The sequence below is a fragment of the Peptoniphilus duerdenii ATCC BAA-1640 genome, from assembly GCF_000146345.1.
Lineage (GTDB): Bacteria > Bacillota > Clostridia > Tissierellales > Peptoniphilaceae > Peptoniphilus_B > Peptoniphilus_B duerdenii.
On sequence record NZ_GL397071.1, the window covers coordinates 313,763 to 371,433 of the forward strand.

A 57,671-nucleotide genomic window follows, 5' to 3' on the forward strand; every position below is an offset into this window, starting at 1 on the left:
TCTTTTTTTACGAGGGAGAGGGAGGGAATTAACGTCTCTCGAAAAAACCTACGGTTTTCTCTTCGAGACTCGCAGTTTCCTCCCTTCTCCCTCGAGCTCCCTCTACCCACCTCGCATTGGGCTTTTTGTTGAAGTGATTTTTTTATTCGGCTAAAATTTTCCAAACTCGCTACGCTCAGACAGTGGAAAATTTCTTAACGCCGAAAGCAAAAATCACATGCAGTGGCACTGACTATATAAGAATATGGATTACAAGTAAGGATTCTACGGAATAAATATGATTAATGCTTTTCCCACGGCTAACGCCTGAGGGAAAATAATTTAGTATCAATGCTATGGAAAAAGCCTTCTTCCGCTACGGGATACACAGTTGGAAAAGCTGTAGCACATTATTTAAATTAATAAAAAATAAAATGGGATAAATTATGGACAAAAATTTTTTAGTTCTAAATGAACAAGAATTAATGCTAGTTGATGGTGGATCATTTTTGATAGGATGTGCAGTTGTCGGTTGTATTGCACTTTTTGGTCTAGGAGTATATACTGGATATAAAGATCCTAAGGATCAAAAAATAAACCGTTATAGATTGGAGGCGACTTTTCTATGAAATTTTTAAGAAAATCAATGGATTCTTATCCTACATATTATAAAATAGTAGGTATTCTTATACTTATGTTTCTTTTATATAAGTTTGGGTATTTATTTGGCAAGTTTGCTGCAAATATCAATTTGTAAAATGTGTGCTGATTATTTTTAAAGCTCAGCATATTTGTAAAGGAGAATAATTGAAAACAGAAATACTTAGAGTTTTTAAAATTGTATTGCTATTTATTTCATTATTTGTGATTAATATTATATTCTTTAAAATTATTTCACTTTTAGGGTTTAGTATTATTATGACAGATTTAAGTTTTTTGGTGCCTCCGTTATTTGCAACAATTGTATTGTTATTAATTAATAAATATAAAAAAACTAAGTAATTATTTGATAGGTTGTAAAATTAAATGTGACAATAGAATAAAATAGAAAACTCTGAATAATAGGTTATGCCTATTATTTTTTTATTTGCAATTTTTAAAAAATTTACGCCTTCGGCTGTGGAAGCAAGATGCTTCCGCTACAAAAATATATCATTACTTAGACTTATGTAAAAATAAATTTAGAAACTTCCTTCGAACTATACCATAGAATCCTTAATCACAATCCTTCTACAGATACAAACTGTGCCACTACAAGTGATTTTTGCTTTCGGCGTTAAGAAATTTTCCACTGTTTGAGCGTAGCGAGTTTGGAAAATTTTAGCCGAATAAAAAAATCACTACCAAAACCTCCCAATGCGAGGTGGGCAGAGGGAGCTCGATCGGCAGTCGAGTTCTACAAATCAGCCTTCATTTCATTCGGCTTCTTTGGAACTCTTTGCATAAGACCTGCAACGAAATCGGAGATTTCGGCTAGGGCTTTAACAAGGGAGGAAACTGCGAGTCTCGTTCGCAAAACCGTAGGTTTTTCGGTGCCTCCCGCTCCCTCGTAAAAAAAGATTTGAAGAAGAAAGAATAGGGTTAGGTTATCCATAAGATATTTATTTAAAATTATTTTACATTTTTGTTTTAGATGGGTTAAATATGGGTCAGATCCTTCGACTTCAAAGGCTACCGCCTTTTCCGCTCAGGATGACAAGTTGTTTAGACTATCGCTATATTGGTTTTAATTATTTGCAAGTTTTAAAGAATTTACGCCTTTGGATATGGAAGCTGGTAGCTTCCGCTACAAAAAAACATAAGTGTTATACCTCACTAGGGTTATACCCGTTCGAAGCCCTAGCCGAAATCTCTGATTTCGTCGCAGGTCTCGTGCAAAGAGTTCCAAAGAAGCCGAATGAAATGAAGGCTGATTTGCAGAACTCGACTGCCTCTCAGGGTGACTGTATTCCTTCAGATTTTCTCAAATATTTTTTCAAAAAAATAAAACTCCTCCCGAAGGAGGAATTAATAATAAGGTTAGCAAAATCTTCCACGGTTTGGATCAATTTTACTTTCTGTATCAAAGAATGTGTCTATTTTTATATTATTTTCATCTGCTATTTTCTTTATCTTTTCTCTATCTTCTTCATTTTCATAAAGAATTGCTATTCCGCAGCAGTGATCTACTTCTCTCGGCGTTGGAACCATTGTTGATTCTATTTTTTCTAGCTTTTGATAAAGTTCATAGGCTAACTTTGAGTTTGGGACTAGGACATAGTGTAATATTTTCATCCTTTGTCCTCCTTTTTATCCAAGTATTTCTATGAATGCACCTATTCTTGTCTTTAGTTGTTCTGCGTCTTCGTCTGTGTAGTCGGTTTCGATTCCTATTACTGGAATGTTGTCTTCTCTTAGTGATTTTTCTACTTTTAATCCTTCTACATCGTATAGGTTACAGAATTTAAGGTTGACGTCGATTACTCCGTCTGCGTTATATTCTTTTACTAGTCTCTTGATGTCGTCGATTCTTTCCATGTTTGGTGTGAAGCATGCGCAGTTGATGTGTCCTAGATATCTTCTTGCTAGATTTTCTACCATTGTATCCATGTCTGTAGCTTCTTCGTCTACTAGGTTTTCACAGTATCTTAGTCCTGTACACATTTCTTCTCCTACGATTGATGCGCCTAGTGTTTCGATTATATGATGTAGTTTCCAGTTTGGTATTGATAGTGGTGTTCCTGTTAGAAGGATTCTCTTTGATCCTTCTTCGTATACGGATACACCGTTTTTAACTCTTTCGTCTAGTTCATCACATAGTTTGTTTACCATGGTTGTGAATCTTTCTGGATCGTCGAAGAATGCGATTTGGTGGATTAGTAGTACGTCTACTCCACTTATTGGTACATTCTTTTGTTTTCTAAAGTTATTTAGTCTTTGTAGTGCACGTCTCTTGTTGTTTACTATTTCTATTGCTTTATGAAGTGATTCTTCGGTTATTTTGTTGCCTGTTAGTTCTTCTAGTCTTTCCATGTAACCTCTGATTTCTTCTTCCCAATGTTTAAAGTCTCTTTCTCTTTTTAGTTGAGGAATATCCATTATGTACATAGGTGCGTCTTCGGCTAATATTTCCCAAGCTTTTTTCTTTCCATCACAGGTTGTTTCTCCTACGAATAGGTCTGCTATTCTGAAGAATGGACAGGTTCTATCAAATCTTGCACCTAGTGATGCTTTGATTAGTGGGCAGGTTGCTGTTGGTAGTACTTTTTCTCCACCTGGTACCCAGAATTGTGATCCTGAGCATAGTCCTGTTGGGATTGCTCCTGCTGCTATTACTACTTCGTCTGGTACGTGGATACAGAATGATCCTACTACTTTTTGTCCGTTTTTTTGTGCTTCTATTAACTCAGCAGGTCTGATTCCGTGTATATCTCCAACTACCATGTTGAAATAATCCATTCCCTTTGGTCTGTTTTCTTGTGATAAGAATACATCTGAGAATGCTCCTGGTAGTACTTCACATAGAATATCATGTGTTGCTACATCCATTCCTAGATCAGCCCACATCTTATGATTGTCTGTCATAAAATTAACCTCCATATTTTAAATAATGTTTAGATCTTTTGTAGCAACCTCTTACTGCATACATTCCGTCTCTTGGCTTGACTTCATAGCATTTGCTACAAAGATCTTCATTAATGCCATCTATTATCCCTCCGGGACATGTGGCGAAAATTTCATACCTTTTTTGTTTGTGAGTTTTGTTTGCGTCTTTAAACTCTGGAGAATACATGTTAAGTACGTTTTTGTAAAGTTGTATCCTCTCGTTCAAATCTATAATATATCTTGAATAGAATTTTAAAAGAAATAGTTCATAACCGCCTATGGAGGTTTCTCTTATTTTTTCATAAAGTGAGTCTATCTCCTCTAGGTTTTCCTTTGCTCTTTCGAAAAGTTCTTCAGAAAATTCATAACGATCTTTTAGGTAGGAATGCAAATCGTAATGATTTACCACGTCCTTTTCTGTTGCTCCTCTTAGTTCTTCTTTTAAGACATGGCAGTAATCGTCTAAAACGTAGAACTTAGATGAGTAGAGTATCGGGCATTTGTCGGTTTTAAGATACACTAGTGTGGATCTTACTTGATCACATCCTTCGTGAAATCCATATTCAAAAATATAGCTATCAAGCCCCTCAAGAGGAAGGGGCTTTATGCCAAATCCATATAGAAGTGCTATGTCTACGTCGCCAAAATAAGATGCGAGATTATCTGTACTCATCTTGGTTTCTATTGCTGTGACGAAAGACAGCCTTCTTAAATTTTTTAAGTCAGTGAAATTAAATATTCCTTTTTCAGGAAGTAGGCTCATGACAATAGCGCCGCTCCTATTGCGCCTGCAAATCTTGCATCAGGGTCGGTGGAAACTTCTGCTCCTAAACGTTCAGAAAGTTCCTTAGTCATGTAAGGAGAGCTACAGAATCCTCCAGTTAGGAAGTAGTGGTTTGCTCTCGATTTTCTACTTGCCAAAGATACGACCTTTGCGCAGATGGAGTTAACTACTCCTGCTGCAATATCTTCCTTTGGAGTTCCTCTTCCCATTAGGGAAATAATTTCTGACTCAGCAAATACTGTGCAGGTTGAACTGATCTTAACTTCAGTTCCTTTTTCGGCAGATGTAAACATCTCATCTATGGAAAGTCCTAGTCTATTAGCCATGACTTCCAAGAATTTTCCCGTACCTGCAGAGCATTTATCATTCATAATAAAGTCTACAACCATGCCATTTTCAAGCACTATGATCTTAGTATCTTGGCCGCCTATATCTATTATAGTTGCGTCCCTTCCTAAGAGAAATTTGGCGCCGTTACCATGACATGTTATTTCAGTCAAGGTTTTATCTGCATAAGGTACCGAAATTCTTCCATAACCGGTAGCCATTATTCTGGAATCTGAAAGGTCTCCATATTTTTCTTCTAGATAGTCCTTGATCTTAAGGCTGGTTTCCTTTGAATTCCATCCACTTGGCATGAGTATTTTTTCAATTATTTTTTCTTTATTCGAATCCATAACTACGACCTTGCTGGCAGTGGATCCAATATCAATTCCTATACAGTACATATTCACCTCATACATTTAAATTTACCTTAGCTATATTCTACAACAAAATAATAAAAAATTCAAATTTTCATTAAAAGAAAGCAAAAATATTTTTGTAAAATTTTTTAGAAAAATAAAAAAGGATGTTTTTTTAACATCCTAGTCCTTTAAATACTCTTCTATTTTTAAAATAAGTTCATCTATCATCTCTTCTGTTAAGTTCATATCCGTCTTGAAGGAATGGGCTTTTTCTATAATCTCGTCTCTTACTTCTTTTTCAATCTCTATAGTTTCGTCACTTTCAAGCCTCTTTACATACTCTCCAAGCTTTTTCCACTTGGTCACAACCCTGTGCTCATCCTTTATATGATCCATTAAATATTCCAGAGTCCATCTTAAGTTGTTAGGTGTGGCTACAGATTTATGCGGAAGATTAATTCCCATTTTGTTTGCAACTTTTAAAAAGTCGTATAATTTGTTCCTATCCATATTTGAGAAAAAAATGAAACTTATGTCATGTGAGAAATTTTTATAATCCGGTTCACTTTTTTTATAATTTAAGATATCTTCCATAGGAACTTTTAAATCCTTATCACCTGTATAGATGGTTTCAATTTCAAATTCTTTAGCGATAGCTTGTAATTTTAAGTTTAAATCCTTTGTAAATCCGTACAAAATTATTTTATCCATTGCAGTTTTACCTCCCTGTTGCTAAAATAAAATAGTTAATATAAGTTAAGGAGAGCTTATGAAAAATAAAAATTTAAAAGGTTATTTATATACACTTCTCGGTGCAACCTTTTGGGGACTATCTGGCACCTGTGCCTACTACTTGATGAACGATAGAAGTATTCCCCCACTTGACCTAAGCACTTATAGGATGCTAATAGCAGGAAGCATAATGCTTATATATATTCTAATTAAAAATGGAAAAGAAGCCCTAAGGGTCTTTACAAATCTAAAGGACACCTTTGTGCTAATTTCTTTTTCAATCTTTGGCATGGCAGCGATGCAGGTCACATATTTAATCACAATCTCCTATACCAACGCACCCACCGCCACCGTTCTCCAATATACAGGGATAGTGATGATCGTGGTGCTAGTGTGCGTGCTTGAGACACGTCTACCATATAGGGCTGAAGGATTTTCAATAATATTTGCAATCCTTGGAACATTCTTCCTTGCGACTAGAGGAAATATTCACACCCTAGTCATCTCCAACGAAGGACTCCTATACGGAGGACTCTCAGCAGTAGCTATGATGATATATACCCTTGTACCGCCAAAGTTATTAAAAAAATACGGAACAATAAATATAACTGCACTCGCCACATTTATATCTGGGGTTATGATGATTTTAGTCTCTAGACCACCTATACCAGAAAAAATAGATTCACTGATTATCCTTGCATTTATGGGACTTACATTTTTTGGAACGATCATTTCCTACACCCTTTACTTCGAAGGGCTATCCATCATCGGTCCGGTTAAGACATCACTTATCGCATGCGTTGAACCAATATCAGCGCTATTATTTTCAATGGTGCTCCTTGGAGAACACTTTGTGTTTATGGATTTTGTAGGAATCATGTGCATACTATTTGCAGTGGCGATTCTTTCAATAAAAGATCTTTGGGTAAAGGAATAGTTTGATAAGTAAAAATTTAAATAAATGAATTTAATCTCCTTTTATTAAGGAGATTTTTTTGAAGGTTTTAGATACACTTAGGATTTGCAGCCTAAGAATCTGTCAAGAAAACCCAATGAATACAGTCACCCTGAGCGAAAATGACGAAGCCCCTAGGCTGAGTCATTGGAGTCGAATGGGTATAGCCATGGTGTGGTTATAAATGGGTGACTTTAGTTGGAAGAATTTTTGTAGCCTCGAAGCCCTAGCCGAAATCTTCGATTTTGTCGCAGGTCTTGTGCAAAGAGTTCCAAAGAAGCCGAATGAAATGAAGGCTGATTTGCAGAACTCGACTGCCTCTCAGGGTGACTGCAGTTGGGAAGTTTGTTATAGCCTTCGGCTGTGGAAGCAAGATGCTTCCGCTACGTGGGATAAATTGCTTAATACCAAAACAAAAAACTCCTGGTTTCCCAAGAGTTTCAAATAATATTTTCCTATTAACTTATCAAAAAATCTTTTATTTCTTCGTGCACTGTCGGGTCGTTTTCATTTAAGACTTCGTGTCTTAGTTGTTCTAATTTTCTCATATATAACTCCTTTTTTGTAATAAAAAAAGACGATAGAGTTTTTAATTTCTATCGCCTAAGATATTCATCATTCATCCTAAACATCTAATTTTAAATTTTCCATTTTCTTTGAGTTCAATGCAAAAGACATTAAAAATATTACCAAGTATATTATACAAAGTACAATATTCCCATCTGACTTAGAAAATCCGAGTCTATTTAATGTAAATATTTCTATTGATACTAGCATTATAGAGCCAATCAAGCCTAAAACCATCCACAAATCACCTTTCTCTAAATCAATAAAGTACATGGCTAAGTAGAAGATTGATACTAATTGTAATATAAGACCTAATAGAACATTTAACAAAGATATTAAGTCTGAAGATCCATAATCAAAATAATGCTTACCAAGATAAATTGATATATAATTCAAAATAATCAACATCAATATAGAGAAGAGAATAATAACTACTTGACTTACATATTTTGATAGTATTATATTTTTACTTTTTATTGGTAACATGAATTCATATTTATATAATTTTAAATCATAATCTTTTCTTTGAGATAAAAGTAGCAATAAACTATTAGCGAAAATTACTACTGCAAAATACGCAAAAACAATCATTTGTATGTCAGCAAATAAATTTATTAGAATCCATACTAAAATTAAAAATGCATTCATTATAAAAATATTTTTAATGTTTTTATAATATATTTCTATCAACAAACCTTTCATATATTAGTCCTCCTTCCCTGTTAATATTAATAACATTTCATCAAAGTTTGGTTTATTCACAACAAATTCTTTATACTTATTCTTTATCTTCGATATATCTTTTACTAAAATATCTATCCTTCCAAATTCCTTCCTGTATGAAATGATGTCCGTTTTTTCCACTTTTTCTATTTCTGTATCAGTACAACGAAGTATCCCATAGTTATATAACAATTCATCCTTTTCTTCGCTCAACACGACTTTACCATTATCCATAAAAACTATATAATCAGCTATTTTTTCCAAGTCTGTTGTAATATGTGATGATATATATACCGAGTGTTCTGGGTTTTCTATAAATTCTAATAATATACATAAAATCTCATCTCTACTTACTGGGTCTAACCCTGAAGTAATTTCATCTAATATGAGAAGTTTTGTTTCATGAGACAATGCTATAGCCAACGATAACTTTTTTTTCATTCCAAATGAAAATTGCTTAGTTTTCTTATCTATTGGCAAATTAAATCGATTCAAATAATTTTTAAAACTATCTTCTTCCCAATTACCATAATTAAATTTCATTACCTCATTTATCTCATTAGGCGTTAATAATAATGAAAAGTTTGGGTCATCTAAAACAACACCTATGTGTTTTTTAATATCTATTTGATTACAATCTTCAGTACCGAATATCTCTATTTTTCCATCATCTATTTGAAACATTCCAAGAATACAAGAAATAGTAGTACTTTTCCCTGCTCCATTTCTTCCTATATTTCCTACAATAGATCCATAAGGTACTTCAATATTTATATTTTTCAAAGAAAAATCATTTGTTTTATTCTTTTTATTTAATCCAGATACTCTTAATGCTAATTCATTTTCATACGAATCCATCATTGCCCCTCCTCATATATCTTTTTTATTAAATCTATTAAGTCATCTATTGAAATAGAACTTGATTGTATGCTCTTGACAATTTTCTTAGCTAAATCTTCCACTTCTTTATATGTTTCTATTTTTTGTAATTCAATATTTCTTGCTGATATAAAACTGCCTTTGCCATGAATAGTTTCAATAAATCCATCTTTTTGTAAATTTTCATAAGCTTTTTGAACTGTAATTACAGCTACCTTAAGATTTCTAGCCAATACTCTCATAGATGGTATAGAATCTCCAGTTTTCAAATCTTCATTCATAATTTGTTTTTTTATCTGATTTTCGATTTGTTCATAAATCGGTTCGCTAGAATCGGTATTTATAATAATATTTATAATGCACCTCCTGTTTCAAAAGTGTACTTATGTGTACTTGTCGTTTTAATAATACCACCAACAAAAAGTTTTTTCAACCCCCTTAATTTCCTAATTTTGAGTATAAAAAAAGACGATAGAGTTTTTAATTTCTATCATCTTCGATACTATTTCCATTAAATTTTTTAGTTAGATAAATTGAATTTGTTATACAATAAATTTACTTGCTAACTTGTACACTTGATTTATTTCTTGCCTTAATCTTTCTTCTGTATCGTCAATTTTATCTTTTATTTCTTTTGACTCTTGTCTTAGTTGTTATAATTTTTTCATATAAAACTCCTTTCTTGTAATAAAAAAACGACTAGATTTTTATTTCTAATCGTTTTTCAGCTTAGTGTTTTAATACAACTTGTTTTGTTGCTTCTATTTTTTTATCTGCCCATATTACAATTCCTTTTAGAGAAGCCGGACACAAAAGACACACAACGCCTGTAGCTCGACACATTGCTTGATACCATGAGCGATAAGAGAATACGGATTATAACCGTAACGGCAAAAGAGATTAAGGATGTCTAAAAAAGCAATTAACCGACAGCGTAATGAACCACTGTCGGTTTATTTTATTTCTTATGTTGTGAAATACTCAACATCATACAAAGAAGAAACTGAATAAAAAAAATAATTGCTATCGTATAATTTCTTATTCTAAAAAAGAAGTACATTGAGGACAAAAACGACGTAAATATAGCTATTATCAATAGCATATTTCTGAACTTTTCTAATCTACTTTTACGCAAAATAAAGCCTCCAAACTCTCTGACAATTATCTATTGCATGGTTTAATGCAGTAACTTCAACAATGGCTGCACCTGCCACGGTAGCAGCTTCACCTTCTCTTTATTAGATTTATTTAATTATAGCATAAATATTGATTTAATTAAGTCTTACATTGATTTAGTGTTTTGTTTTAGAGAATTTGTTGTGTTATTCCGTCTTTATTTTGCCATAAATTGCTTTATGCCTAATTAGAGATTGTAAAATACTTGTAGTGTGTCTTATTTATTATCATCCTTCCAATCCTCTTACAATGAAAAAGAAGTAGATTTTTTCTCTACTTCTCCTTATAATTTATATTTTATTTTTCCTTATATTTTTTAATAACCTTTTCTACTTGTTCTTCAAGCTCTTCCCTGTCTGGGATATACAAAGTATATTTTGATGCGAATATTTTATTTGATAAATTTCCTAAGGCATATTCTGCTTGGACTCCGTCTTTATCAGTACATAAGATTATCCCTATCGGTTCATTATCCATCTCATCATTGACTTCTGCCTTATAATAATTGAGATACATATTTATTTGACCAACTGCTTCTGGCATTAGCTTGCTTGTTTTTAGTTCGATTAAGACATAAGACCTTAATATCTTATTGTAAAATACCATATCCACATAATAGTGGGTGTTGCCTAAAGTTACTCTTTGTTGACTACCTACATACATAAAACCATTACCAAGTTCTAGCAAGAATTTTTCAATATGATCTATGAGTGCTTTTTCTAAATCACTTTCCATCATTGGTTTTTCTTCTGGCAAACCTAAAAATTCAAATACATAAGGGTCTTTTACAAGGTCAGCCGCCTTATTTATTTCATTGCCCTTTAAGGCTAGGTCTAGGACTTTTTCTTTGTTTTCTTCCCCCGATGATAAGAGCAATCTTTCAAAAAGTGAGGTTTTAATTTGTCTTTTAAGTTCTCTTACTGACCAGTTTGCATTTATACTTTCTTTTTCATAGAAGCTTCGCTTTTTCTCATCGCTAATGGATAAGAGTTCGCAATAATGGGACCAGGTCAATTTGCCAGACAGTGTCTGGCAAATTGGATATGATAAATATAAGTTTCTCATATTCTGTAAATTAGACCTTGAAAATCCTCTGCCATACTCTCTTGTAAGCTGTCTTGACAAGTCATTTATAAGCTCTTTGCCATACTCTGCTCTTTGTTCATGCCCTTGCTCATCTTCTACGATAATACGTCCAATCTCCCAGTAAGTTTGCACCAAAATATTATTTACTTCTCTTGCAACTTCGTTTCTTGCCTTATCCATCAATGTTTTTATGCTATTAAAAACATCATCATGAACTCTCTCTATATTATTGTTACTCATGAAAGCACCTCTTTGACCTCTTAATTGCTTTGATCATATCACAAATAGTGTGTTTAAATCTATCGATTGCAAAATACTTATATTGATTTCATTTTGAATTCAATCCCTTAATTATTAAATACCACTAAAATACTCCTCAGTATATAAAACCTCAACTTCTCCGGACCAATTAAGTATTGAACCGATAAAATCATTAATATCTAATCCGGGCATTTCATAAATTTCTTCATCTCCAAATGTTCCCGAAGCATCTTCAATAAAAATAGTTTCATAACCTCTATCAGAACATAAGATGCTGGAAAATAAACAACAATATTCCGTATTAAAGCCGCTTATATATACTTTAGACACTTCATTGTCTTTTAAAATTTGGGCAAGATTGGTTTTATAAAATGGATTACAGGATGTCTTTTCAATATTATAATCGCCAAATCCTTGAAGCTCATCCCATATTTCCACATCATCGGAGCCTTTAAAATAGGGACTGTCAGCATCATCCGAAAGATGCTTGGTCAAGATTACAATATCATTGTTTTTTTTAAAATCATCAATTAGAATTTTAATATTATTTAAAGTCTCTGAAAAATCCTTTTTCTTCAATATTCCCTTTTGCACATCCAGTACAATTAATGCATTCATCGTATTCTCCTTCATTTATAAATTATCTACAACTCTTTTACATTAAACATTTTTCTTGAAATTACATAAATTATGCCATTTCCATCCATATTTTGCCATAAATTGCTAGATTTCCCAATAAAAAACTTCTGGTTTCCCAAGAGTTTCAAATAATATTTTCCTATTCACTTATCAAAAAATCTTTTATTTCTTCATACACTGTTGGGTCGTTTTCGTTTAAGACTTCGTGTCTTAGTTCTTCTTTTAGATGGAGTTCTGCTCTATATCCGTCTTCTAAATATTCTTTGTAGACTTTCTTTACTCCTATTCCTAGGGCTCCTACTGGATCTTTGTCGCCGGAGTAGAACATGATGTCTGTTTCTTTGTTTCTTCCAGATCTTTCTACTTTATTCATTTCGATTATTATTTTTCCAAGCATTTTATATCCATTGGTGGTGAAATTGTAGTTACATAGGGGATCTTCTTTGTATGTGTTTATGTTTTCGATGTTTAGACTTAACCAGCTGAGTGGATCTGTGCTCTTTAGCTTTTTTTTGTAACTTCCTGTGGTTAGACTGTTTAGAATTTTTCCTCTGTATCTGTCTCCTTTGAATTTTTCAAATAGACTCGCTAGATTGTAAAGCGTCTTGCCTTCGAATTCTGTCATGTGTCCTGTGCCCATGATGATTATCTTATCCAAATCGTATTTTGAGATATAGTTTCTCGTAAGGAATGATCCCATTGAATGTCCGAGAATGTAGTATGGTACCTCTTTGTTTCTAAGTTCTGATACTCTTCTTATATCTTCTATTAGATTATCCACCGTCGTTTTTCCAAAGTATCCAAGATCATCTTTGCTCTTTACCGAATGTCCGTGGCCGATATGATCGTGACCGATTACTGTTATGCCATATTCGTTTAAATACTTTGCAAAGTCTTCGTACCTATCCACATATTCGCACATGCCGTGCACTATTTGAAGGGTTGCCTTTTCATTTTTACTCTTCCAAATATTGGTATATAATTGTGTTCCTTTGTAGGACGATTCTATATATTCACTCATTTTCTACCTCATCTCTTGTTACTGCATCTCTTTTTGCAACTTTTATTGTGTAGTCCACGCCTTCTATCTTTCCGCTTTCACTTAATTTTGTGTTTACTTCTTTCAATGCAATACTCGGGCTATTGTTGTCGCTGGAGAGATGGGCGAGGATGATTCTCTCGCCTTTTTTTCTTAGAAGTTTATTTAATATTTCTCCTGCGTTTTCATTGGAAAGATGTCCTCTGTTAGATAGGATTCTCTGTTTCGTCTGCCATGGATAGGTCCCGTTTATAAGCATATCCACGTTGTGATTTGCTTCTAGATAGTAAATGTCGGAGCCGTCCATCTTCTTCATCATCTCTGTGTTGACCCAGCCTGTGTCTGTTAGTATGGTCGCTTTTTCATCTTTGGAATGAATGATAAAGCTGTTTCCTTCCTGACAGTCGTGGTAGATTTCCATAGGCTCGATGTATAGATCCTTGTACCTAAATCCTATAGAGTTTTGAAATATTTTTATATTTTCTGCATTTATTTTCTTAACTTGGCTCTCCATTGCCCTGAAGGTCACTTCGCTTGCAAAGACGTCCATCTTGTACCTTCTGTGTAGCACTCCCACGCCTTTTACATGGTCTATGTGCTCGTGGGTTACAAAAATCGCGTCGATGGTAGAAGGATCCACGTCGATATCTTTTAGTAGACTTTCTATTTTCTTGCCGCTATGGCCTGCGTCGATTAATATTCTCGTGTTATTTTCTTCTATAAATATTGAATTTCCAGAACTACCACTTGATAGTGGAATTAATTTCATCTATTTTCACTTCCTACGTTTCGTCTTTATGTCTATGATATTGGATTCTTTGTTTTCTTTTAGGTATTCATCATAGAACTCATCGAAGCCTTCTACTTTGTCCAGCTCATATAATCCGACATATTGTAGAAGGAATTTCTGCTCTTCTGTCAGTACATTTTCTCCTTCCCTTAAAAGTTTTAGATTTTTATAAAGACTTCTTGCTTTGACAGGACCTATTAACTCGCTAAGAGTTTCCTTGTCCAATATATTTTCTATAAGCATGGTGTTCATTTCACTTTTTGTTATGGTTTCAAAGAATTCAGAATCAGAAGTCATCTCTGCTAATCTTTCTAGATCTAGATATTCCGTTATGAATCCTCTCTTAAGAAGAGTTCCATAGGCAAAATTATAAGCCATTCTAAAGCTTTTTAAATCCTCTTTGTGGAAAGTACCCCCATAGGTCAATTCTAAAAATGTATTGATTATAGTATCTTCTCCACCTTTTGTAAGGGTCATCTTATCTTTTCTCAAAGGATATGCTGAAGATTTAATCTCCCAACATATTTGTAGCATCATATCCGTCAATTCTCCTGGATAGATTCCAAGTTCAAATAGCCTTAGCTGCAGATCAAAATCGCTAAACAGTCCGAGTTTGGTGTTAGATAGAATATTTTTGTAGATAAAGAGATTGTCCTTTATCTTTTTTGCAATCTTTCTTTCTCCCTCTTTTTCCAAAAATGTCGCTATAAATCTAACGAAATCCTCTAGGGCATAGGTGTTTAGCATCATTCCCTTGGAGCAGACACTCTTTATATAGTCAGGGAGTTTTTTATAATTTTTATAACTTTCTCTATATTCGATAATTACCTTTAAAAATGTAGGCAAGTCCTCTTCTTCTATCTCTTCCTCTTCAAGTGAAGCCATTACATTCTCTGCAATATCGGCACACTCTCCGTGAAGTTTCATAAATACGATATTCGTAAGATCTGTATTTACTGAAAGAAGTTTAGAGAAAATTTCTGGCATCTTCACATTCTGTAAAAAAATAGGATTTAAATAATTTCTAATTTCTTTATTATTTTCCCTTGCGTCGGCAATTATGTCACTGTTATATACGATAAACTTAGTCATATTGAATTCTGGAAGAGGCATGTAGGAATCGATTAAGTAGTATTTACCGTCAAGTTCTACTATCCTTAAGAACACCACTTCGCCAAGATCTTCTTCTTTAAGTTCATAAGGAGAATAGATTTTTATTTTCTCTCCTAATATAATTTCATATGCATCTATGGTGTAGTATTCTTTTGTCTTCTTAATAGAATTTACGATGCAAATAGCAGAGTAGGATCCATATGTACAAAATGTATCTCTAAACTCATCTTGACCCATTCGAAGTTTCTCCCTTGCAAGCTGTCTATAATCTTCGGTTTTTTCTAAAAACTTTTCATTATAATCATTAAAGGGAGTTGCAAATTGTCCGAATAAGTCATAGTAAAAGGCGTGTTTAAACACTTCTACTTCACCAGGGCTCTTGCCGGCGAAGGCTCTTTCCAAATCTCTATCTATTAATTTTTTAAAACTTTTTACAAAATCAAGGTTTGATTTTTTCAAGTATATCCTCCATTTCTTCAAAGCATCTTAAAATATTTGCCACTTGGTAATTATATACGATGCTTAGTTCACTCTCTTCGACTTCCTCTTCTGTAGTTTCAATGCCAAAGTCTTCAAGAAGTTTAATTCTATTTTCATAATCCAAAACCTTAGGCTCCAAAAGATCCAAAAGATTTAAACTGATTTCAAGATTTGAAAAAATCCCTTTTAGTTCCTTGGCGTGGACTATGTCCATCTTTGGATGCATTATAGTTTCGTACTCTTTTAAAAGCTTCTCAAACTTTTCTTCAACAGACTTTCTGCTTCCAGAGACAAACTCTATATTTCTTTCATCCCTCTTTATAATATTAATAAAAATATTTCTTAAAATATCCCTTTGGGCGATAGCGTCGTTGTAAAAATCCAAATCAAGTCTAGGTCTAGCAACGATTAGGTTTACAAGAAGACCGACGAGCATGCCGATTATGGTTCCGATGACCCTGTTAAGTCCATATTGAAACTTGTCGATTTTTGAAAAATAGGACGCCATAAACACGATGCAGGAAAGAGACGCCATTCTATTTAATTTAAATTGTTTTAACAGAAAAAGTATAAGCAAAACTCCAAAACCGCACACGAGGATTTCCAAATAAGGATCTTCTGTAAGTTTTGAAAGAAGATATCCCAAAGTAACCCCGAAAACCGCGGTAAAACCCCTCTTGGTCACATCCTTTACACTGTCGTAAACAGAAGACTGCATCGAAGTGACACAGGCGATAGACGTGTAAAGTGGAGTGTATAATTTAAAAATATATGAAAGATATAGACCAATCATCACAGCAACAGCAGTTTTAATCGATCTAAGACCAATTCTCTTATTTGATTTCACATAATTATCCATATTAATATTATAACATTATTATTCAGGTATATAAATCTTAAAGTTTTTAAATAATCCACAGCTTAATTCTTCGTCAATACCATTCTCCACAAAGTTTTCCACATTATCCACATGTTTTTCTACACATTTTTGCATTTTATTTTGCATTTGTGGATAAAAATAAAATTTATGTAAAATTTGTGTATTTTATAGGATTTAAATTTTTAAATAAAAAATATGGGAAAGATTATAAATGAGAATCAAAAAAATTGTGGATTATATTTAGAGTAACACATTTTTTATTTGCATAATTTAGGTTTAATATAGGTCAGATCCTTCGAAGCCCTAGCTGAAATCTTTGATTTCGCAGCAGGTCTTGTGCAAAGAGTTCCAAAGAAGCCGAACAAAGTGAAGGCTGATTTGCAGAACTCGACTGCCTCTCAGGGTGACTGTAGTTGGGAAGATAGTTGTAGCCTATCGGCTGTGGAAGCAGATTGCTTCCGCTACAAAATATACAATTTATTAGACTTTTTTAATAATAAATCCAGAACCTTCCTTCCAAAAGCAAATATATTCCAATCGAATAGGGGCTAAGATCTAGCCCCTTTCACACCACCCGTACGTGCCGTTCGGTATACGGCGGTTCGATATTTTCTTGTATAATATTATTTATTACTGATGTATCTATTTAACTTTATTCTTTTTGTATCCGAACCTTGAGAAATGAATACGTCATTTCTTGTGTTCCATCAAGTCATAGTACATCCTTTTCAAATATTACAATAAATATCGTTCCTCCCTTCGCTCCATTTCCATTACAGAAACTTCTTCGCTACTATGGATTCTGCTGACTTCTCACTATTCGTTGTTACTACTATTTCGCTAGCTAGACCTCACGGGATAAGCCCTAATACTTTCATCGTTTACTTGCAGAATTTACGCCTTGGGTTTACGGTTACCTTTTGGGTCTTTGCTATCTTAAGCTAGCTTGCCCACCTGTTACGCCTTGTATTCTGTTCCTGTTCGTCAAGCCACGATTTCGCTATTGCTTCTTCTCTCCTAGATGTCACCATCCAAAACTTGCAAGTCGCTATTAGATTCGTCGGTAACTACGCTCTGTAGGGAATTTCACCCCAGCATTAGAACATGCCCGTCATACATAAAAAAGGAAAGAGATAACTCTTTCCTTTAATTCATATAAATCATTTAATTCATTTAAAAATTATTAATTTTCCGTTTCTATTATACCGTAATCCCCATCATCTCTTCTGTAGATTACTGCTGGAGTTCCATCTTTTTCATTGATGTATACGAAGAAATCGTGATTTAATAGTTCCATTTGAACTACTGCTTCTTCTTCAAACATTGGATGAATTTTAAATCTCTTTCTCTTAACGATCTTTTCTTTTGGTTCTTCCTTAGGTTCTTCGAAGTTGTCGAATCTGATGGTTTCTTTTTCTTGACTCTTGTTCTTAAGTCTTGTCTTGTACTTTCTAACTTGTCTTGAGAGTACATCTACCACTTTGTCCATGGAAGTTTCCATATCATCAGAAGTTTCTTCTGCTCTTAGGGTCGCTCCCTTTAAGAACACTGTTACTTCGATTCTCTTTCTGTTCTTAATATGAGAAAATACAGCCCTTGCCTCAACTTCATCTGCAAAGTACTTATCTAGTTTAGATAGTTTCTTTTCAGCCAATGCCTTTAAATCATCTGTCAAGGTTAGATTTTTGCCTGTTAATATAAGTTTCATAATGTACCTCCTGTCTTTTTATATAGTTACCCAATAAATTATAATTTTACTCTCAATAATATGTTAAAATGTTTATGAGGTGTAAAATGACAGATAATACTCGTGAAATTCAAATTAAAAAGGTGCTGCTACTCATATTTTTTGCAGCAAATTTAATTTTTAATATTTTTTCCTTCGATATTTTAATTTCCAGATACTTGCACGTGATGCTTCTATTTATTTTGGGTGCATTCTTTTCTAAATCTTCAAAAATTTTCTATTTTTTGGAAATTCCAACTTTTTTATATATTATTTTAAGTCAAAACGCAAGGATCCTCCGCGGTGGTTACTTGACAAGTCTGGATGTAACAATAGGTGTAGTTCTAATTTTAATCTTTATCTACATGGGTTTTAGAGCAAATAGAACTGTCACTCTTCTCGGACTATTCTTCCTTTTGTTTCTCTACTTCGGTAGATTTATTCCGGCGCCAATAGGTCACAACGGTTTTTCAATCAAAAGAATCGTCTCTCACATGATCTACTCAACTTCAGGATTTTTCGGTACTGGAACTTCTGTATCCATGTCCTACATATTTCTATTTATGATCTTCGGATCGTTTTTAAAGTATGCAGGACTTACGGATTTTATTGCAAATATTTCCCTTTCTCTATTTGGAAAAAGTAGCGGTGGATCTGCAAAGGTCAGCGTAGTTAGCTCCGCATTTATGGGAATGATCAATGGTTCTGCTGTGGCAAATGTGGCGACAACGGGGACATTTACCATTCCGATGATGAAAAAATCCGGATACAGTAGCGACTTTGCTGCTGCTGTTGAAGCGGTAAGTTCCACTGGAGGACAGTTCTGTCCACCGATTATGGGTGCGGCAGCTTTTGTCATGGCGGAATTTTTAAATATAAATTATTTTGAAATCCTAAAGGCTGCTATAATTCCTGCGATTTTATTCTACTCAGGGATTCTCTTCGCGGTGCATTTCGAAGCGCAAAAGTCGAATATTAAATCCTCAGAAGTTAACATAGACATAAAAGAGGAGTTTAAAAATAATTTCCATCTTCTCATTCCAATTATACTTTTGATTATTTTGATTTACTTCAAAGCAAATATCATAAAGGCAATTTTAATTTCCACAGCAAACATCTACTTCGTTTCACTTCTAAGATCTCACACGAGCATGAGTTTCAAAGACGTTTTAGATGCGATCTACGAAGGCTCAATGGAATCTATAAATGTTGGAATATCTGTGGTGATGATTGGACTTATTATAGGCACTGAATCTCTAAGCGGTCTTGGAATCTCTGTAATCGGATTTTTAACTTCCTACGGAATTAGATCCATGATTCTATCCGCATTTATAATTGCAATTTTATCCATCATTCTTGGAATGGGAGTGCCGGGGGTGGCTTCCTTTGTAATTATCTACACCATCGCGAGTCCACTTTTAAATTCCTACGGAGTTAGCTACATGGCATCGGGACTTTTTTGTCTAATCTATGCATGTTTATCAAATATAACTCCGCCGGTGGCTATCTCTTCATATATGGCAAGCTCCATCGCAAGATCGGACCTTGTGAAGACATCTTTTACGGCGATGAGGCTCGGGCTTCATGGATTTATGATTCCATTTTTCTTTTTGGTGAACCCATTTTTCCTAGGAGATGGACCTATACTTAAAGTTTTATTCTATCTAGGACTGGGAATACTCGGCACATTTGCCATGTCCATTGCAAATATCGGCTACTTAAAAAGAGATTTAAATATGTTTAAGAGGATAATATTTATGGCAAGCGGAGTGCTGCTCCTCTATCCGGAATTTTTCTCATCAGTTGCAGGACTTGTACTTTTAATTGTCCTTGTAGTTTCGATTCGTTTCGGAGGTCAACATGAAAAAACTATCTAAAATAATTTTGCTTTCAATTTCACTTTTAATTTTAACCTCTTGCAACGATTACAAGTACAGGGTCACCATGCCCACCGCAGGCACAGGCGGATCCCTCTACCCACTCGGTGCATCCATCGCCAAGGTTTTAAATCGAACCGGAGATTTCAAGGCGAATCTCGAAGCTTCCGGCGGAGGAATAGACAATTTAAACATAATCTACGACAAGGACGCAAATATTTCTTTCGGCGTATCCTCCATCGTCTCCATGAGTTACGAAGGGGAAGGCATCTTCAAAGGAAGAGAAAACAAACATCTACGGGTAATCGCATCCCTATATTTAAATCCTAACCAAGTTGTAGTTTTAAAAGATAAAAATATTAATTCCCTTAAAGATTTAGAAAATAAAAAATTCTCCTCTGGGGCAGTTGGCTCAAGTACAGAGATGGAATACTACTACCACATGGACGCTGTCGGCTGTGAAAAAGAAAACAAGGTCCACCTAGGACCGAGGGAAAGTATGGAAGAGATGAAGATGGACGCCATGGACGGAGTGTGGATCATGGCAGGAGCACCGAGCGCACAGATAACAGAGATGCTACTAACCACAAATTCCAAAGTACTAAGTATCCCGGAAGAAGAAATAGAAAAAGTCATAGCGAAATACCCTTGGTACGAAAAATATACGATAAAAAAAGATGTATACAACACAGAAGAAGACATAGAGACCACTGCAACGAGGATGCTCATCTATACCAGGGATGACTGTGACGAAGAATTGGTGTATAATTTTACAAAAGTGTTCTGGGAAAATATAGAAGAACTGAAAAAAGAAAACAAAGTCCTAAAGACTGTGAAGATAGAAGAAGCGGAAAAAGGCGCAGGAGTGATCCCAATCCATCCTGGAGCTATGAAGTACTACAAGGAGGTTTTGAAATGATTAAAAACGATACATTTATGAGGGAGATAAACGACATAATCAAGATGACAGCCAGCATCTACACCGACGATCTCGACTATGAATATGAAAATATAGATAACAAAACCAAGGAAGATAAAATCTATGACGAGCTAATGGAGCTGGTATCAAGCGGAGATTTAAACGCCGCAGACGAATGTATCTTCGATAATCTCGATCCAAACTCCATGAACTATCTAAAGCTCGCCTTAAACTTTTATAAAAAGATAAACGAACTTGACGATGACGAATTAAAATCCATGGACTTCGAAAGAGGAGAGATAAAATCTGCGGTCCTAGAAATTCTAGACGCATACGGAATTAATTTTATCAGCAAGTAGTTGGGTATAAATAAAAAAAGGAGGATTTTTATGAAGTACTTAAGTATATTTTTAGCATGTTTAATCATTTTAACAGGATGCGGAAAGAAAAATGACAACAAAAAAGAAAATAACAATCAAACGAAGATAGAAAACCAAACGGAAAATAAAAATAACAAAGAAACCAACACCCACGAGCCAGCCTCATCATCAGCAGGAGGATTTGCAGAAATAAAATTCGACACCAATCTTACAGAAGAAGAAGTGGTGAACGAAGCCAGTGCGGTGAATGCATTCTTAGAAGATAAGAACATCGAAATAATAAATCCAGCAACTGTTGAATCATGGAGCATACAAAAAGAAAATGACACAATAATTTCAATTTCAAAAGACAAGAACGAACAGACAGGAGAAGAAAGAGAGATAGAAGTAGAGTATAAACTCGGAGAAGAAAGAGTTTTAAAAAGTATAAAAGTAAATGGACAAGAAGTAAAATAGTAAAAATTTTAGAAAATAGGTGCTAGATAGCATCTATTTTTTTATTGTTTTAGATGCTCTACGAAGAGTATGTAAATTTATAAATTTTATGAAATTCTATAAAGATATTCTAAAAAATAAAAATACATATTAATATTGTTTGTGATGTTAAGATTTAAATCATATGTAGCGGAAGCAATCTGCTTCAATGCCGTTAGGCACTGCGTAGAAAAAATTAATTGATTATAAAAATGTGGTGATGTCTATCCTTCTATACAGTCATCCTGAGCGGAAAAGGCGCTAGCCTTTGGAGTCGAAGGATCTGACCCATATTTAATCCATATTTGCAACTGCATAATACCAAAATTAGATCCTTCGACTACAACGGCTTTGCCGACTGCCGCTCATGATGACTGTATTCCTTGGTTTCTATATAAGAATTAATTTAAATTAACTTAAAATTCCAAAACAAAAAGCGACTAATTTCTTAATCGCTTTTTCATTTACATATTTATTTTTAATCTAACTCAACTGCCAATCCAATTTCTTCTTCTGGATTTAATACTTCTCTCCACTTACCTTTCTTGAAGTAGATATAGTTTGATATAAACGCGAAGACCCAGGTAACTGGCCATGCCATAAATATTATTTCGACTTTGTAGATAATATTTAGTACTACATAGATCCAAATCATTCTTATCCCGCACATAAATACCAAAGATGTAAGCATCGGCGGCATCGCATAGCCTGCTCCTCTTACTACTCCTCCTAGGATTTCTGATACTCCAAATATAAAGTAGGTTGAGCAGAGGTACCTCATGTAGATTGCGCCGTACTTCACTACTTCTGGATCGGTATTAAAGAGTTTTACAAGATCTGTTGCAAATACAAATATTATGATGCTTGTGATTGCTGTTGTGACCAAGGTGATGTTTATTGCAACTTTTGTGCCGGCTATAACTCTGTGATACTTCTTTGCACCGATATTTTGCCCTGTAAATGTGGTGGCGGAGATGGTGATGGCGATAATTCCCATAAATATGAAGCTGTCTATCCTTCCTCCTGCCGAAAATGCGGCGATGATGTCCGGTCCGAATTTATTTAGCTTCGCTTGGATAAGTACGTTTGAGAATGAAATTATAACCGATTGAAGCCCTGCCGGTAGTCCTATATTAAATATATTTAAAAGAATTTCTCTTTCTAGTTTTAAATCTGCTTTTTTAATTATTCCAACCTGGTCTGATTTTAATAGTGAATATGTGACAAGGATGGATGAAACTACTTGAGCGATTAAAGTTGCCCAGCCTGCTCCTGCTACCCCCATCTTGAAGATTGCAATAAATATTAAGTCTAGAACTATATTTACTATTGCAGCTACTACAAGGAAGTTAAATGGTCTTTTGGAATCTCCCATAGATCTTAATATTCCTGAACCCATATTGTAAACGAGGAGCGGAATTATTCCAAAGAAAAATATCCTTAGATATTTGTTTGCGTCGTCAAAGATTTCCGCCGGTGTGTGGGTTATGCGAAGCATCCATGGCGAAAGCACATATCCAATTATGGTTAGAAGTAGTCCGCCAAATATGGAGATGGCATAGGCATTTACGATTGACTTTTTAAGTTTAGATCTGTTGCCACTTCCATAGGTCTGACTGATTACCACTGAGGCTCCCGTTGCTAGACCAAAAAAAAGACCCAATAGAAGAGAACTCACTTGAGCGGTGCTTCCTACTGCTGCCATCGGATTTTTGCCTGCGAATTTACCTACGATTATAAGGTCCGCCGTATTATAAAGTTGTTGTAAAAAGTTTGATAATAGTAGCGGAATCGTAAAATAAATGATTCCCATCATTATCGAACCCTCTGTAAGATTTATATTTCTCTGCTTTTTTATAATCATAAAATCACTCCATCTAGGTATTATAACAAGTAATGAAATCTATTTAAAGGCATTTACAAAAGTATTATTATTTTCTCAATTTGTTTAATTTTTTTTGTAAGCTATTTGAATTATGGCTATTCTAGTGGTATAATTGTATTGTTTGTTTGATAAAAAATAAACAATTTAATTTATACGGAGGTATTATGAAAAAGAAAATATTTTCTATTTTTCTAGCTGCTATGTTACTCTTAACAGCTTGTGGCAAAAACGAAAACAAAGTAGCGAAAACAAACAATGGTAATTCAGTTAAGTCAGAAGAACAAACTGATTACAAGAGTCCTAACGGAAATACAATGGTGCTTACACTATTCCAAAACCCAAAGACTTTAGACATTCAAAAAACAAATGCGGACTACTTCATTCCACTTCAAATCTACGATAGACTTGTAGATGTTAAGGTAAATGATGATGGCACTAATGAAATAGTTCCAAGTCTTGCAGAAAAATGGGACATCTCAGAAGATGGAAAAACTTATACTTTCTATCTAAGAAAGGGTGTTAAATTCCACAATGGTGAAGAATTTAAAGCTGACGATGTTCTCTTCACTATCGAAAAGATGATGGATCCTAAGGAAGCTGCAGTAAATACTTATCAATTTGAAAAGATTGAAGGAGCTCTTGACAAATTAAATGGCAAAGCTGATTCTGTAAAAGGAGTTAAGGTTATAGATGATTACACAGTATCTATTACACTAGATCAACCTTTCCCACCATTCTTAGCAAGCTTAACTGGAGCACCTGCATCTATCTTCAATAGAAAAGCTGTTGAAGAAGGCAAGGACAAATTCGGTTTTGATCCTGAATATACTGTTGGAACAGGCTATATGAAGTTTAAAGATTGGGCACAAGATAAAGAAATCAATCTTGTAAGAAATGATGACTACTTCGGAGAAAAAGCAAATATTGATGGTGTTAGATACCTTATGAACATAGATTCTTCTACATCAAAGATGATGCTTGAAAATGGCGAGCTAGATTTTAGAAAAATATCTTCAGCTGAACTAGATTCTTATAAAGAAAATCCTATCTTCAAAGATAATATTGTAGATTCTCAAAGAGCTGGTATGGATTATATTTCATTCAACCAAAAAGATCCTAACATGGCTAAGGTAGAAGTTAGAAAAGCTGTTTCTATGGCTATAGATAGAGATTTAATCAACAAGACTTTCTACAATGGTGAAGGTACTATAGTAAACGGTGTACTACCTCCAGGAATCCCAGGATATGAAGTTGAACAAGAAAAGATTGAATACAATCCTGAAAAAGCTAAAGAATTATTAAAAGAAGCTGGATTAGATAAAGGTCTTACTCTTATTTCTCTACAAAACTCAACCTATGAAGAAGACCAAGCAAAGAATGAAATGATTCAATCAATGCTTAAAAATATTGGAATTGATTTACAAATAAAGACTGTAGATGCTACAAGTTACTATGATATTCTAACTAAAGGTGAAGGTTTCTCAATGAGTATTGAGCCTGTTACAGCAGACGTTCCAGATCCTGACGATTTCTACCAAGCATTTACTGTTGAAGCTGGTGAATCAAACGGATTAAAGGTACAAGATAAAGCTTTGAGTGATGAAATTAATAAGGCTAGATTTATTATTAATCAAGAAGAAAGAATAAAAGCTCTTACAAGCTTAGATAAAAAGATTGTAGGTGAACAAGCCCTTTATTTACCACTTGTTTCTGATTTAAACCACTTTGCTAAAAGCCCTAGACTTGATAATTTTAAATTATCTTGGCAAGGTTGGGTCTGTGGTTCAACACATTTTGTAAAGATAGATCCAAAGTACAATAAATAATAATTTAAAAAGAGCTCTACATTTTTATGTAGAGTATCTTTTTTTACATAGAAAGGATTGTTATGTTAAATTATATTTTAAAAAGGATTTTTCAGTCTTTTATAGTGGTTATCTTAATTATTATAACAACATTTGTACTTATGAATGTAATTCCTGGCAATGCTGCTACAGCTATGATGGGTGAAAAAACAAATATCCATATTCAGGAGAGGGTAGTTAAAGAATTGGGACTTGATAAACCTGTCAAAGAAAGATTTATAGATTATGTAAAAGATCTTTCTAAAGGAGATCTTGGAAAGTCTATCGTAATGAAAAGACCTGTCAAGGATATGATTTTTGAAGTTTTCCCTAATACCTTAAAACTTACTGCCACTTCTTTAATCTTTGCATGGAGTTTTGGAATACTTTCTGGACTAATATCTGCTAGGTATCACAACAAGATTTTAGATAAAATATTCTCAACTATTTCTATTTTGGGAATATCGGCTCCTACATTTTTTATAGCTATAATTCTTCAATATTTCTTCGCCTTTAAACTTAAATTATTTCCTATTTCTGGATTTGGAAAATTAAAACAACTTGTTTTACCTTCAATAGTTTTGGGATGGGCAATGGCAGGAGAGATTTCCAGGCTTTTAAGAGCAAATCTTTTAGAAAATATGGAAAGTGATTTTCTAGATTTAGCTAGAATAAAAGGTAGAAAGAAGTGGGCAGTTTTAATTTTTCATACACTTAAAATAAGTATGCTCCCTGTGGTTACTATTATGATACTTCAGCTTGCATCACTTCTAGGTGGAGCCATGATAACAGAAAGTATTTTTGGTATTCCTGGCATAGGTACACTATCTATATCAGCTCTAACCAATAGAGATCTGCCTGTTATCCAAGCAACTGTACTTTTGGGTTCATTTTTAATAATTCTAGGAAATTTAATTTCCGACATTTTATACTTTTTAATTGACCCAAGAATTAGATTGAGGTAGTATATGAAAAAATTTATTAATTATTTAAAGAAAAATCCAATAATAGCACTCTCTTTAATTTTTATAATAATTTGTTTTCTGTGCGCAATCTTTGCTCCAATAGTTGCTCCTTATAATTATGACGAGACGGATTTTAGTTCTCCGCTAAGTCCTCCATCTTTAAAAAATATTTTTGGGACAGATCAACTTAGTAGAGATATCTTTAGCAGAATGATTTTTGCCCTTAGAATATCCCTCTTCGTAGGGATTGTGCCAACTACTATAAATCTATTTATTGGAGCAATAATAGGTACTATTTCCGGATTATCAAATAAAAGAATAGATAATATTCTTATGAGATTTACAGATTTGGGATTATCTTTCCCATTTATGATATTGGCTATGGCAATAATATATAATCTAGGTTCCAGTATGAAAAGTATGATCCTTGCGCTTGTAGTCTTTGGATGGACATCAACAGCTAGAATTATAAGAGCTCAAACGAAATTTATAAAAAACAACTCCTATATAGATGCTGCAAAGATAATGGAAGTCTCAAAATTTAGAATGATATTTAAACATATTCTTCCAAATATGAAATCAACCCTATTCGTTCTATATACCATGTCTATTCCACAGACAATTTTAGCAGAAGCTGGTCTTAGTTTCTTGGGATTTGGAGCTCAACCACCACTTACAAGTCTAGGAGTTATGGTAGCTAATGGAAGAACATTTTTATTTGAAGCTCCTTGGCTTTCAATAGCTCCCGGAATATTTATCATGCTTATTTCTCTAAGCTTTAATTTTTTAGGTGATGGACTTAGAGATTTCTACGGATTAGGAGGTGCGGACATCTAATGGAAAATGTACTTGAAGTTTCAAATTTGACGATAGGAATAAAAAATGGCAAAAATATTTTAAAGCTTGTAGAAGATGTTTCCTTCTCCATAAAAAAAGGTGAAGTATTAGGAATCGTTGGTGAATCCGGTTGCGGCAAATCCCTAACTTGTAGATCTATACCTAATCTATTGCCAAGCGGAGTTAATATTTTATCTGGAAGCATTATTTTCAATGGAAAACTAATAAATGACAAATCATTTAATATTGAAAAGATAAGAGGACAAAATATAAGCATGATATTTCAAGAACCTACCAAGACTCTACACCCTCTTAAGACCATAGGACATCAAGTAGAAGAAGTCCTCAAAATACACACAGACTTAAATAAAAACGAGAGAAAAGAAAAAGTAATAGAGCTTCTAGAGGCAGTTGGAATAGACAATGCAAGTTCAAGAATAAAACAATATCCATTTCAACTTTCAGGAGGTTTGTGCCAAAGGGTTGTAATAGCAATTGCAATTGCACTTAACCCCGATTTGATAATAGCGGACGAACCGACCACAGCACTTGATGTGTCAGTTCAAAAGAAAATTTTAGAACTTTTAAAAGATTTAAATAAAAAGATGAACTGCTCTTTAATAATAGTATCCCATGACATAGGAGTGGTTAAAGAAATAGCTGATAGAGTAGCCATAATGTATTGCGGACAGATAGTTGAAGAATCTTCTTTAAAAGAAATATTTAACCATCCACTACACCCTTATAACAAAGCTCTTATGAACTGTATACCAACTATCTCTACGAATAAAAAACTAGTTCCGATAAAGGGAAGCGTACCAAACCCAAAAGATTATTCAAAACTTTGTAGATTTTTCGATAGATGTGAAGAATCCGTTGAAAAATGCAAATGTAAAAATCCAAGTATTATAAAAAAAGGAGAAACCTATGTCAGATGCATTAAATACGAAGAATAATATAGTAACCTTAAAGGACGCGGAGCTAAGTTTTAGACTAGGTAAAAATAAAAATATAAAAGTTCTTGATAAATTAAATTTGGAGATAGAAAGTGGAAAAGTTTTAGGTCTTGTTGGAGAATCTGGTTGTGGAAAGACGACTGTCAGTAGAGTGCTCTTAGGACTTGAAAGTCTATCAAATGGCACCTATACTTTCTTAAATAGAGAAATAAAAAGTAGATCTGACTTTAGCTTCGTCAGACAAAATATGCAGATGGTTTTTCAAGATCCATTTCTATCTATAGATCCAACTATGAGGATGAAAGATGTCCTTGAAGAACCTATGCTTGGACTTAGAAAAGAGTGGGACAAGAAAATTAGAGAAGAAAAGATACTTAAACTAATTGAATTGGTAGGATTAGATAGATCTTATCTAAATTACAAATCAAAAGAAATGTCCGGTGGACAAAGACAGAGAATTGGAATAGCTAGAGCGCTTATCACAGAACCAAAAGTTCTTTTATGCGATGAGTGTGTATCTGCCCTTGATATATCCATTCAAGCTCAAATACTAAATCTTTTGATAAAAATAAAAAACGAATTAGAAGTTACAATAGTGTTTATATCCCATGACCTTGCAGTAGTTAAATATATAGCTGACGAAATAGCTGTCATGAAAGACGGTAAGATCTGCGAAAAGAGAAGTAGTGAAGATTTATTTAAAAATCCAGAGAGTGAACATACTAAATATTTAATCGAATCAGCTCTACTGTAGATATATTTTATATAAATAGATAAAATTACTATATTTTAATCTATACCTATTTTATGTGAAATTTTCTCTTTATTATTGTAATTAAATTTAATTTATCATAAAATGTAGTTGGAGGTTTGATATGACAATTAGAGACCTAGAGATTTTTCTAGAGGTTGTAAAACAAAACAACATGTCTGTTGCAGCTAAAGCCTTAAATATTTCACAACCTACTGTATCTCATGCAATTGCTCAAATTGAAGATGAGTATGATATTATTCTTTTTGAAAGAGCTTCCAAAAAGCTTTTCTTAACAGATGTAGGTTATAGATTTTATAATAGGGCGAAGAAAATTTTATTAGAGCTATACAACTTAGACGTCGAGTTTAAAAACAACCAAAACCATATTAGTCTAGGTATTCACAACGGGATACCTACGCCTATAGTAGTAGATTTTTCTAAGAAAATGAAAGAACAATATGACTTAGACATCATGTTCGTTATCACTGAAAGGGAACTGATGTTAGATATGCTAAAAAGAGGAGAGTTAGACGCGGTTCTAACGGATTACGCCTATGATTTAGAGGAATGTGATTTTACTCCTGGATTTAGACTTACTTATAAACTCGCGACAGATAAGAAAAATGTAGCTGATTTTCCAAATAATTTAGAGTTTATCTATTGGGCTGGCACAGATAAGAATGTAGTGTTCGACGAACTTGCACACAAGTTCCCTGTAGAAATGAAGTACAGAGTTGGAAACATTGACTCCGCTCTAAGGCTTATGGAAACAGAAAAAGTCTACACATTTTTACCTGCCTACACCATTAGGGAATCAGATGAGTTTGAAGTTTTAGATGATTTAACTTTTTCAAAGAAATTTAAACTCTACTACATGAGGGATAAGTACATCACAAAGAAGATGAAAATCCTTATGAGCGAATTAGCTAAGGCACATTACGAAGAATAATTTCTTCATTTAAAAAGAGATAGCAGATATTCTTTTGAATATTTACTATCTCTTTTTTATTTTTTAACTTTTTACTGAGCCGCTGGTAAGTCCATTTACCAGGTACTTTCTAAATATACTTGCAATTATTGCCGGTGGAATTATTGAAAGTATTCCTCCTGCTGCTATCAGTCCGTAGTTTATTGTATCCTTGGTTATAAATTCACTCATTACTTGGGTTATTACTTTATGTCCCGTTGAGGAAAGTAGTATGGTAGGGATTATATACTGCTTAAATGACGATAGGAAAAATATAAGGCTTATGGTTACTATTATCGGTCTCGATAATGGTAGCACCACCTTGAAAAATATATCCTTCTCAGAAAATCCATCCACATAGCAGGCTTCAAAGATTTCTTCTGGTATGTCTTTTAAATAGTTTATAACTATAAATGTATTCATCGGTAGAAATGATGAGATGTAGATTATTGATGTAGCTGCCATGCTGTCTAATAGATTTAGTTTTCTAAATATATTGTAGATTGGTATTATCGTTGTAAATACTGGAATGATGATGGTTAAAAAAAGTATATTTAAAAATATTTTTTTAAATTTAAAATCGTACCTCGTTATTACATATCCGCTTACAAATGTAATTGGAATTCCAATTAGTATGGTCACCATAGATATTTTGAGGGCGTTCTTCATACCTCTTATTATGATTTGTGACTCTCTTCCGGATATGGTTAAGAGTTTTCTATAGGAGCCAAAGACCAAACTCTGTGGTAGAAGTTTCGTCGTCTTTACGAGCATCTCGCTCTCTGGAGTGATACTTATGATAAAACACCAGATAATCGGAAATAGACAGTAGATTATTAAAAATATTACTCCTAGAGTATATAGAATATTTATATTTTTTCTTTTCATTTTATACCTCGAGACATTCTTTTAATGTATCCAATCCCGCAGACTCCAACTATTATCATAATAGTGTAGGAGATTGCACTTCCGTATCCAAAGTTTAAGTATTGAAATGTATTTGCATAGTTGTAGATGAGTAGGGTCTGGTTCTCCAACACATATCCTGAGAGGGCTATGATTTCGTCGTAGACATTTATCGCTGCTGTGGTCAAATTAAGTAGCACGATTCCCAAGACTTCCATAATTAGTGGAAGAGTTATCAGTCTAAAGGTGTCAAATTTACCTGCTCCATCTATGGAGATTGCTTCGTAAAGTGTCTTTGGAATGGTCTCAAGCTTTGCAAGGATTACAAGGGCACAAAACGGTACTATCTTCCAACATAGAACCATCGCCACTAGGAATACAAACATCTTTTTATTATTTATCCAGTTTATAGGTTTAGATGCAAGTCCCAGATTTATTATAAGTTTGTTTGCAAATCCATATCCTGGGAAGAAAATAAATTTCCAAATGATTCCGTTTACAATGGGTGGTAGTGCCCAAGGTATGATGGAAATCGCCAAAAGTACTCCACTTATTTTCGTCTTTTTATTTAGAATAAGGGCAATTACTATGGAGATTACAAGCCCGATAATTATAACTGCTATGAGGATCATAAATGAGTTTTTAAATGCATTTATAAATCCCTTGTCATGAAGAATATCTACATAGTTTTTAATCCCGATAAATTTTTGGTTATTCGGATCTGTAAGTTTAAAGTAGCTCAAACTATATCTAAATGTAGTCACTATCGGCACGAGAATCGTAAGTAGCACTATTAGTACTGCAGGTAGTATGAGCAGGTATGCGTATTTATTCTTCTTCATATCTAGTCCCATCTTCTTTAAATATATGAATCTTTTCTCTATCGAAAGAAATATCGAATCTGTCGCCGTTATTTATATCATCTTTTAAGAATGTGCGCACTGTGAAATTATCTTTTCCTTCTTCGAAGTGAAGGATGCTTTCTGCTCCTAGATTTTCGCAGTACTTAACTTCATACTTATTTCCGCTATCTAGATTTATATGTTCCGGTCTAATTCCAACTTGCACCTTTAAATTCTCTTTACTCTTAAATGGAATTTTAAAATCAAAGAAGATAAGTTCTCCATCCTTTATCTCCCCTTCAAAGAAGTTCATTCCATTTCCTATGAAGTTCGCCACAAATGTATTGTTAGGTGTATCGAAAAGTTCTTGTGGAGGTCCGCTTTGAATGATCTCTCCCTTGTTTAGTAGCACAACTTTTGTCGCCATGGTCATAGCTTCCACCTGGTCGTGGGTTACATAGATGGTTGTGATCTTTAGTTTTTCGTAGAGCTTCATAATTTCAAATCTCATCTTCTGTCTAAGTTTCGCATCGAGATTTGAAAGAGGCTCGTCCATTAGGTATGCCTTTGGACTTCTTATAATCGCCCTCGCAAGAGCAACTCTCTGTTGTTGTCCGCCGGATAATTCCCTTGGATATCTATTAAGTAAATCTTCGATAGAGAGAAGTTTTGCGATTTCATTTAACTTACTTTCTATCTTTTCTTTTGGAACTTTTTTAAGTTTTAAGCTTACGGTTATATTTTCAGAGACGGTCATGTGTGGATAGAGGGCGTAGTTTTGAAAAACGAATGCCATATTTCTATCCTTAGGAAGAGAATTGGTAATATTTTCTCCATCCATAAAGATACTTCCACCATCTATATCTATAAGTCCAGCAATAATTCTAAGCAGCGTTGACTTACCGCATCCGGAAGGTCCGAGGAACACCACAAAATCTCCATCCTCAATGGATAGATTGAAATCATCTATGACAGCTACGTCTTTTTCGTAGCATTTTCTAATATTTTTAAGTTCTATACTCATACTTCCTCCTTAAATCTATATTAGCAAAATAGGGCTTTAAAAACAATAAATCGAGGCTTAAATAATAATTTTTTTTAATTATTGCATTCAATTTTTCCCTATGCTATGATTAAAAAAAGAAAATTAAAATTTTAGGAGGATAAAAATTTGAAAAAATTCACAAAATTTTTAAGCGTTTTACTAATCGCAACTCTACTAGTTGCTTGCGGTAAACAAGAAGCACCTGCACCAAAGGAAGAATCTGGTGATGCTTCAAAAGATAAAGGTGAAATTACAGTTTTAGTTCCTGAATGGGGAGCTCCAAGCGATGAAATGCTTGCAAAGTTTAAAGAAGAAACTGGAATCACTGCAAATGTTGAAACCCAAGGATGGGACGAAATCAAACAAAAGGTTGGTATTGCAAGTGCTGGTAACACAGCTGCTGCCGACGTATTTGAAGTTGACTGGTCATGGGTTGGAGAATTTGTAGCAGCAGGATGGCTAGAAAAATTAGATCTATCTGATGAAGTTAAGAATGATATTGCATCTATTCCATACTTCACAGTAGAAGGAAATGTTTATTCACTACCATTTATAAACGACTACAGAATAGCTTATCTAAACACACAAATGGCAGGAGACAAAGTTCCAGCTACCTATGACGAACTAAACGAAATCCTACTTCAAGCTAAAAAAGATGGCAAGGTTGAATATCCAATACTATTCCCACTTAATGCTGAAGAAAAGACTTCAACATCATTTATGACTCTAGTATTCACTAGAAACGGAGTATTCTTAAACGACGACAACACAGCTAACGAAGCTGCAATAAGAGACGGATTTGAAACTCTAGATTACCAACTAAAGAATGGACTTATCGATCCAAACGAAGCTTCTAGACCAGGAGTTGAAACTTTCAAAGGTATCGTAAATGGAGAAGGAGCATTCTTAATAGGACCATCAGGATATGTAAACAAACTTGACGATCCAGAATTCTCAAAGGTTGTTGGACAAGTTAAATCAATCATGCTTCCAGGTAAAGATGGAGTATCTCCAAATACTTTAGCATTTACAGAAGCACTAGGAGTATCAGCTTTCTCTAAGAACAAAGAAGATGCTATGAAGTTCATCGAATTTATGTCAAGAGATGACGTACAAGAACAGTTCCACAAAGAAAAGAAAGTTGTACCTACAAGAGTTAAAGCACTTAGCGCACTTATAGAAGATGGAACCATCGCAAACCCTGGAACACTTCTAGACCAAGCTAAGACAATTGCTAACCCATTCCCTAATGGAGTTCCAAGTTACTACACAGAAATGAGTACATCAATGTTTAACATCGTTAACGAATTTGCACTTGGAAAACTTTCAGTAGACGAAGCAACAGAAAAATTAGTAACATCTATAAACTCATTTGTAAAATAATTTAAAACAAGAAAAAAAGTTGTGTCATTAAGGCACAACTTTTCTTTTTAAGTATTAATATAGGGTGTTTGATTTAACGTGTTGTATTTCTCCTATCTTAGCTGATAGTTCATCAATCTTATCCTTTGGTGCATCTAAGATGATTGAGATGATTGAAATATTTTTTTCGTTATAAGGAAGTCCCATTCTCCCTATTATGAATTCTCTGTATTCATGAAGAATTGAATTAATCTTTTCTACAGAGTCTCTGTTTTCGACGATGATCGCCATTATTGCTACGTTTTTCATAAATCCTCCTTTACCTTTAATGATATATTATCATAAAAAAGTATTAAATAGTTCAATTAAAACAAAAACCCTGAATGTTCAGGGTTTTTTCTATCCTAGGGTTATATCCATTATCATCATGATTATAAATCCTATTATTACTCCATAGGTCGCTTCTCTTTCGTATCCGTTGGAGTGGGTCTCTGGAATTATTTCGTCACTTATTACAAATAGCATCGCTCCTCCTGCAAGGGCTAGTACTATTCCAAGGATTGGATTAAATATTGATACTAGTCCGTAGCCTAGGGCTGCTCCTATAGGTTCTACTAGTCCTGTTATAAGGGCTATTATAAAACTATATTTCTTGCTATAGCCTTCCCTTACTAGTGCAAGGGCAACAGCCATTCCTTCTGGCATATTTTGTAATCCTATTCCAACTGCTATTGCTATTCCATTATTTATATTTTCCGTTCCAAATCCTACTCCTGTGGCAAGTCCTTCTGGAAAATTATGAATGGTTATGGCGATTATAAATAGCCAAATCTTTTTAAGTGAATCTGTATTTCTACCTTCGACCCTTTTGTCTATTAAATGTTCGTGGGGAGCATACTTATCTATCATATCAAGCATAACCGCCCCAAGAAATATTCCTAAAGAAGTTATTAAGACCGCCTTTAAGTCTGATCCTCCAAATTCTATACTAGGTATTATTAGGGAAAAGCATGTGGCTGCAAGCATAACTCCTGCTGCTACTCCAAGAAGCATGTCCATGGTGCCCCTCTTTATTTCTTTTGCAAAGAAGATTGGAATTGCTCCTACTCCAGTTGCCAGTCCTGGTAATGTAAGTCCTAGTAATAATATTAGTGTTTTGCTCATCTTTTTCCTTTATCCTGAAATTTTGCTTATAGAGATGGTTTCTATTACATTGCTTGAGATTTTAACTATCTCGTAGATATATTCTCCATCGTCTACCATGGTTCCCATTTCTAATTCGTATCCACTTTCTTTTACTAAGTTGGATACCAAACCTCCCAAGGTTTTGTATCCTTTGGTATCTATTTGATAATTTTCAAGTTTATTTATCTCTTCTATCTCGGTGGATGCGGAGAAATTATTTTCGCTTCCTGTAAATATTGAGTCCATAACTGATGAGGTCATAAGGAATTTTCTAACTGCAAATAGAATGGTTATGGAGATTACTCCTATTAGTATGTCCATCATGTTGTCGGATTTTATAAGCATCTTTCTAGCTACAACAAGCATGATTAGGTGGATTATCGTTGAGTCTGAATGGGCTGTCATCAGTAGTACAAATTCCACCGCGATTACTAGTATTAGTACGTGGTCTAGAAATTGTTTAAATTGATCGTATCCCACAAGACTATCTGATTTTAGTATTGCTCCGTAGTACGAAATTATATCTGGTACTGATATCAGTATTCCGATTATTAAAAATATTGATATGAGTATTTCAAATATATATACTATTTTGTTTAAATATAGTAAGAATTTACGTCTATTCATAGAACTTCTCCCATCGTTTTGCCTTCTACATCTTTTTTAAGTCTCTCAAGTACCTTTTTTTCTATCCTCGATACGGTCATCTGAGATATATTTAGCTGCTCTGCTATTGCTACTTGAGTCTTTCTATTGAAGTATCTCTCTACCAATATGGTTTTTTCCACTTCGTTTAGATTTTTAAAAAGACTTTCCATTAGATCGTTCATTTCTATTTTTTCAAAGTATTCCTCATCCTGTCCTATTATATCTGCAAGATTTACTTCCTTGTCATCGCTTTGACTTTCGTAGCTGATGTCCAAGGATTGTGGTTGATATACCCTCGATGCTTCTATGGCTTCTAGTACTTCTTCTTCTGTTGTGTTTAAATATTCTGCAATATCTGAAACCGTTGGAGCCTTTTGAAGGTTCTGTGCAAGATATACTCTAGCATTGTTTATTTTTTTTGATAATTCTTGGATCCTTCTCGGTACTCTTATGGTCCAACCTTTATCTCTAAAGTATTTTTTTATTTCACCTATGATTGTAGGTGTGGCGAATGAAGAGAATTCAAATCCTTTGGAAGGGTCGTATCTATCCACTGCATATATAAGTCCGATGGATGCTACTTGGTAGATATCGTCGTAGTCGATTCCCCTTCCGTAGTATTTTTTAGCGAGGATTTCTGCTATATAGAGATTGTCCTCTATTAGTTTTTCTCTAAGCTCAGGATCCCTCGTTTTGTTGTATTCTTCGAAGTCTCTCCTTTTTCTATCCCTCTCTTTTTTTCTTTCGTCTTTATTCATTACAAGTCTTTTTAATTAGAAGTTTATTATCTTCTAATGTAACTTCATCCACAAGGCATCTAAGTACCATAAATGCCATATCGTTTTGATCGTCTCTTTCTATATCGAAGTTATTAATTATAGCTGTCATGCTTTTATTTTCTAAAATAAATTCCAACTCGATATTTTCTTTTTTCCCGTCTAGAATCAAAATATTAAGTCCTTCTGTCACAGCCATCTTTAAATCTTCTATGGCATCAAAACATAGGTTTTCTACGGATAGTATTCCAGATACAAAAAGTCTTACTGATCCAAAATACTTGCTGCAAGCGGGAATTTTTAGTTTAAATCTATTCATCTAATCACCTATCATAAACATGGTATCTAGTTTTGTAATGGTAAATAGTTTTTTGATATTTGGCTTTACATTTTCTATCTTTACCTTGTTGTTTTCGTATACGCTTTTGTAGATGAATATGAGAGCTCCAAGTCCTGTTGAGTCAATGTATTCTAGATTTTCAAAATCAAATACTATATCCATTGGGTTTTCTTTGTATAGGGAAAGTACTTCGTTTTTGAAGTTTTCAGATTGGTAAATATCTAGCTCTCCTGCTGGAAATATCTTTAAATTATCTTCTACCTTTGAGTGTATTTCAAATGCCATTATATTTCTTCTCCTATATATTTTGCTACTGAAACTACTTCTGAATCCTTGATATTCATTAGTTTTACTCCAGTGGTATGTCTTCCCATGACGCTGATTCCTTCGCAGCCGATTCTTATGATTATTCCAGATACGGTTATGATCATGATTTCATCTGACTTATCTATAACTTTTGCAGATACGAGTTTACCAGATTTTTCTGTAGCCTTATAAGTTAAAAGTCCCACACCTGCACGATTTTGTTTTCTATATTCTGTCATCTTCGTCATCTTTCCGAATCCATTTTCAGATATCACTAGAAGATATTTGTCATCCTGTGGTATTTCAAATGATACTACTTCATCATCGTTCTTTAAGTCTATACTCTTAACTCCCATTGCGGTTCTACCCATGTTTCTCACATCACTTTCTGAGAATCTGATGGCCATACCGTTCTTGGTTACGATCATTATTTCATCTCTTCCTGAAGTAAGTCTAACTCCTATTAGGTTGTCTCCTTCATTTAGAGTTATGGCAATTAAACCATTTTTTCTAATCTTTTCGAATTCGCTGTAAGAAGTCTTCTTTATAAGTCCATTCTTTGTAGCCATGACTAGGTTTGCATTTTCATCCACATTTCTAACTGGGATAACTGCTGTTACAAATTCATCCCCTTCAAGATTTAGAAGATTTATTATTGCGGTTCCCTTTGCCTGTCTACTTGATTCTGGTATTTCGTAAGCCTTTAGTGAATAAACTCTTCCGAAGTTTGTAAAGAATAGAATTGTATCGTGGGTTGATGTTATATAGATATCCTTTACGAAGTCTTCTTCTCTAGTTGTAAGTGCTGATATACCTGTACCGCCACGCCTTTGTGGTTTGTAGGTTCCTTCAGGCATCCTCTTAATATAACCAAATTCTGTTAGAGTTATGACTACATCTTCTTCTTCGATTAAATCTTCTGAGTCGATATCTCCCTCATCTGGTGCAAGGACTGTTCTTCTAAGATCAGAATACTTTTCTTTTATTTCTTCAAGTTCTTCTATAATTGTGTTATCTAGTAGTTTTTTATTTTCAAGGATGGATTTTAATTTTGCTATGAGTTTTATAAGATCTTGGTATTCTTGTTCTAGTTTTTCTCTTTCTAGTCCTGTAAGTCTTCTAATTCTCATGTCTAGAATCGCCTGACCTTGTATGTCTGTAAGTCCAAATTCTTTTGTAAATTTGTTCTTTGCTTCTTGGTCGTCTGATGATTCTCTAACTATCTTTATTATTCTGTCGATATTATCAAGAGCAATTTTTAATCCTTCTATGATATGAGCTCTCGCTTCTGCCTTTTCTAGGTCAAACTGAGTTCTTCTTCTAACTACATTTCTTTGGTGATCAACGTAGTATTTAATGATTTCTTTTAAGTTTAGAACTTTTGGTTCACCATTTACAAGGCATAGATTTATAATTCCAAATGTGATTTGCATTTGTGTATTTTTGTATAGATTATTTAAAACTACATTTGGATTTGCATCTCTCTTTAGATCTATATCTATTTTTATCCCTGTTTTGTGGGAAGATAGGTCTCTTATATTTGAAATTCCTTCTATACTCTTATTTTTAACTAAGTCTGCTATCTTTACGATTAAGTTGGTCTTGTTAACTTGGTATGGAATTTCTGTAATTACTATTTTGTACCTACCCTTATGTTCTTCTATTTCAGCCCTTGCCCTTACTTGGATTTTTCCTCTTCCTGTCTTGTAGGCATCTATAATTCCTTGTTTACCTAGAATTATTGCTCCTGTTGGAAAGTCTGGACCTTTTATAGATTTCATAAGTTCTTCTATTTCTATATCTTCGTTATTTATATAGTCGATTACCGCTGATATACTTTCTCCTAAATTGTGTGGAGCCATGTTGGTTGCCATACCTACTGCGATACCAGCTGAACCATTTACAAGTATATTTGGAAATCTTGATGGTAGTACTGATGGTTCTACTTCTCTTTCATCGTAGTTTGGTACGAAATCCACGGTATCTTTATTTATATCTCTAAGCATCTCTTGAGCGATTTTGCTCATTCTCATTTCTGTATAACGAGGAGCTGCTGGACTATCTCCATCTACGTTTCCGAAGTTACCTTGACCATCTACTAATGTGTACCTGATATTGAAATCCTGTGCAAGTCTAGCTGCAGCATCATAGATACTTGAATCGCCATGAGGGTGAAATTTCCCCATTACTTCCCCTACTAGGGTAGCTGATTTTCTATATGATTTATCCGGAGTTATTCCAAGGGTTTGCATCCCATAGACTATTCTTCTATGAACCGGTTTTAAACCGTCTCTTACATCTGGTAGTGCACGAGAAACTATTACAGACATTGAATAGTCAAGATAGGAACTACGCATCTTCTTGGATATATCTACGTCTATTATTCCATTTTCATTTACATTTTCTATCATAGTTACCTCACGCGTCTATATTTTCTGCATATTTTGCATTTTCTTCAATAAATTCTCTTCTAGGCTCTACATCTACTCCCATTAGAGTTGAGAATACATCGTCCGCATCTAGTACGTCTTCTATATTTACTCTTAATAGAATTCTGCTGTCCGGGTTCATGGTAGTTTCCCAAAGTTGTTCCGCGTTCATTTCCCCAAGACCTTTGTACCTAGCTATTTTATAGTTTTTATCTCTTCCAAGTTCATTTAAAGCACTTTCTAGTTCTTCATCGTCATAGCAGTATCTTATAACTTTTTCTCCTCTCTTAACTCCATAAAGAGGTGGCTTAGCTACATATATATGACCGTGTTCAATAAGTGGTTTCATATGTCTAAAGAAGAATGTCAAAAGAAGTGTCATTATGTGGGCACCGTCTACATCGGCATCCGTCATGATTATTATCTTTCCATATCTAAGATTATTTATATCAAACTCTTTGTCGATTCCAGTTCCAAAGGCTGTGATCATCGCTTTTATTTCGTCTGAGTTTAGAATTTTATCAAGTCTTGCCTTCTCAACGTTCATAATCTTACCTCTAAGTGGAAGTACTGCTTGGATATTGGAATCTCTTCCGTCCTTTGCTGTACCACCCGCACTGTCCCCTTCGACTAAGAATATTTCGTTTACAGAAATATCTGATTCGTGACAGTCCTTTAATTTTCCTGGTAAGGTCATAGAATCTAGGATGGATCTCTTACGAGTTAAATCCCTCGCTTTTCTAGCTGCTTCTCTTGCACGTCTAGCTTGGAGAGCTTTATCAAGTATAATCTTAGCTACTTTTGGATTTTCTTCTAAGTACGCTGTAAGTCCGTTAGAAACTACTCCATCCACTATTCCTCTCGTTTCAGAGTTACCGAGTTTAGACTTGGTTTGTCCTTCGAACTGTGGATTTGGAATCTTAACTGAAATTATTGCAGTCATTCCTTCTCTTACGTCGTCTCCAGATAGATTTTCTTCCTTTTCCTTTATAATATTATATTTTCTACCGTAGTCATTTATAGTTCTAGTAACAGATGCTCTAAAACCACTTAGGTGAGTACCACCTTCTTCTGTATTTATATTATTTGCAAAGGTTAGTACATTTTCTGAATATGAATCTGTATATTGGATAGCTACTTCTACCTGAGTATTTTCAGCTAATTCTTCAAAATAGATTACATCCTTGTGAATCTTGGTCTTTTTTCTATTTATATATTCTACAAAGGATTTGATTCCACCTTCGTAGTGGAAGATTTCTTGTCTGTCCACTCTTTCGTCGGTAAAGATTATTTTGACATTCTTATTTAAAAATGCCATCTCTCTAAATCTCTTTTCCAAAACTTCAAATTCAAACTCTACAGTTTCGAATATTTCTGGATCTGGATGGAATATTATAGTAGTTCCAGTTACATCTTCTTTTAAGTCTTCTACAACTTCAAGTTCAGTTTGAGGAACACCTCTAGAAAATTCTTGTCTATATAATTTTTTATTTCTCTTTACTTCTGCTACAAGTTTGGTAGATAGTGCGTTTACAACTGAAACCCCTACACCGTGAAGTCCTCCGGAAACTTTGTATGCTCCTTCTTTGAACTTACCTCCAGCATGAAGTATTGTAAGTACAGTTTCAACGGTACTCTTACCAGTTTGAGGATGTTTTTCTACTGGAATTCCTGATCCATTATCGCTAACGGACACGGAACCATCTTTTAAAATTGTAACTTCTATGGTGTCGCACATTCCTTGCAGTGCTTCGTCGATAGAGTTATCTACCACTTCATAGATTAAGTGGTGGAGTCCTTTTGGACCTGTTGAACCGATGTACATCCCTGGTCTTAATCTTACTGGTTCAAGACCTGTTAAGACTTGGATATCACCAGCTCCATAATGCCTGTTGTTCGTCATTTTATCTCCTTATATTTTCCATTTTCAATCATAAATACTTTTGAATTATCATCTATATATGAATCGATGATCTCCGAATTTGTACTTGTGATAAATGTCTGTATTCCTTCAATAGATGTGAGAAGGGCGTCCCTTCTTGTGCTATCAAGTTCTGAAAGCACATCATCTAAAAGTAGTACAGGAGTTATATTTAATACGTTTAAAATATATTTTAGCTCCGCGAGTTTTAGAACCAATATGGAAGACCTTATCTCTCCCTGGGATCCAAAATTCTTGACGGATTTGTCGTTTATTTTAAAATCTATATCGTCCCTATGAGGTCCGATGCTCGTGTATAGTTTTCTCTTATCTATATGTCTTCTTGATCTAAGTGCATTTAAAAATTCTTCTACCAATTCTTCTCTAGTCTTCTTTAGATTTATGGTAGACAGATAGGTTATTTTAAAATCGCATCCAGAAAGGGTTTTGTAGTACTCTTTTGCATAACTTTCCAAAATTTTAATAATATTTAACCTCTTTATAAGTATTTCCGAGGCAAATTTAGACAGTTGCCTATCGTAAATATCAAGTAAAGTGTCATTATTATTTACTTTTAAAGCTTTGTTTTTTTCGTAGAGTACCTTTTTGTAGGAATTTAAATTGTACCTGTATATAGAATCCAAATTTGAAATTATATCATCTAGGTACCTTCTCCTATCAGATGGAGAATTTTTAATTATATATAGATCATCAGGTTTAAAGATTACAGCAGCGGAACTCTTTGTAAAATCTTTTAGGGTTGTTATTTTGCCATTTATGGAATGTTTAATTCCCGAAGAATCTATGTAGATAGATCTCTTTTCCAATCGTCCCTTCTTCTCAATTTCAGAAATTATATTGGAGCTTTTATTTCCAAGTTCAATCATCTCCGCATTTTTTGAAGTTCTAAAAGAAGATCCACTTATAGAGACTGCTATAGATTCTATTAAATTGGTCTTGCCCTGAGCATTCTTACCTACAAATAGGTTTAGAGTCTCGCTTGGGATTAGTTTTAAATCTTCGTAATTTCTAAAATTTATAAGTTGAAGAGATTTTAGCTTCATTCTATTACAAACACTTCTCCTAATGCTTCTACTGTGCTTCCTTTATAAATCTTTTTTCCTCTTCTCGTCTCAACTTCACCATCGACTCTAACCTCACCGTCTTGAATTATATTTTTTGCCATTCCTCCAGTAATTCCAAGGGTGATTTTAAGTAGAGAATCCAGTTTTATAAATTCTTCTTCTAATGTTATATTTGTCAATTTGCAAGCCTTACAGGAAGTACTAGGTAGGTATATGATTTTTCGTTTATTATTAGTGGATTTATTGAATCTGTGAAGTTTAGTACGATTTCATCTTCATCCATAATCTTTATACCATCTAGTAAGTATTTTGAGTTAAATGCTATATCTAGTCCAGGACCGTTTATTTCACATTCCAATACTTCTTCTACATTTCCGATTTCTGTATTAGATGAGATTTTAACCCTGTTATCAGCAATATTTAACTTAATTAAGTTGGATCTTTCTTCCTTAGCTAGAAGAGATGCTCTTTCAATACTAGTTTGGAACATTTCTCTATTTATCTTTACTTCTGTGGTGTGACTTTTTCTAATTAAATCTTTGTAATTGAAATATTCTCCACTATATAGTGTTGAGTAGATTTTTGTATTATTGGTTTCAAAAAGTATCTTTCTTTCACCGATAGTTATCTTAACATCTCCAGAACCTAGAATTTTTTGAAGTTCATTTAAGTGGTTTGCAGGGATTATAGATTCAGAAGGTTCAGTAGAAATTGCTATTCTTTCCCTTGCCATTCTAAATCCATCTAGTGCTACAAAGGATATATCTTCCTTGCAATCCATAAATACTCCTGTGAAGATCTTTCTAGTTTCTTCTATTGAAACTGCAAAAGTAGTCTTTCTAATAGCCTCTTTTAAATCTTCTTCCTTCATAGTAAATGAACCTTTATCTTCAAAGTTTAGATTTCTTGGGAATTCTTTGGAACTTTGACAGTTGATATTAAAATCTGAATTTTTACAAACTATATTTAAGTTTAAATCTTTAAGCGTAATATCTACGAATGAATCTTCTAGTTTTCTAATGATATCTCCAAATAGTCTAGAGTTTACTACCACTTCACCTTCTTCTTCAACTATACAAGCCATAGTACTTATGATAGTTAAATCTGTGTCAGTTCCTATAAGTGTAAGGGTATTGTCCTTTGCAATTAGAAGAAGCCCTTCTAGTATTTGCATAGTAGTTCTCGATGAAACTGCTCTCTGTGCAATTTGGATATGTTTAGATAATTCTTGTTTCGAAGCTCTAAATTTCATATTTCCTCCAATATAATATATAAATTATTAGTATTAGTAGTAGTAGCTGTTAGTATGTGGAAAACTATACCTAGCCACTCTATTCATTAACAAATTCAATTTAATAAGTTGTGGAAAGAATTTTAATAAGATGTAAATCTATCCACAAAACTATTTTTTGATCTCTTTTATAAGACCTTGAATCTCTATACTAAATTCCGCATCTTTTTTAATTCTAGTGTCAATTTTATTTATGGCATACATAACTGTAGTATGATCTCTACCGCCAAATTCCTGTCCAATCATCGGTAGTGAAAGATCGGTAAGGGTCCTCGTTAGATACATTGCAATCTGTCTTGGAAATGCTATGTTTGCAGTTCTCTTAGAAGAGAGTATATCGTCGATAGTAATGTTGTAATTTTTAGAAATTACTTCTTTTATTCTCTTCGCATCTACAACTCTTACAGTTTTTACTTTGTAAATATCTTTTATAGCCTGTTTAGCAATATCTTCTGTGATTACACCTTTTGTAAGTTTTGAGAATGCCTTGACCCTAGTAAGAGCGCCTTCAAGTTCACGAATATTACTTCTAACATTTTCTGCGATGTAGTTAATTACATTTTCAGGTACATCGAATCCTTCACTATCTGATTTTGCTCTTAAAATTGCAATCCTAGTTTCTAAATCTGGTGGTCCAATATCTACCACAAGTCCCCACGCAAATCTAGATACCAGCCTTTCTTTCAAGGATTTTATATCCTTAGGCGGTTTATCTGAAGTTAGAACTATCTGTTTATTTGCACCGTGAAGGGCATTAAATGTATGGAAAAATTCTTCTTGAGTAGATTCTTTATCCGCAATAAATTGGATGTCGTCGATTAAAAGTAGGTCTACTGAGCGATATTTTCTTCTGAATTCTTCGTTTCTACCATTTTTTATAGAGTCTATAAGTTCATTCATAAACTGTTCAGAAGTTACATACAAAACTTTTTTTGAAATGTCTTGTTGTAGTACAAAATGACCTATAGCCTGCATAAGGTGAGTCTTACCAAGACCTACACCACCGTAGATAAAAAGCGGATTGGAATGAGCAGCCTCTGGATTTTCGTAGGATTCTGCAGCAGCAAGTGAAGCTGCATGGGCAAATTCATTGCTCTTTCCAACTATGAAATTCTCAAAAATATACTTCGGGTTGAGTCTGGATTTTTCAAAAGCATCTTCAATAGGAAGAGAACTACTAGGATCTTCGTCGTCTCCTGCAAGTATCTCTATTTCATAAGCTATGCCTGATGCTTCATACATACATTTAGAAAGTAGTTTCATATTCAAATCAGAATTAGACAGATAGTTTTTTATAAACTCATTAGGTACAGTAATAATAAACTTGTTATTATTCTTGTCTATTTCTTTGGGTACCATTCTTTGAAACCAAGTAGAAAATGAAATTTCACTTCTAGAATTTTGTCTCAAAAGCTTCATAAAATTTTCCCAAATTTTTGAAATATCTTGTTCCATACTTCCTCCATTTAAAAATTTTACCTGTTGATAAAAAAACTGTTAAAAACCTATCCACAGATGTGTACTAAATTGTGTATAATTTAAAATATCAACAGCTGTTTATAAGTAAACTGTGGAAAAATAATATGAATATTCCTTATAAAATCTAAATAAATAAAAATATTAAGCTTAAAAAAGGAGTTTATTAACATTTTATACACAATTTGTTAATAACTCCGCAATATCAACAAGTAATTTTTCTATCCACAACTTTTTCTTATAACTATGTATATTTTATCAAATAAACGGTAAGTTATCAACAATGTAAAACTTTAAGATGTGGAAAAAATATTTAAAAAAATTAAAAAAAACATAAAAAATATATAAAAAAATATAAAAAAATTCCCCGGATCAATCCAGGGAATATAAAAATTATCTCAATATTCTTTTTTAATTTGTACCACTATTCTTCTATTAGGTTCTTGACCTTCTGAATGAGTAAATACTCCTTCGAAATCCTTTAGGGCTTCGTGGATTATCTTTCTTTCGTGTGCATTCATAGGTTCAAGTCTAGCTGGTCTTCCAGTTCTTAAAGCGCGGTTGGCAGTCTTTTCTGCAAGGCTTATAAGAGTGTTCTTTCTCTTTTCTCTGTATCCAGAGGAGTCAACTATAACTCTTACGAAACTGTCGGAATGTTTATTTATAATAAGACTTAGAATATATTGGATTGAATCAAGGGTTGTACCTCTTTTTCCAATCACTATTCCAAGATCTTTTTCGTTACCTAGAATATTTACATTAAGTACATTTTTATCCATAGTAATGTCTGTGTCGTACTTAATTTCAAGTGGTTTTAATATTTTATCGATAAATTCATTAGAAATTTCGGTAAACTTTTCTATATCAAAGTTAGCTTCAGCTTCTTCGATATTTTCTGAATCTTCTGTTTCTACTTCTTCATCTAAAGTTTTAGAAGTATCACAAGATTTAACTTCATGAACTTCTACTTTAACTTCTTCTGTAACTTCAGGTTTATCCTTACTTAATTCTTCAGATTTAGAAAATTTAGGTTCAGATTTTACCTTATTTCTTGTTTTGTTTTCAAATTTAGAACTTTTGCTATTCTCGGATTCAAATTCTTCGCTAAAAATCTCTTTTAAAATATCTTCTGTATCTTCTTTTTTAGATACCTTAACTGCAGCGTCCTTTTGTCCAAATCCTAAGAAACCTTTGGAAGCTTCTTGTAGAACTTCTACAGTTACATCCTCTTTTTTAAGTTTTAGCTTTTTAAGAGCATCTTCTACTGCTTCATCTACACTACGTCCTGTAGTAATTACATAATTCATTATACACCCTCCACTTCACGCTTGATGATAACATTCTGAATCAGTTGTTGTAAAACTTGGAATAAGTTAGAAACTGTCCAATAAAGGACCAATGCTGATGCAAAGTTCCTACCCATCATAAAGATCATAACAGGCATAACTAAAGTCATAGTATTCATCATTGATTGAGATTGTGCTGTTTGACTTGCTTTATTAGCTGTTGAGTTTTGTGTTATCCATGAAGATAAAAATGTAGTAACAGCTGCAACTATTGGCAGAATAAGGGTTGTATCTTTAAGATCTATATCTTTAATATAGAAAAAATTCTTTGCAATGCTATCGTATAGTCCAGGTTCTTTAAACACATAGGTCGCTGGTTCATAGAATACTCTATAAAATCCAATAAGAACCATCATTTGAACGATCATAGGAAGACATCCACTAAGCATATTGTAGTTTGCATCTTTGTAGAGTTGTCTTTGTTTAGCAGCCAAAGTTTGAGGATCATTTTTGTATTTCGTTTGGATCTTTTCAAGTTCTGGTTGTAACTCTGCCATCTTCTTTTGGTTTCTCATTTGAGAAATACCGATAGGTAGCATCAAAACTCTAATGATAAAAGTGGATATGATAATCGTAATAGCAAAGAAAGAAATACTTTTAGGTTCTGGAAATCCTTTAGAAAGAACATCGTAGATAAATCTAAAAAAGATACCTAAAATTGTACTAATTGTTTTCATTTATTCTCCTTATGGAAGGGGATCATAACCACCTTTACAAAATGGATTACATCTAAGTATACGATAAGTACTAAGATATAAGGCTTTAAAAAAACCATACTTCGTAAAAGCAAGTCTTGCATATTCGGAACATGTGGGTTCAAATCTACAGTGCCTTCCTGGCAGTAGATACTTCGATATAACCTTTTGATAAAATTTAATAATCAAAAGAACTATTCTATTCAAATAAGACCCTTCTTTCTAAGAACATGTTCAAAAGATCTCTTAAGCTCACTATAATCTATGTAGGACTTATCCTTTTTTAAAATTAGGACAACATCATATCCCGGTTTTAGATCATAATCTCTTAAAATCATTCTAAGTCTTCTCTTAAATTTGTTTCTAGTGACAGCATTTCCAAACTTCTTGGTAATGACGAAACCGACCCTAGTAGTAGGAAGGTTATTTTTATTTAAAAACATGGTGAAGACTCTATTTCCAGTTACATTCTTTTTTTTATAGACCTTTTGAAAATCCCTATCTTTTTTTAAAATTTCTTGCATTATGCTGAAAGTTTCTTTCTTCCCTTTCTTCTTCTAGCTCTTATTACAGCTCTACCTGATTTAGTTCTCATTCTAGCTCTGAAGCCGTGTTCTCTTTTTCTTTGTTTGTTTTTTGGTTGATAAGTTCTTTTCATTATTTTCCCTCCTTTCCCATCTTAAAATTATATACAACATAAACCTTGTTTGTCAATGAAAAGCTTATGAAATTAGAAGATTTAGGGATATTTAGATAATTTAAATGGAAAAATATAAATATGTGAAAATTTTTTGAAATATAACAAAATATATTGAACATTGTTCATAAAAAGAGTAATATATTATAAAACTGAACTATGTTCATTAGATTGGAGGTTATTATGGAAAAGAAAAAAAATAAAGAAAAAGCTATCATGGATGCTGCTCTTAAGTCTTTTAGAGAAAAAGGAATAGACAAGACTTCCATTAGAGATATTATGAGTGAATCTGGACTTGGTCTAGGAACTTTCTATCTGTACTTCAATGACAAGAATAGTCTCGAAGAAAAGATAGTACTAGATATTCTTACAGATTTAATCTACAAGGCAGAAGTCCAGTGTAAGGAAGAAAATGCATCTGACAGATATATTTCTTTTGTAAGCTATCTTATAGATGAGCTCTTAAAAGACCCTCTCGAACTAGAGCTCATTTCAAAAAATGCGAACTGGGCACTGTATGCCAAGGTAGAAAATGATAGCAGATTTGAAGAAGCTGAAAACACTTTGAAGTTTGTACTTAACAGATTCGATTCTCTATTCAATGTTAAACTTTCTGAATCTGAGCAGATTTTTATAATCTCTCTTACTTTTCATATAGTGCTTTCAACTTGTAAATCTTCTTTAAACGAAGATTCAGTCTTAACTATAGACGAGATGAAACCAATACTTTTTAAAATACTAGAAAAAATATTTAGATAGAGTGATTTAATGAAAAAATTTACAAAATTTATATCTCATCATCCGAAAATTGTATTTTTAGTGATGAGTTTTCTTCTTATTCCCTCTTTTATCAGTTATAAATTGACGGGAGTAAATTATGATATTTTGACCTACCTTCCTGGCGATCTAAAGTCTACACAGGGTCAAAAAATTTTAGATAGCGAGTTTAAAAATGCAGCCACTGGTATGCTTATATTGGAAGGTACTGACCATGAGGCAGATGCTCTAAGAGAAGAGATTTTAAAGATCGATGGTGTTGAGGATGTAATATCTAAATCTTCTACTTTAGGAGATATGATTCCAAAAGATTTTCTGCCAGAAGATTTACAAAATGTTTTCTATGCCAATGGATCTACCCTTATGATAGTAAAATTTAGCGAGTCCGCATCTTCTTTTACGACCATGTCTGCAATTGATCAAATAAAAAATATAGAGTCCAATCAAAAATATTTAAGTGGGATTTCATCCCTAGTTAAAGATACTAAAGAAATTATAGATAACGAGACTCCCATATATGTTCTATTAGCTGTTGCGCTAGGAATTATTATATTGGCTCTTACAAATGAATCCACTGTGATACCATTTGTATTTATAATTACAATAGGATATGCAGTTTTATATAATTTTGGAACGAATATATTTTTAGGAGAGATTTCCTATATTACAAAGGCAATTGCGGCTGTACTTCAGCTAGCAGTAACCATGGACTATTCAATATTTCTATATCACAGGTATGTTGAAGAAAAAGCTTTAGACGACAACAAATATGATGCAATGGATGTGGCTATTCAAAAGACTATTTCATCCCTATTTGCATCTTCTCTTACCACTTTTGCAGGATTTATCGTTCTTATATTAATGAGGTTAGGTCTTGGAAAAGATATAGGACTTGTCATGAGTAAGGGAGTATTAATAGGGCTTATAGTAACGGTAACTCTTCTTCCTGCCATGCTTTTGATAGTTGAAAACCTTGTAAATAGATATAACCACAAGGTACTCTTACCTTCTTTTGAAAAACTTGCAGACTTCAATATTAGACATAAAAAAGTTTTAGCACTTGTGTTTGTAATTTTATTTATACCTGCAGTCTATGGAGCTAGAAACACAAAGCTTTATTATAACTTGGATAGATCTCTTCCACAGGATTTGGATTCAATAGTTGCGCTAAATAAGATGAAAAAAGACTATGATATGGCAACTACACATTTTATAGTTGTAAAAGATGATCTTTCTAATTCAGATTTAAATGGACTTATAGATGAATTAAAAGATATAGATGGTATAAATTCAGTCCTAAGCACCAATTCTGTAACTGGAGTGATGCTTCCACAGGATATGCTTCCTGACAAGGTGAGAGATAATTTCTCAAAGGGCGGATATGAGATGATAATGGCTAACTCCAAGTATCAAACCGCTTCAGATGAGGTAAGAGAACAGATAAAAAGTATGAGAGATGTAATCAAAAAGTATGATAAGGAAGGTTATTTAACTGGAGAAGCTGTGCTTACAGATGATCTTACAGATATATCTGCAGAGGATTTCAAAGTTGTAAACATTGCATCTATTGCAATTGTTTTTTTAATTATAGCTTTGGTATTTAAATCCATAGGTATTCCAATAGTCTTGATACTTGCAATTGAACTTGCAATTCAAATAAATATGGGGATTCCTTTCTATTTAAATCAAACCATACCATTTATAACTTCTATAATAATCGGGGTTATTCAACTTGGATCCACTATAGACTATTCAATACTTCTTACCAATAGATTTTTACATGAATACGAATTAAGTGGCGAAGTGGATGATGCTCTTAGAATTGCAGTTAAAGAAACTTCCAAATCAATAGTTACATCAGCCCTTTCATTTATGGCTGCAACGATTGGAGTTGGAATCTATTCAAAGATGGAGATAGTTTCAACTATTTGTACCTTCCTTGCAAGAGGTGCAATCATAAGTATGACGGTAATAATACTTCTTTTACCAGCTATTATATCGGTAACATTTCCATTTATTAAAAAGACGACAAAGGGATTAAATTAAAAGGAGAATAGAATGAAAAAGAATTTACAAAGAGTGGTTGCGGGAGCTGTGGTATTTTCAATGCTACTACCTAGCACAGCCTTCGCAGCTAACAATATAAATAAATCTGAAACAGTATATGTAATTAAAAATAATGGTGAGATAAGGGATAAGACCGTATCTGTTTGGCTTAATTCAGAAGAAAATATAAGGACAAAGGACAGGACAAACCTTGAAGATATTAAGAATTTAAAGACTGATGAAAAGATAGATTCAAAGGGTGGATTTATTGAATGGGACGAAGATAAGAAAGATATTTACTACCAAGGAAAGAGTGAGAAAGATCTTCCGATAGATGTAAATATAAAATACTTTTTGGATGGAAAAGAGATGAAATCCAGTGAGCTCAAAGGAAAATCAGGCCATTTAAAGATAGAAATCTCAGCAGAAAATAAAGAGTTTGCAGTTAAAAAGATAGGTGGAAAAAACAAAAAAATCTATGCGCCATACACAGTTTTAAGTGCCATGAGTTTCGATTCAGAAATCGCATATAATATAGAAGCAAAAGATTCCAAAGTCGTAAAGGATGGCAAGAATGAAATAGTAACCACTGTCTTAACTCCTGGACTCAGAGAAAACTTTGAAAATATATTGGAAGAAAGACAGATGGAAGAATTTAGAAATAGTTCTACCATAGAAATGGATGTAAAGGACTATGAACCAATAGAAGCCTATGTGGTGATTTCAAACGAACTATTCCAAAATAAACTGGATATAGAATCCATAGATAAACTTCGAGATGGAGTAAGAGAACTCGAAGACAATTCTCAAAAACTTGTGGATGCATCTGTAAAACTATCTAAAGCTCAAGGTGAGCTAAATAATGGAATAGCAAAGATGGGAGACGGAGCCAAGAAATTGGAAGATGGTTCAAAAGAACTCTACGATAAATCTGGCGAACTTGAAAACAAGTTTGACGAAGTAATAGAAAAGATAAAGCCAGTACCAGAATATGCTGCCAAGATGGATGACGGAGGTAGTAAACTTTCAACAGGCATCACAAAATACACAGAAGCAGTTGGAAAGATGAATGAAAATACAGGCAAGATGGTAGAAGGAGCCGGCAAACTTGCACAAGGTTCAAGAGAATTAGATGAAGGTTTGGGAAAACTAAAAATTGCAACATCTCAGCTTAGAGAAGGCTCATCAAAATTATCTAAAGTAAACGATCTAAAGGATAATCTAGTAGGTAAGCTTACAGAACTCAAAGCTGGAATAGGTGAGTTGAGCACTGGGGCAAATAGTCTTCACCAAGGATTAACACAAGCATCACAAGGTGCAAACGAACTATCTCAAAAAAATGCGGCATTAAATGGAGCAATCCAAGAAATGAACTCAAAAGTTCAAGGTATAACTGGAGCAGATTTACCAGGCATGCAAAACCTAGATGTATCTTCTGATTTACAAAATATAGGTGTAAATGCAAAATCTATTGGAAATAACTTGGCAGAAGTACAAAATGCGATAACACTCCTAAGTCAAGTGAAAGATCCTACAGGACAAGTACAAGAAGCAATACAAATTCTTGCAGGAGCATCTCAAAATATAGGAGCAAACGCACAAGGCATCGCAGGATCTACAAAAAGTGTAGGATCTAAGCTAGAATCACTTCAAAACCTAAGCGGAAGCCTCGGAAATATTTCTTCACAAATAAAAGTATTAAAAACCAATATGAATAGTGTTGCAACAGCTTCAAATGGAATAAATGGAGGAATGGAAGAACTTTCTTCAAGTCTAAATGAATTGGAAGCTGGAGCAGGCAGAATCTCCGGAGGACTCCAAGCGATAGATGCATCTCTAGAAAAAGGAATGGGAGAAGTTACAAATGGAATGGACCTATCTGAATTAAATAAACTTGGAGAATCTCTAGTAAAATTAGATGATGCAACTGGACAATTAAAAGAAGGATCCCAAAAGCTAAGAGCAGGCACAGAAGAAAGTGAAGCAGGAGTAGAAAAACTTGCTTCAGCAATAAATGAACTAGATGGCAACTCCGAAAAATTAAATTCGGGAGCAAGTGAACTCTCTAATGGTCTTCATGAATTCAAAGAAAAATCCAAGATGTTAAATGATTTTCCAAGACTAAAGACAGAAGGAATCTCACCAATGAGGGAGGGAATTTGGAAAATAAACGATGGCATACACACACTAAGTGATGGAACTATAAAACTTGAAAATGGAAGTGTAGAGATAGATACAGCTATGAAGACATTTAGCGAAAAACTACAAGAATTTAAACAAAAGGGAATAGACGAACTGGATAATAAGACTAGAGAGCTTCCAGAATTTAAAGAAATTGTAGACGAAATGAGCAGACTAGCTAAGGAAGAATCCTCATTTACAGGAACAACAGAAGGATTTGAAACCAAATTTAGAATAATAGAAAAGATAAAATAGAAAAATAATTCACCTTGACTCCGGAGCAAGACTTCGGGGTCTTTTTTAAATAAGAAAATGAGGCGGATATCTTTTATGAATTAATAAATACTAAATAGTATCCCTTTAAGGCTTTTAAATCTTCAGCACTAAAAGCACCGTCTTTTGGATAGCCTTCATACCAAGTAACTTCACCTCTGTAGGTTACTTCTACTGTTCCATTGACATAATAATTGTCATAGTCTATGCATATCGCATGGAGAGTTCCTTTTACCTCTCCGTCATCATAATCGATGGCTCTTGGATAGTCAAAGTCCTTTCCATATGTTTTTTTGATTTGCTCAAACCTTTTGTACTCACCGTTAACTACATATATGTCGCCTTTTGATTTGTCGATTTTTATAGATTTACTATCAAAATTTCTTGCATCAACACTTAAACTTGTAGTAATTAATGAAAGCATTATTAGAAGAGCAAATACTACTTTTCTAAATTTCATAATTACCTCCATATGGTAAATAAATAAAGTATCCGCCTCAAATCAAGTATATCACAAAAAAAAAAAAACAGACTACGGTAATTTGATAAAATTTACTATTGCAATTTATCACGAAGAGGCGTAAAATTAATAAAAATGTCAAGAATATAAGGAGGATATTATGGAAAAATCATATTCAAGTTCCAAATCATTAGAAATTACAAAATCTATTAAAAAAGTAACTCTAGCTTTGCAACATATGATTGCAATGTTTGGTGCTACTGTTTTGGTTCCCCTTTTAACAGGGTTCAATGTTTCAACTTCACTGATGTGCGCAGGGATAGGTACTCTTATTTTTCACTTTTGTACGAAAAAGAAGGTACCTGTTTTTTTAGGTTCATCTTTCGCTTTTATACCAGTTATTCAGTCTGTCGCTAAATCCTATGGTTCTTTGGCATACGCTCAAGGTGGGATCGTCGTGGCAGGCTTTATTTATGTAATCCTATCTTTATTCATTAAAAGGATAGGTGTTAAGAGAATTACAAAATATTTTCCAGCACAAGTGGTTGGTCCAATGGTTATAGTCATAGGTTTTAATCTTCTACCTACTGCAGTTTCTATGGCAAGCTCCAACTTCATAGTTTCAATAGTAACCTTTACTGCATGCATCCTACTAAGCAATTTTACAAAAGGTTTTACAAAACAACTTGCGATTATAATTTCTGTAACTGTTGGATATCTTCTAAGTTTAAAACTTGGGATCGTAGACCTTGCTCCTCTTAAGAGTGCAGAGTTTTTAAATCTTCCTCCAATCACTCTTCCTAAGTTCAGCCTTGGTGCAATCTTTACCATTGCTCCAGTTGTAATAGCTGTATTTATGGAACATATTGGAGATATAACTACCAACTCTCAAGTAGTTGGAGAAAACTTTATGGAAGATCCAGGACTTAATAGAACTCTACTTGGTGATGGACTTGCAACTGTCATGGCAGGGATGATCGGTGGCCCGGCAAACACAACCTACGGAGAAAATACAGGTGTACTTGCCCTTACAAAAAATTATGATCCATCTATTTTAAGACTTGCCGCAGTATTTGCAATAATCCTCGGATGCGTCGGATATATAGGAGGATTCTTACAAACAATTCCTACCGCAGTCATGGGTGGTATATCAGTTATACTCTTCTCAATGATCGCCCTTGTAGGTTTTAAAACTATAAAGAATTCAAAAATGGATTTTAATTTAAAAAATATAATCACCATGGCAACTATTATAATAATCGGCCTTGGACCAAATGCGGGACTTAATATAGGAATAAAAATAACTGACATGGTAAGCCTATCAGGGCTATCACTAGCAGCGATTGTAGGAATTTTGATAAATGTAATATTTACTCTTTATGAAAATAAAATAGAAAAAGAAACAATGTGAAATTAATTTTCACAAAAGTATTCAAAAACGCCTCCTTTAGTATATAATTATTAAAAGGAGGTTTTTTTATGAAGGAAAACAACGAAGGCTTCAGCTCGATAGTCGGTTTTATAATGGTGGCTATTGGCCTTGCTCTAGGAATCGGATCTCTCTGGAGATTTCCATATGTAGTTGGAGAAAATGGTGGAGCCATATTCATATTTATGTATATAGCAATAATACTTGTAATAGGAATTCCACTTATGACTGCAGAGGTAACTATCGGATTTAAAACTCAAAGGACTGCCATAGACGCATACAAAACTCTAAGTCCAAAAACAAAATGGTACTACGCAGGATATCTACATACATTAGCAGCGATACTAATAGTTGGATATACATCACCAATCTACGCTTGGATTTTAAAATATATTTCTCTATCCTTAACTGGGGGATTCACAGGTCTTAATAAGGATATGATTGTGAGTCTATTTAATGATTTCAACGCAGATAAGAATATGGTCTACCTATTCTTTATGATAAATTTAGTTCTAAATGCTGTGGTAATTATATTTGGAATTCAAAACGGAATAGAAAGACTATCCAAGATACTTATGCCAATATTATTTGCAATAATGGCTGTAATAATATTCTATGCAATAAGCCTTGATACCAGTGGAGAAGGACTAAGATTTCTATTTTCACCAGATCCAAGCAAATTTTCAATTAAATCAGTAATCACATGTCTAGGTCAGGCGTTCTTTGCTCTGGGACTTGCGATGCTCGGCTCCATGGTATTTGGATCATATATAAAACAAAAGGATGAAAATATATTTAAAACTTCTACTATTATATGTAGTGCCTTAGTCCTTGCGGGAATCTTCGCAGGAATGATGATACTACCAATAGTATTTGCAACAGGACTTACACCGGGAGAAGGAGTTTCACTTACATTTTTAACCCTACCAAATGCATTTAATGTAATTCCATATGGAAATGTACTTGCAATACTATTCTACTTTGGATTTTATATAGCAGCATTTACATCTTCAGTTGGAGTACTAGAAGCAGTGACAGGACAATTTAGTGAAAAGTTTAATATTTCTAGAAAAAAAGCTCTCCTTATAGCGTTTATAATCGTAGCAGCAATCGCATATGTATCAGTTAATAACGACGCATTCTTTAACTTTATAGACAATGTAGAATCAAACTATATCTTAGTAATAGGAGTACTCTTAATAGCAATCTTCACAGGATATGTTTGGGGAATAGAAGAAGCGATGGATGCTGCAAACATAAAGAATAAATTTATAAGAACCTGGATGAAAGTAAGTATAAAATATATCTCACCAGTAGTTATAATAGTAATCTTTATAAGTCAATTTATAAAATTTTAAATGAATATCAATCGGCATTAAGACATGCCGATTTTTTAGTGAAATCGCAGTAAGCACTTATAAAATAAATAAACCTTTAAAAATTCTAAAAAAATAATAAAATAAAATATTTTTATTCTTAATCGTTGTAATCAATTAAAATAGCGAAAGATAGTATGAAAAAATTCTTAAAATGGAAAACCGTAAAAATATTTATGAAAACCTTTTACTTTATCGTTGAAAATTTAACATGATAAAGGTATAATTAAGTTATCTTAATAATAAGGAGGAAGACATGGAAGACAAATTATTAGCAATAGTAAAATCTATTAATGGAGTGCTTTGGGGCGTTCCAATGATGGTAATCCTCGTAGGATGCGGTATTTTTTACACACTAGCATTAAGAGGAATCCAAGTAAGAGACTTTGGATTAGCATTTAAGAAAGCTTTTTCCGGCTTCAGTTTAAAAGGAAAAAAAGCTGGCGCTGACGGAATGAGTTCTTTCCAATCACTAGCAACAGCAATCGCAGGACAAGTTGGTACTGGTAACTTAACAGGATCAGCAACAGCTATTATTTCAGGGGGACCTGGAGCAATATTCTGGATGTGGATCAGTGCTTTCTTCGGAATGGCAACAATATTCGCAGAAGCAGTACTAGGACAAAAGTACAAAGTTGTTAAAGACGGACAAGTAACTGGTGGACCAGCTTACTACCTAAGAAATGGTATCCATTCAAAAGTACTAGCAGCACTATTTGCAATATTTATTACAATAGCACTAGGACTAGTAGGTAACCTTGTACAAGCTAACTCAATAGGACAAGCATTCTCAAGTGTTATTGACGTTCCTACATGGGTAGTTGGACTTGTAATAGTAGTT

General features: G+C 33.7%; 57 protein-coding genes (1 of these 57 cut by a window edge). 20 read left to right on the forward strand and 37 right to left on the reverse strand.

Going from position 1 to position 57,671, the window contains the following annotated elements:
• The first annotated feature begins 425 nt into the window (after positions 1-425).
• Together HMPREF9225_RS01385 and HMPREF9225_RS01395 are read left to right on the forward strand one after the other, a co-directional pair.
• Entirely contained in the window at positions 426-608 is a 183-nt protein-coding gene (locus HMPREF9225_RS01385) for a class IIb bacteriocin, lactobin A/cerein 7B family (RefSeq protein ID WP_008901131.1), read from the forward strand.
• A 178-nt stretch (positions 609-786) separates the two neighbouring features.
• On the forward strand, positions 787-981 hold the full coding sequence (locus HMPREF9225_RS01395; RefSeq protein ID WP_008901133.1) for a hypothetical protein: 195 nt from the start codon (positions 787-789) through the stop codon (positions 979-981).
• A 1,017-nt stretch (positions 982-1,998) separates the two neighbouring features.
• Here HMPREF9225_RS01395 and HMPREF9225_RS01400 read toward each other — a convergent pair.
• The 5 genes from HMPREF9225_RS01400 to HMPREF9225_RS01420 form a co-directional block, all read right to left on the reverse strand.
• Entirely contained in the window at positions 1,999-2,253 is a 255-nt protein-coding gene (locus HMPREF9225_RS01400) for a putative Se/S carrier protein (RefSeq protein ID WP_008901135.1), read from the reverse strand.
• Positions 2,254-2,268: 15 nt separating this feature from the next.
• Positions 2,269-3,543 (reverse strand): double-cubane-cluster-containing anaerobic reductase, encoded by a 1,275-nt coding sequence (locus tag HMPREF9225_RS01405; protein ID WP_023059572.1) that lies wholly within the window; start codon positions 3,541-3,543, stop codon positions 2,269-2,271.
• 4 nt (positions 3,544-3,547) lie between these two features.
• Positions 3,548-4,327, reverse strand: coding sequence for a hypothetical protein (locus HMPREF9225_RS01410; RefSeq protein ID WP_008901137.1), 780 nt, complete (start codon positions 4,325-4,327; stop codon positions 3,548-3,550).
• Complete coding sequence (locus tag HMPREF9225_RS01415; RefSeq protein ID WP_008901138.1) at positions 4,324-5,076, reverse strand: acyl-CoA dehydratase activase; 753 nt, start codon at positions 5,074-5,076, stop codon at positions 4,324-4,326. Before HMPREF9225_RS01415 ends, HMPREF9225_RS01410 begins: the two co-directional genes overlap by 4 nt.
• 138 nt (positions 5,077-5,214) lie before the next feature.
• Positions 5,215-5,745 (reverse strand): DUF3783 domain-containing protein, encoded by a 531-nt coding sequence (locus HMPREF9225_RS01420; RefSeq protein ID WP_008901139.1) that lies wholly within the window; start codon positions 5,743-5,745, stop codon positions 5,215-5,217.
• A 58-nt stretch (positions 5,746-5,803) separates the two neighbouring features.
• Here HMPREF9225_RS01420 and HMPREF9225_RS01425 point away from each other — a divergent pair, with 58 nt between their 5' ends.
• Entirely contained in the window at positions 5,804-6,703 is a 900-nt protein-coding gene (locus HMPREF9225_RS01425) for a DMT family transporter (protein ID WP_008901140.1), read from the forward strand.
• Positions 6,704-7,345: 642 nt separating this feature from the next.
• On the opposite strand, the gene HMPREF9225_RS01435 is transcribed toward HMPREF9225_RS01425, so the two are convergent.
• From HMPREF9225_RS01435 to hpf, 10 genes are all read right to left on the reverse strand, one after another.
• Positions 7,346-7,990 carry an ABC-2 transporter permease gene (locus tag HMPREF9225_RS01435; protein WP_008901142.1) on the reverse strand — a complete coding sequence of 215 codons (645 nt, stop codon included), beginning with the start codon at positions 7,988-7,990 and terminating at the stop codon, positions 7,346-7,348.
• 3 nt (positions 7,991-7,993) lie between these two features.
• Positions 7,994-8,872 (reverse strand): ABC transporter ATP-binding protein, encoded by an 879-nt coding sequence (locus HMPREF9225_RS01440; protein ID WP_008901143.1) that lies wholly within the window; start codon positions 8,870-8,872, stop codon positions 7,994-7,996.
• Complete coding sequence (locus HMPREF9225_RS01445; RefSeq protein WP_338127298.1) at positions 8,869-9,249, reverse strand: GntR family transcriptional regulator; 381 nt, start codon at positions 9,247-9,249, stop codon at positions 8,869-8,871. The genes HMPREF9225_RS01440 and HMPREF9225_RS01445 overlap by 4 nt, the downstream gene beginning before the upstream one ends.
• 1,114 nt (positions 9,250-10,363) lie before the next feature.
• Positions 10,364-11,392, reverse strand: coding sequence for a PDDEXK nuclease domain-containing protein (locus HMPREF9225_RS01450; RefSeq protein ID WP_008901145.1), 1,029 nt, complete (start codon positions 11,390-11,392; stop codon positions 10,364-10,366).
• A gap of 114 nt (positions 11,393-11,506) precedes the next feature.
• Positions 11,507-12,031 (reverse strand): cysteine hydrolase family protein, encoded by a 525-nt coding sequence (locus HMPREF9225_RS01455; protein WP_040551257.1) that lies wholly within the window; start codon positions 12,029-12,031, stop codon positions 11,507-11,509.
• A 160-nt stretch (positions 12,032-12,191) separates the two neighbouring features.
• Entirely contained in the window at positions 12,192-13,073 is an 882-nt protein-coding gene (locus tag HMPREF9225_RS01460; RefSeq protein WP_008901147.1) for an alpha/beta fold hydrolase, read from the reverse strand.
• Positions 13,066-13,860, reverse strand: coding sequence for an MBL fold metallo-hydrolase (locus HMPREF9225_RS01465; protein WP_008901148.1), 795 nt, complete (start codon positions 13,858-13,860; stop codon positions 13,066-13,068). Before HMPREF9225_RS01465 ends, HMPREF9225_RS01460 begins: the two co-directional genes overlap by 8 nt.
• A 6-nt stretch (positions 13,861-13,866) precedes the next feature.
• The gene (locus tag HMPREF9225_RS01470) at positions 13,867-15,453 is read right to left on the reverse strand and encodes a hypothetical protein (RefSeq protein ID WP_008901149.1); all 1,587 of its coding nucleotides are present in this window, start codon (positions 15,451-15,453) and stop codon (positions 13,867-13,869) included.
• A complete protein-coding gene (locus tag HMPREF9225_RS01475) occupies positions 15,434-16,321 on the reverse strand; it encodes an FUSC family protein (protein ID WP_040551258.1) in 888 nt (295 codons plus the stop codon). The genes HMPREF9225_RS01470 and HMPREF9225_RS01475 overlap by 20 nt, the downstream gene beginning before the upstream one ends.
• Positions 16,322-17,537: 1,216 nt before the next feature.
• Positions 17,538-18,062 carry a ribosome hibernation-promoting factor, HPF/YfiA family gene (gene hpf / locus HMPREF9225_RS01480; protein ID WP_008901152.1) on the reverse strand — a complete coding sequence of 175 codons (525 nt, stop codon included), beginning with the start codon at positions 18,060-18,062 and terminating at the stop codon, positions 17,538-17,540.
• 206 nt (positions 18,063-18,268) lie between these two features.
• Here hpf and HMPREF9225_RS01485 point away from each other — a divergent pair, with 206 nt between their 5' ends.
• Genes HMPREF9225_RS01485 through HMPREF9225_RS01500 form a run of 4 tightly spaced genes read left to right on the forward strand, consistent with a single transcriptional unit; the run spans position 18,269 to position 21,712 of the window.
• The gene (locus tag HMPREF9225_RS01485; protein WP_245526543.1) at positions 18,269-19,957 is read left to right on the forward strand and encodes a TRAP transporter permease; all 1,689 of its coding nucleotides are present in this window, start codon (positions 18,269-18,271) and stop codon (positions 19,955-19,957) included.
• Positions 19,941-20,876, forward strand: a complete 936-nt coding sequence (locus tag HMPREF9225_RS01490) for a TAXI family TRAP transporter solute-binding subunit (RefSeq protein ID WP_008901154.1) — start codon at positions 19,941-19,943, stop codon at positions 20,874-20,876. The genes HMPREF9225_RS01485 and HMPREF9225_RS01490 overlap by 17 nt, the downstream gene beginning before the upstream one ends.
• Positions 20,873-21,235, forward strand: coding sequence for a DUF6483 family protein (locus tag HMPREF9225_RS01495; protein ID WP_008901155.1), 363 nt, complete (start codon positions 20,873-20,875; stop codon positions 21,233-21,235). The genes HMPREF9225_RS01490 and HMPREF9225_RS01495 overlap by 4 nt, the downstream gene beginning before the upstream one ends.
• A 30-nt stretch (positions 21,236-21,265) precedes the next feature.
• On the forward strand, positions 21,266-21,712 hold the full coding sequence (locus tag HMPREF9225_RS01500; protein WP_040551259.1) for a hypothetical protein: 447 nt from the start codon (positions 21,266-21,268) through the stop codon (positions 21,710-21,712).
• 496 nt (positions 21,713-22,208) lie between these two features.
• On the opposite strand, the gene HMPREF9225_RS01505 is transcribed toward HMPREF9225_RS01500, so the two are convergent.
• On the reverse strand, positions 22,209-23,594 hold the full coding sequence (locus tag HMPREF9225_RS01505) for an MATE family efflux transporter (RefSeq protein WP_008901157.1): 1,386 nt from the start codon (positions 23,592-23,594) through the stop codon (positions 22,209-22,211).
• Positions 23,595-23,779: 185 nt separating this feature from the next.
• Here HMPREF9225_RS01505 and HMPREF9225_RS01510 point away from each other — a divergent pair, with 185 nt between their 5' ends.
• The 6 genes from HMPREF9225_RS01510 (at position 23,780) to HMPREF9225_RS09725 (ending at position 29,920) form a co-directional block, all read left to right on the forward strand.
• Positions 23,780-25,441: an ABC transporter substrate-binding protein gene (locus HMPREF9225_RS01510; protein WP_040551260.1), complete on the forward strand. Its 1,662-nt coding sequence runs from the start codon at positions 23,780-23,782 to the stop codon at positions 25,439-25,441.
• Between the two features lie 62 nt (positions 25,442-25,503).
• Positions 25,504-26,424, forward strand: a complete 921-nt coding sequence (locus tag HMPREF9225_RS01515) for an ABC transporter permease (RefSeq protein ID WP_008901159.1) — start codon at positions 25,504-25,506, stop codon at positions 26,422-26,424.
• Positions 26,425-26,427: 3 nt separating this feature from the next.
• Positions 26,428-27,261 carry an ABC transporter permease gene (locus HMPREF9225_RS01520; protein WP_008901160.1) on the forward strand — a complete coding sequence of 278 codons (834 nt, stop codon included), beginning with the start codon at positions 26,428-26,430 and terminating at the stop codon, positions 27,259-27,261.
• The gene (locus tag HMPREF9225_RS01525) at positions 27,261-28,217 is read left to right on the forward strand and encodes an ABC transporter ATP-binding protein (RefSeq protein WP_008901161.1); all 957 of its coding nucleotides are present in this window, start codon (positions 27,261-27,263) and stop codon (positions 28,215-28,217) included. Before HMPREF9225_RS01520 ends, HMPREF9225_RS01525 begins: the two co-directional genes overlap by 1 nt.
• A complete protein-coding gene (locus HMPREF9225_RS01530; protein WP_008901162.1) occupies positions 28,189-28,971 on the forward strand; it encodes an ABC transporter ATP-binding protein in 783 nt (260 codons plus the stop codon). Before HMPREF9225_RS01525 ends, HMPREF9225_RS01530 begins: the two co-directional genes overlap by 29 nt.
• 121 nt (positions 28,972-29,092) lie before the next feature.
• On the forward strand, positions 29,093-29,920 hold the full coding sequence (locus HMPREF9225_RS09725; protein ID WP_008901163.1) for a LysR family transcriptional regulator: 828 nt from the start codon (positions 29,093-29,095) through the stop codon (positions 29,918-29,920).
• A gap of 63 nt (positions 29,921-29,983) precedes the next feature.
• Here HMPREF9225_RS09725 and HMPREF9225_RS01540 read toward each other — a convergent pair whose 3' ends face one another.
• From HMPREF9225_RS01540 to HMPREF9225_RS01550, 3 genes are read right to left on the reverse strand one after another with little or no spacing between them, the layout of a single operon-like run.
• Positions 29,984-30,826: a carbohydrate ABC transporter permease gene (locus tag HMPREF9225_RS01540; RefSeq protein ID WP_008901164.1), complete on the reverse strand. Its 843-nt coding sequence runs from the start codon at positions 30,824-30,826 to the stop codon at positions 29,984-29,986.
• A complete protein-coding gene (locus HMPREF9225_RS01545; protein WP_040551563.1) occupies positions 30,823-31,686 on the reverse strand; it encodes a carbohydrate ABC transporter permease in 864 nt (287 codons plus the stop codon). The genes HMPREF9225_RS01540 and HMPREF9225_RS01545 overlap by 4 nt, the downstream gene beginning before the upstream one ends.
• Positions 31,673-32,710: an ABC transporter ATP-binding protein gene (locus HMPREF9225_RS01550; RefSeq protein WP_008901166.1), complete on the reverse strand. Its 1,038-nt coding sequence runs from the start codon at positions 32,708-32,710 to the stop codon at positions 31,673-31,675. The genes HMPREF9225_RS01545 and HMPREF9225_RS01550 overlap by 14 nt, the downstream gene beginning before the upstream one ends.
• Positions 32,711-32,857: 147 nt before the next feature.
• On the opposite strand from HMPREF9225_RS01550, the gene HMPREF9225_RS01555 reads away from it, so the two are divergent.
• A complete protein-coding gene (locus tag HMPREF9225_RS01555; RefSeq protein ID WP_008901167.1) occupies positions 32,858-34,114 on the forward strand; it encodes a sugar ABC transporter substrate-binding protein in 1,257 nt (418 codons plus the stop codon).
• Between the two features lie 54 nt (positions 34,115-34,168).
• On the opposite strand, the gene HMPREF9225_RS01560 is transcribed toward HMPREF9225_RS01555, so the two are convergent.
• The 17 genes from HMPREF9225_RS01560 to rpmH form a co-directional block, all read right to left on the reverse strand.
• Entirely contained in the window at positions 34,169-34,402 is a 234-nt protein-coding gene (locus HMPREF9225_RS01560) for a TM1266 family iron-only hydrogenase system putative regulator (protein ID WP_008901168.1), read from the reverse strand.
• Between the two features lie 90 nt (positions 34,403-34,492).
• Positions 34,493-35,257, reverse strand: a complete 765-nt coding sequence (locus HMPREF9225_RS01565) for a ZIP family metal transporter (protein WP_008901169.1) — start codon at positions 35,255-35,257, stop codon at positions 34,493-34,495.
• A gap of 9 nt (positions 35,258-35,266) precedes the next feature.
• Positions 35,267-35,905, reverse strand: a complete 639-nt coding sequence (locus HMPREF9225_RS01570) for an HlyC/CorC family transporter associated domain-containing protein (protein WP_008901170.1) — start codon at positions 35,903-35,905, stop codon at positions 35,267-35,269.
• Positions 35,902-36,684, reverse strand: a complete 783-nt coding sequence (locus HMPREF9225_RS01575) for a SigB/SigF/SigG family RNA polymerase sigma factor (protein ID WP_008901171.1) — start codon at positions 36,682-36,684, stop codon at positions 35,902-35,904. Before HMPREF9225_RS01575 ends, HMPREF9225_RS01570 begins: the two co-directional genes overlap by 4 nt.
• A complete protein-coding gene (locus tag HMPREF9225_RS01580) occupies positions 36,677-37,021 on the reverse strand; it encodes an ATP-binding protein (protein WP_008901172.1) in 345 nt (114 codons plus the stop codon). The genes HMPREF9225_RS01575 and HMPREF9225_RS01580 overlap by 8 nt, the downstream gene beginning before the upstream one ends.
• Positions 37,022-37,327, reverse strand: coding sequence for an STAS domain-containing protein (locus tag HMPREF9225_RS01585; protein ID WP_008901173.1), 306 nt, complete (start codon positions 37,325-37,327; stop codon positions 37,022-37,024). It lies immediately after the preceding gene.
• Positions 37,327-39,759, reverse strand: coding sequence for a DNA gyrase subunit A (gyrA, locus tag HMPREF9225_RS01590; RefSeq protein WP_008901174.1), 2,433 nt, complete (start codon positions 39,757-39,759; stop codon positions 37,327-37,329). The genes HMPREF9225_RS01585 and gyrA overlap by 1 nt, the downstream gene beginning before the upstream one ends.
• Before the next feature lie 7 nt (positions 39,760-39,766).
• Complete coding sequence (gene gyrB / locus HMPREF9225_RS01595) at positions 39,767-41,680, reverse strand: DNA topoisomerase (ATP-hydrolyzing) subunit B (protein ID WP_008901175.1); 1,914 nt, start codon at positions 41,678-41,680, stop codon at positions 39,767-39,769.
• Positions 41,677-42,762, reverse strand: coding sequence for a DNA replication/repair protein RecF (gene recF / locus HMPREF9225_RS01600; RefSeq protein WP_008901176.1), 1,086 nt, complete (start codon positions 42,760-42,762; stop codon positions 41,677-41,679). The genes gyrB and recF overlap by 4 nt, the downstream gene beginning before the upstream one ends.
• Complete coding sequence (locus tag HMPREF9225_RS01605) at positions 42,759-42,962, reverse strand: RNA-binding S4 domain-containing protein (protein ID WP_008901177.1); 204 nt, start codon at positions 42,960-42,962, stop codon at positions 42,759-42,761. The genes recF and HMPREF9225_RS01605 overlap by 4 nt, the downstream gene beginning before the upstream one ends.
• On the reverse strand, positions 42,959-44,035 hold the full coding sequence (gene dnaN / locus HMPREF9225_RS01610; protein ID WP_008901178.1) for a DNA polymerase III subunit beta: 1,077 nt from the start codon (positions 44,033-44,035) through the stop codon (positions 42,959-42,961). Before dnaN ends, HMPREF9225_RS01605 begins: the two co-directional genes overlap by 4 nt.
• 150 nt (positions 44,036-44,185) lie before the next feature.
• On the reverse strand, positions 44,186-45,529 hold the full coding sequence (dnaA, locus tag HMPREF9225_RS01615; RefSeq protein WP_008901179.1) for a chromosomal replication initiator protein DnaA: 1,344 nt from the start codon (positions 45,527-45,529) through the stop codon (positions 44,186-44,188).
• A 419-nt stretch (positions 45,530-45,948) separates the two neighbouring features.
• A complete protein-coding gene (gene jag, locus HMPREF9225_RS01620; RefSeq protein ID WP_008901180.1) occupies positions 45,949-46,857 on the reverse strand; it encodes an RNA-binding cell elongation regulator Jag/EloR in 909 nt (302 codons plus the stop codon).
• Complete coding sequence (locus tag HMPREF9225_RS01625; RefSeq protein WP_008901181.1) at positions 46,857-47,573, reverse strand: YidC/Oxa1 family membrane protein insertase; 717 nt, start codon at positions 47,571-47,573, stop codon at positions 46,857-46,859. Before HMPREF9225_RS01625 ends, jag begins: the two co-directional genes overlap by 1 nt.
• A gap of 9 nt (positions 47,574-47,582) precedes the next feature.
• The gene (yidD, locus tag HMPREF9225_RS09955) at positions 47,583-47,798 is read right to left on the reverse strand and encodes a membrane protein insertion efficiency factor YidD (protein WP_008901182.1); all 216 of its coding nucleotides are present in this window, start codon (positions 47,796-47,798) and stop codon (positions 47,583-47,585) included.
• Positions 47,795-48,115 carry a ribonuclease P protein component gene (gene rnpA, locus HMPREF9225_RS01630; RefSeq protein WP_008901183.1) on the reverse strand — a complete coding sequence of 107 codons (321 nt, stop codon included), beginning with the start codon at positions 48,113-48,115 and terminating at the stop codon, positions 47,795-47,797. The genes yidD and rnpA overlap by 4 nt, the downstream gene beginning before the upstream one ends.
• Positions 48,115-48,249, reverse strand: coding sequence for a 50S ribosomal protein L34 (gene rpmH, locus HMPREF9225_RS01635; RefSeq protein WP_008901184.1), 135 nt, complete (start codon positions 48,247-48,249; stop codon positions 48,115-48,117). Before rpmH ends, rnpA begins: the two co-directional genes overlap by 1 nt.
• Positions 48,250-48,471: 222 nt before the next feature.
• On the opposite strand from rpmH, the gene HMPREF9225_RS01640 reads away from it, so the two are divergent.
• From HMPREF9225_RS01640 to HMPREF9225_RS01650, 3 genes are read left to right on the forward strand one after another with little or no spacing between them, the layout of a single operon-like run.
• Positions 48,472-49,047, forward strand: coding sequence for a TetR/AcrR family transcriptional regulator (locus tag HMPREF9225_RS01640; RefSeq protein ID WP_040551261.1), 576 nt, complete (start codon positions 48,472-48,474; stop codon positions 49,045-49,047).
• Between the two features lie 9 nt (positions 49,048-49,056).
• On the forward strand, positions 49,057-51,111 hold the full coding sequence (locus tag HMPREF9225_RS01645) for an efflux RND transporter permease subunit (protein ID WP_008901186.1): 2,055 nt from the start codon (positions 49,057-49,059) through the stop codon (positions 51,109-51,111).
• A 12-nt stretch (positions 51,112-51,123) separates the two neighbouring features.
• On the forward strand, positions 51,124-53,547 hold the full coding sequence (locus HMPREF9225_RS01650; RefSeq protein ID WP_008901187.1) for a YhgE/Pip domain-containing protein: 2,424 nt from the start codon (positions 51,124-51,126) through the stop codon (positions 53,545-53,547).
• Between the two features lie 73 nt (positions 53,548-53,620).
• Here HMPREF9225_RS01650 and HMPREF9225_RS01655 read toward each other — a convergent pair whose 3' ends face one another.
• Positions 53,621-54,025, reverse strand: a complete 405-nt coding sequence (locus HMPREF9225_RS01655) for a hypothetical protein (protein WP_040551262.1) — start codon at positions 54,023-54,025, stop codon at positions 53,621-53,623.
• A gap of 160 nt (positions 54,026-54,185) precedes the next feature.
• Here HMPREF9225_RS01655 and HMPREF9225_RS01660 point away from each other — a divergent pair, with 160 nt between their 5' ends.
• From HMPREF9225_RS01660 to HMPREF9225_RS01670, 3 genes are all read left to right on the forward strand, one after another.
• Positions 54,186-55,436, forward strand: coding sequence for a uracil-xanthine permease family protein (locus HMPREF9225_RS01660; RefSeq protein WP_008901189.1), 1,251 nt, complete (start codon positions 54,186-54,188; stop codon positions 55,434-55,436).
• A gap of 68 nt (positions 55,437-55,504) precedes the next feature.
• Positions 55,505-56,812 carry a sodium-dependent transporter gene (locus HMPREF9225_RS01665; RefSeq protein ID WP_008901190.1) on the forward strand — a complete coding sequence of 436 codons (1,308 nt, stop codon included), beginning with the start codon at positions 55,505-55,507 and terminating at the stop codon, positions 56,810-56,812.
• Positions 56,813-57,086: 274 nt separating this feature from the next.
• Positions 57,087-57,671: the beginning of an alanine/glycine:cation symporter family protein gene (locus HMPREF9225_RS01670; protein WP_008901191.1), read on the forward strand. It continues 783 nt past the right edge of the window; the window shows 585 of its 1,368 coding nt (coding positions 1-585); its start codon is at positions 57,087-57,089; the stop codon falls past the right edge of the window.

Coding starts and splice junctions, on each gene's coding strand:
- HMPREF9225_RS01580 (WP_008901172.1), bottom strand. CDS start 37,021: ATGAATAGATTTAAACTAAAAATTCCCGCTTGCAGCAAGTATTTTGGA.
- HMPREF9225_RS01400 (WP_008901135.1), bottom strand. CDS start 2,253: ATGAAAATATTACACTATGTCCTAGTCCCAAACTCAAAGTTAGCCTAT.
- gyrB (WP_008901175.1), bottom strand. CDS start 41,680: ATGACGAACAACAGGCATTATGGAGCTGGTGATATCCAAGTCTTAACA.
- HMPREF9225_RS01585 (WP_008901173.1), bottom strand. CDS start 37,327: ATGGCATTTGAAATACACTCAAAGGTAGAAGATAATTTAAAGATATTT.
- HMPREF9225_RS01570 (WP_008901170.1), bottom strand. CDS start 35,905: ATGAATAGACGTAAATTCTTACTATATTTAAACAAAATAGTATATATA.
- HMPREF9225_RS01565 (WP_008901169.1), bottom strand. CDS start 35,257: ATGAGCAAAACACTAATATTATTACTAGGACTTACATTACCAGGACTG.
- HMPREF9225_RS09725 (WP_008901163.1), top strand. CDS start 29,093: ATGACAATTAGAGACCTAGAGATTTTTCTAGAGGTTGTAAAACAAAAC.
- HMPREF9225_RS01495 (WP_008901155.1), top strand. CDS start 20,873: ATGATTAAAAACGATACATTTATGAGGGAGATAAACGACATAATCAAG.
- HMPREF9225_RS01510 (WP_040551260.1), top strand. CDS start 23,780: ATGAAAAAGAAAATATTTTCTATTTTTCTAGCTGCTATGTTACTCTTA.
- HMPREF9225_RS01660 (WP_008901189.1), top strand. CDS start 54,186: ATGGAAAAATCATATTCAAGTTCCAAATCATTAGAAATTACAAAATCT.
- HMPREF9225_RS01645 (WP_008901186.1), top strand. CDS start 49,057: ATGAAAAAATTTACAAAATTTATATCTCATCATCCGAAAATTGTATTT.
- HMPREF9225_RS01545 (WP_040551563.1), bottom strand. CDS start 31,686: ATGAAGAAGAATAAATACGCATACCTGCTCATACTACCTGCAGTACTA.
- HMPREF9225_RS01625 (WP_008901181.1), bottom strand. CDS start 47,573: ATGAAAACAATTAGTACAATTTTAGGTATCTTTTTTAGATTTATCTAC.
- HMPREF9225_RS01650 (WP_008901187.1), top strand. CDS start 51,124: ATGAAAAAGAATTTACAAAGAGTGGTTGCGGGAGCTGTGGTATTTTCA.
- HMPREF9225_RS01435 (WP_008901142.1), bottom strand. CDS start 7,990: ATGAAAGGTTTGTTGATAGAAATATATTATAAAAACATTAAAAATATT.
- gyrA (WP_008901174.1), bottom strand. CDS start 39,759: ATGATAGAAAATGTAAATGAAAATGGAATAATAGACGTAGATATATCC.
- HMPREF9225_RS01500 (WP_040551259.1), top strand. CDS start 21,266: ATGAAGTACTTAAGTATATTTTTAGCATGTTTAATCATTTTAACAGGA.
- HMPREF9225_RS01665 (WP_008901190.1), top strand. CDS start 55,505: ATGAAGGAAAACAACGAAGGCTTCAGCTCGATAGTCGGTTTTATAATG.
- HMPREF9225_RS01575 (WP_008901171.1), bottom strand. CDS start 36,684: ATGAATAAAGACGAAAGAAAAAAAGAGAGGGATAGAAAAAGGAGAGAC.
- HMPREF9225_RS01530 (WP_008901162.1), top strand. CDS start 28,189: ATGTCAGATGCATTAAATACGAAGAATAATATAGTAACCTTAAAGGAC.
- HMPREF9225_RS01505 (WP_008901157.1), bottom strand. CDS start 23,594: ATGATTATAAAAAAGCAGAGAAATATAAATCTTACAGAGGGTTCGATA.
- dnaA (WP_008901179.1), bottom strand. CDS start 45,529: ATGGAACAAGATATTTCAAAAATTTGGGAAAATTTTATGAAGCTTTTG.
- HMPREF9225_RS01550 (WP_008901166.1), bottom strand. CDS start 32,710: ATGAGTATAGAACTTAAAAATATTAGAAAATGCTACGAAAAAGACGTA.
- recF (WP_008901176.1), bottom strand. CDS start 42,762: ATGAAGCTAAAATCTCTTCAACTTATAAATTTTAGAAATTACGAAGAT.
- HMPREF9225_RS01525 (WP_008901161.1), top strand. CDS start 27,261: ATGGAAAATGTACTTGAAGTTTCAAATTTGACGATAGGAATAAAAAAT.
- HMPREF9225_RS01440 (WP_008901143.1), bottom strand. CDS start 8,872: ATGATGGATTCGTATGAAAATGAATTAGCATTAAGAGTATCTGGATTA.
- HMPREF9225_RS01455 (WP_040551257.1), bottom strand. CDS start 12,031: ATGAATGCATTAATTGTACTGGATGTGCAAAAGGGAATATTGAAGAAA.
- HMPREF9225_RS01485 (WP_245526543.1), top strand. CDS start 18,269: ATGCTTCTATTTATTTTGGGTGCATTCTTTTCTAAATCTTCAAAAATT.
- HMPREF9225_RS01425 (WP_008901140.1), top strand. CDS start 5,804: ATGAAAAATAAAAATTTAAAAGGTTATTTATATACACTTCTCGGTGCA.
- HMPREF9225_RS01420 (WP_008901139.1), bottom strand. CDS start 5,745: ATGGATAAAATAATTTTGTACGGATTTACAAAGGATTTAAACTTAAAA.
- hpf (WP_008901152.1), bottom strand. CDS start 18,062: ATGAAACTTATATTAACAGGCAAAAATCTAACCTTGACAGATGATTTA.
- HMPREF9225_RS01490 (WP_008901154.1), top strand. CDS start 19,941: ATGAAAAAACTATCTAAAATAATTTTGCTTTCAATTTCACTTTTAATT.
- HMPREF9225_RS01655 (WP_040551262.1), bottom strand. CDS start 54,025: ATGAAATTTAGAAAAGTAGTATTTGCTCTTCTAATAATGCTTTCATTA.
- HMPREF9225_RS01640 (WP_040551261.1), top strand. CDS start 48,472: ATGGAAAAGAAAAAAAATAAAGAAAAAGCTATCATGGATGCTGCTCTT.
- HMPREF9225_RS01515 (WP_008901159.1), top strand. CDS start 25,504: ATGTTAAATTATATTTTAAAAAGGATTTTTCAGTCTTTTATAGTGGTT.
- HMPREF9225_RS01460 (WP_008901147.1), bottom strand. CDS start 13,073: ATGAGTGAATATATAGAATCGTCCTACAAAGGAACACAATTATATACC.
- dnaN (WP_008901178.1), bottom strand. CDS start 44,035: ATGAAATTTAGAGCTTCGAAACAAGAATTATCTAAACATATCCAAATT.
- HMPREF9225_RS01405 (WP_023059572.1), bottom strand. CDS start 3,543: ATGACAGACAATCATAAGATGTGGGCTGATCTAGGAATGGATGTAGCA.
- rnpA (WP_008901183.1), bottom strand. CDS start 48,115: ATGCAAGAAATTTTAAAAAAAGATAGGGATTTTCAAAAGGTCTATAAA.
- HMPREF9225_RS01450 (WP_008901145.1), bottom strand. CDS start 11,392: ATGAGTAACAATAATATAGAGAGAGTTCATGATGATGTTTTTAATAGC.
- HMPREF9225_RS01540 (WP_008901164.1), bottom strand. CDS start 30,826: ATGAAAAGAAAAAATATAAATATTCTATATACTCTAGGAGTAATATTT.
- HMPREF9225_RS01415 (WP_008901138.1), bottom strand. CDS start 5,076: ATGTACTGTATAGGAATTGATATTGGATCCACTGCCAGCAAGGTCGTA.
- rpmH (WP_008901184.1), bottom strand. CDS start 48,249: ATGAAAAGAACTTATCAACCAAAAAACAAACAAAGAAAAAGAGAACAC.
- HMPREF9225_RS01410 (WP_008901137.1), bottom strand. CDS start 4,327: ATGAGCCTACTTCCTGAAAAAGGAATATTTAATTTCACTGACTTAAAA.
- HMPREF9225_RS01385 (WP_008901131.1), top strand. CDS start 426: ATGGACAAAAATTTTTTAGTTCTAAATGAACAAGAATTAATGCTAGTT.
- HMPREF9225_RS01560 (WP_008901168.1), bottom strand. CDS start 34,402: ATGAAAAACGTAGCAATAATGGCGATCATCGTCGAAAACAGAGACTCT.
- HMPREF9225_RS01465 (WP_008901148.1), bottom strand. CDS start 13,860: ATGAAATTAATTCCACTATCAAGTGGTAGTTCTGGAAATTCAATATTT.
- jag (WP_008901180.1), bottom strand. CDS start 46,857: ATGAATTATGTAATTACTACAGGACGTAGTGTAGATGAAGCAGTAGAA.
- HMPREF9225_RS01520 (WP_008901160.1), top strand. CDS start 26,428: ATGAAAAAATTTATTAATTATTTAAAGAAAAATCCAATAATAGCACTC.